We start from the raw sequence: 57671 nt of genomic DNA, 5'->3' as shown, positions 1-57671 counted from the left end.
GAGGCCTGTCGCTGCGCCGCTTTCGTGCCCGGGCGAGCAGTCTGTGGGAAGGTTTTACCTGTCGATTTCTCCATCTGGCTCAGCGCCGCCTGACGCTGGCTATCGCGATTAACCGGTTGTTGCGTTGCACTAAGCCCCGTGGCCGTGTTGGTGGAGTGGAAACGCGTGTTGAGCTGGTTTGTCGGGTAGGGGACACCTTCCCGATAGGCCGGGTTGTGCTGCCAGATACGGTTGGCGTCCGTCAGGCGTTGTCCGCTGATTTTATTGAAGTTCTCAACGTTAATATTGATGTTGTTATCACCGTTGCGGTTGTAGCCGCCGTGATTATCCCAGTCACCGTCATGATGATGGTCCCAGTCATCGTCATCATCCCAGTCGATGTTGCTGAAGATGGCATAAGTTGTGGCGACACCCAGGCTGAAACCTAAGCCGTTGACGAAGCTATTGCCAAACTGCTCCCCGGGTGACGGCGGGAGATAGGTTGGCGGATAGGCGGTATTAGGCCAGGTCCCGTAAACCGTATTGGGATTATAGGTGGGGACGTAAACCACCTGCGGGTCGGCAGATTCAATTTTGATCACCGTTGGGGCGGGCGCGGACGTGGTGGTTGACGTTGACTCGGTGGTGCTGGTTTTTGCCGGTGCGGGTTTCGTTACCGTGGTGACCGTCTGCTGAGGCGTAGATTGCAAGGCGCCGGTCTTCTGCGCCAGCGCGCGCAACCGTTGCACCGAATCCATCACATCTTTCGGCTGCGCGAGAAACGCATCCCCCAGATTTTGTACCCACGGCGGATTCTCTCCCATCAGCGACATAAGCTGAGGAAACGCGACCAGGGATTTTACACTGGGATCCCAGGGCTGGCTGGCAACGGCCTGAATCGCGGCGTCCCCTTCCATTTTGGGGTTGTCTTTGGACCACTGCGCTGCTTGAATCACGTTGGCCGGGTAGGTCGAGGCCATCAAGATTTGTGACAGCAGAGCATCCGGGTAGAGCGCGATGGGGGCAACCCACTGATCGATTTGCGCGGCAGTGTAGGTTGGCGCGACGACAGGAGCGGGTTGTGCTACTGCCGGCGTAGCCGGAGCAACTGGCTGTTGCGCGACGGGGGCCGACGCAGCGGGTTCCGTTGCACGACTTTTGACAAACATGACGCCTGAGGCGGCAAACAGCCCGGCACTGCACAGAAGGACAAGCAGATGTGGCTTAAAGGGCAACTTCATAAAATGACTCCAACGAGACAGGCGCTGTGCCGTGAGGCGTTACGGTTGGCGTGAGTATTATTCACCCGTCTTTTACTGTTTTGACTTTTATTGGGAAGCGTCCGGTACGTCCGGATAAAGAGTGTGAGTATTTATTACACAATTATATGCGATGCGGGAAAAGGCGCCGGGAATTCAGAAGGCCGCTCTTGCGAGCGGCCAGCAGCTAGTTGCCGAGGTTGACGACAAACAGCACCGAGATGTCGGATATGTTCCAGCCACCGTGCAGCGCAGTTAGCAGTAAACCAATCGCAACGATCAGCGCAGTGATTCGCATCTCCATTGCGTGCGTTCCTGTACAGGCTACGCGGGTTCCTTCTTCACCGGAAAAGGCAGAACCAGGCAAATGAGTACATTGCCGCGTAGGTTACGGAACTGCTTCCGGGCCCGGTGATTGGTTGCTACACCAGCGAAGCAGGCCGGGGGCAACAGTATTACAGCCGAAATGGACTGAAAAAAGGTGAAATGCAGTTTCATCCTTTTACATTCGAAACTGGATGGCGGCTCGTAAACACAAAACATGTGCTTGCGGATCTGCATACTCAGGAGCATTATTCATGCCGAGTGCATTGCCGCAAATCTGCCAACCCGGTGTGCTACCACCGCAAGGCAACAAAATAACCGCTACCAGGCGGTTTTTTTGTCCCCAAAATTCACCTCGTCTCCCCGCTACACCATGCTTAACGATTCAGCAAACTTTTTAATGTTGCTTTTTTGTAAACGGATTAACACTGTGCAGAAATCCTGCTATGCTGCCCGACGCGGTATCGGGCATTTACCCTACAAACTGCTGTCTCACAGGAGCGTGAAGAGAACGCCCGCCGCATATGACAATGAGAGCGAGGAGAACCGTCGTGCTAGAAGAATACCGTAAGCACGTAGCAGAACGTGCCGCCGAGGGAATTGTACCCAAACCTTTAGATGCAACCCAAATGGCCGCGCTCGTCGAGCTGCTGAAGAACCCGCCTAAGGGCGAAGAAGAATTCCTGTTAGATCTGTTGATCAACCGCGTACCGCCTGGCGTAGATGAAGCTGCCTACGTAAAAGCCGGATTCCTTGCTGCTATCGCCAAAGGCGAAGCCACCTCCCCACTGGTTACTCCTGAAAAAGCCATTGAACTGCTCGGCACCATGCAGGGTGGTTACAACATTCATCCGCTGATTGACGCGCTGGATAACGACAAGCTGGCACCGATTGCCGCTAAAGCGCTCTCTTCCACGCTGCTGATGTTCGATAACTTCTACGACGTAGAAGAAAAAGCCAAAGCGGGCAACGTCTATGCGAAGCAGGTGATGCAGTCCTGGGCCGATGCCGAATGGTTCCTGAACCGCCCTGCGCTGGCGGAAAAAATTACCGTGACCGTCTTTAAGGTGACCGGTGAAACCAACACCGATGACCTGTCTCCGGCACCGGACGCGTGGTCTCGTCCAGATATCCCGCTGCACGCCCTGGCGATGCTGAAAAACGCCCGTGAAGGCATTGAGCCAGATCAGCCGGGCGTGGTGGGCCCGATCAAACAGATCGAAGCGCTGCAACAAAAAGGTTTCCCGCTGGCCTACGTCGGTGACGTTGTGGGTACCGGCTCTTCCCGTAAGTCCGCCACCAACTCCGTACTGTGGTTCATGGGCGACGATATTCCGCACGTGCCGAACAAGCGCGGCGGCGGCCTGTGCCTCGGCGGCAAAATTGCGCCAATCTTCTTCAACACCATGGAAGATGCGGGCGCGCTGCCAATTGAAGTGGATGTGAGCAACCTGAACATGGGCGACGTGATTGACGTCTATCCGTATAAAGGCGAAGTGCGCAACCACGAAACCAACGAGCTGCTGGCAAGCTTCGAACTGAAAACCGACGTGCTGATTGACGAAGTGCGTGCCGGTGGCCGTATTCCGCTGATCATCGGGCGCGGCCTGACCACCAAAGCGCGTGAAGCGCTGGGTCTGCCGCACTCCGACGTTTTCCGTCACGCGAAAGACGTGGCAGAAAGCAACCGCGGCTTCTCGCTGGCACAGAAAATGGTGGGTCGCGCGTGCGGCGTAGCCGGTATTCGCCCTGGCGCATACTGCGAGCCGAAGATGACCTCCGTGGGCTCTCAGGACACCACTGGCCCAATGACCCGTGACGAACTGAAAGACCTGGCGTGCCTGGGCTTCTCTTCTGACCTGGTGATGCAGTCCTTCTGCCACACGGCGGCCTATCCGAAGCCGGTTGACGTGACCACGCACCACACGCTGCCAGACTTCATCATGAACCGCGGCGGTGTCTCTCTGCGTCCAGGTGACGGCGTCATCCACTCCTGGCTGAACCGCATGCTGCTGCCGGATACCGTGGGTACCGGCGGTGATTCCCATACCCGTTTCCCAATCGGTATCTCCTTCCCGGCGGGCTCCGGCCTGGTGGCGTTTGCTGCGGCGACCGGCGTAATGCCGCTGGACATGCCTGAATCCGTGCTGGTGCGCTTCAAGGGCAAAATGCAGCCGGGCATCACCCTGCGCGATCTGGTTCACGCGATCCCGCTGTATGCCATCAAACAGGGCCTGCTGACCGTTGAGAAGAAAGGCAAGAAAAACATCTTCTCTGGCCGCATCCTGGAAATTGAAGGTCTGCCGGATCTGAAAGTGGAGCAGGCGTTCGAGCTGACCGACGCCTCCGCCGAGCGTTCTGCGGCAGGCTGTACCATCAAGCTGAACAAAGAGCCGATCATTGAGTATCTGACCTCCAACATCGTGCTGCTGAAGTGGATGATTGCGGAAGGCTACGGCGATCGTCGTACGCTGGAGCGTCGTATTCAGGGCATGGAGAAATGGCTGGCGGATCCGCAGCTGCTGGAAGCTGACGCAGACGCAGAGTACGCGGCGGTGATCGACATCGATCTGGCGGATATTAAAGAGCCAATCCTGTGTGCGCCGAACGATCCGGACGATGCGCGTCTGCTCTCTGACGTGCAGGGCGATAAGATCGACGAAGTGTTCATCGGCTCCTGCATGACCAACATCGGCCACTTCCGCGCCGCCGGTAAGCTGCTGGATACCCACAAAGGCCAGCTGCCGACCCGCCTGTGGGTGGCACCGCCAACCCGTATGGACGCGGCTCAGTTGACCGAAGAGGGTTACTACAGCGTGTTCGGTAAGAGCGGGGCGCGTATCGAAATCCCTGGCTGCTCCCTGTGTATGGGTAACCAGGCGCGCGTGGCCGACGGTGCGACGGTGGTTTCCACCTCTACCCGTAACTTCCCGAACCGTTTAGGTACTGGTGCGAACGTCTACCTGGCCTCTGCGGAGCTGGCGGCGGTTGCGGCGCTGATTGGCAAACTGCCAACGCCGGAAGAGTACCAGACCTTCGTGGCGCAGGTGGATAAGACGGCGGTGGATACCTATCGCTATCTGAACTTCGACCAGCTTTCTCAGTACACCGAGAAGGCTGACGGGGTGATCTTCCAGACGGCGGTATAATCAGCAAAACCGTCTCTACGAGACGGTTTTTAGTATTTGCGCCCTCTCCCGTGGGAGAGGGACGGGGTGAGGGCATCAGGCCGCAGGGTCTTGCTCTCACCTTTTTATTTTCATTCCTCCCACCTCTCCCGCTTTTTTTCTTTCCCTCTGCTGCGATAATTACCCTAATGGCTTTGCAGAGGAAAACGCTATGGATTACGAATTTTTGCGCGACATCACCGGCGTGGTGAAAGTGCGCATGTCGATGGGGCACGAAGCCGTTGGACACTGGTTTAACGAAGAGGTGAAAGAAAATCTCGCCCTTCTTGATGAAGTCGAACAGGCGGCAAATACGGTGAAAGGCAGCGAGCGCTCCTGGCAACGCGCCGGGCACGAATATACGCTGTGGATGGACGGTGAAGAGGTCATGGTGCGCGCCAACCAGCTTGAGTTTTCAGGGGATGAGATGGAAGAGGGGATGAGCTACTACGACGAAGAGAGCCTGTCGCTGTGCGGCGTGGAAGACTTTCTGCAGGTGGTGAACGCCTACCGTGAGTTTATGAAACAGAAGTAACTCCCCGAAGCGTCCCTGCTCCGGGCAACACTTACACGGCCGGAATATTGCGGCCGTAGTAGATTTCGCGCATCTCTTTCCAGAGCAGGTCGGTGATGACCTTGCGCTCTTCTTCACTTAAATCTTCCGGCTTCGTGTGGAACATGTAGTGCTTAAGGTCGAATTCCTTAAGCATCATCTTGGTATGGAAAATGTTTTCCTGGTACACGTTCACGTCCATCATGTCATACAGCGATTTCATGTCCTCGGACATAAAGTTCTGAATGGAGTTGATCTCGTGGTCGATGAAGTGCTTCATGCCGTTGATATCACGGGTAAAACCGCGCACGCGATAATCAATCGTGACGATGTCCGATTCCAGCTGGTGGATTAAATAGTTCAGCGCGTTCAGCGGGGAAATCACGCCGCAGGTCGACACTTCAATATCGGCGCGGAACGTGCACAGCCCGCCTTCCGGGTGGCTTTCCGGGTAGGTGTGAACGCAGATATGGCTTTTGTCGAGGTGGGCGACGACCACTTCGGGCAGCGGACCCGGGTGTTCAGTTTTGTCGATAAGCTGCGGGTCGACCGGCTCTTCGCTGACCAGAATGGTGACGCTAGCACCCTGGGGCTCATAATCCTGTCGTGCGATGTTCAGAATATTGGCACCGATGATCGAGCAGGTTTCTGACAGGATCTCGGTCAGACGGTTGGCGTTGTAGAGTTCATCGATATAGGCGATGTAACCATCGCGTTCTTCCGCTGTTTTGGCATAGCAGATATCGTAAATACAAAAACTCAGGCTTTTAGTCAGGTTGTTAAAGCCATGTAGTTTAAGCTTTTTCAATTAGCTCACCCCCTTAGTGGATAATGCGTCTTGCAGGTACTGCGGCAGAGCAAACGCTGCGGTATGAATAGCCGGATTGTAGTAGCGGCACGTGAGCCCGGCCTGATGGAAGCGGGCCTGGATAATTTCGGTAGAGAGATGACGCAGCACGTCGTTGTCCGTTGCCCATGCAAAGGTCATGATCCCGCCGTAATAGGTTGGAATCGCCGCCTGATAGAAGCTGACGTCACCAAAATAGGTGCTGAGCTTGCGATGGCTGTCGAGCGCTTCGTCCTGTTGCAGGAAGCAGACACCGTTTTGTGCGACGAAGATCCCGCCCGGATTCAGGCAGCGCTTGCAGCCTTCGTAGAACGAGGAGGTAAACAGCGACGCGCCAGGGCCGATGGGGTCGGTGCAGTCAGAGATAATCACGTCGAAGGTCTGCGTGGTCTGGTTAACAAAGTTAACGCCGTCGTCGATAACCAGATTAAAGCGCGGATCGTCATAGCTGCCAGCATTATGGTTGGGCAGGTACTGGCGGCAGAAAGAGACCACGCCCGCATCGATCTCAACCATGGTGATGGTTTCAATGGAACGATGACGTGAAACCTCGCGCAGCATTGCGCCGTCGCCGCCGCCGATAATCAGAACATGCTTCGCGTGTCCGTGGGCCAGCAGCGGAACGTGGGTCATCATCTCATGATAAATAAACTCGTCGCGCTCGGTCGTTTGCACTACGCCATCCAGGGCCATCACGCGGCCAAAGGCGGCGTTTTCGAAGATGATCAGATCCTGGTGATCCGTTTTCTCATGATAGAGCACGTTATCAACGGCAAAGTACTGACCAAACTGGTCATGCAGTGTTTCATGCCACAACGTGTGGTCGGCCATACGCGGACTCCTCCTTTGTTAACATCCGTAACGCTCACAAAAAATGAGCGAAACATGATAGCTAACTATAACCGTGGTTGCACGGGTATAGGTTGAACAGGGGGCGTCGGGAGTGTTATTTCACGTAGGCGAGCAGGCTGAGCGAATCGCGGGCCAGCGCTTTGCATTTTTTAGCCGTGGGAATGCCAATACCGCTCAAGTCACGGTAGCTGTCTTCACCGAGCGCCTTCATGTCAAAGCTGTCGTAATTGCTGAGATCCCACTGGTTCTGCTGGGCGAAAAAGACCAGCGCGCGGCGAATTTGCCCGTTGGGTAAATTCTGGTAGCCACAATCATTTTTCAGGAATACAAAAACCGCCGTTAAATCGGCCATATCTTCCGCTTCATTTTCACTGAGCGCATAGCTGTTCGCACACATTGCCATCAGGCTTCCGAACAAAATTGTCCTGAAAAACGTCTTCATTGCTTCTACCACTTCTTCACGGAAAATTAACGTTAGCACACTTGATGCCAGTGCGACGATCTTTATTATTGCCGCTTTACTTGACCTTCCGGTAAGGGGAGGGTTTATGCTCAAAAGATCGCCTGCTGGAAATAAGGAAATGAACATGCAACGTCGTGATTTTTTAAAATATTCCGCTGTGCTGGGGGTTGCCAGCGCATTACCACTCTGGAGCCGCGCGGTTTTTGCGGCTGAAAGGCCTGCCTTACCCATTCCTGACTTACTGACCGCAGACGCCCGTAGCCGTATTCAGCTCGTTGTTCAGGCCGGTAAAACCTCCTTCGGCGGGCACAGCGCTACTACCTGGGGCTACAACGGCAATCTGCTCGGCCCGGCACTTCAGTTACGCAAAGGGAAAACGGTGACGGTGGATATCCACAATACGCTTGCCGAGGAGACCACGCTGCACTGGCACGGGCTGGAAGTCCCGGGCGAAGTGGATGGTGGTCCCCAGGGCGTTATCAAGCCTGGGGGTAAACGCAGCGTAACCTTTACCCCTGACCAGCGGGCGGCAACCTGCTGGTTCCACCCGCATCAGCACGGCAAAACGGGCCATCAGGTGGCAATGGGGCTGGCCGGACTGGTGTTGATTGAGGATGACGAAAGCCGTCTCCTGCGCCTGCCAAAACAGTGGGGTATCGATGATGTGCCGGTGATTGTGCAGGACAAAAAATTCAGCGCGGACGGGCAGATTGACTACCAGCTGGACGTGATGAGCGCGGCGGTCGGCTGGTTTGGCGATACGCTTCTGGCCAACGGTGCGATCTATCCGCAGCACGCCGCCCCGAAAGGCTGGCTGCGCCTGCGCTTGCTTAACGGCTGTAACGCCCGCTCGTTGAACTTCGCCACCAGCGATAAGCGCCCGCTTTACGTGGTGGCAAGCGATGGCGGCCTGCTGCCGGAACCGGTAAAAGTGAGCGAGCTGCCGATGCTGATGGGCGAACGCTTCGAAGTGCTGGTGGACATCAGCGACGGCAAGCCGTTTGACCTGGTAACGCTGCCTGTCAGCCAGATGGGGATGGCAGTGGCGCCGTTTGATAAACCGCATCCGGTGCTGCGCATTCAGCCGCTACAGGTCACGGCCTCCGGTATGCTGCCGGACACCTTAGCCACGCTGCCAGCTCTCCCGTCGCTGGATGGGCTCACGCAGCGTAAGCTTCAGCTCTCCATGGACCCGATGCTTGACATGATGGGCATGCAGGCGCTGATGAAAAAGTATGGCAATCAGGCCATGGCGGGAATGCACCACGGCCAGATGATGGGCCACATGAATATGGACCACGGCAAAATGGGCGGTATGGATCACGGCGGTCACGGGTTCGATTTCCACAACGCCAACAAGATCAACGGCAAAGCGTTCGATATGAACACGCCGATGTTTGCCGCCACGAAGGGGCAGTTTGAGCGCTGGGTGGTTTCAGGTGAAGGGGACATGATGCTGCACCCGTTCCATATCCACGGCACGCAGTTCCGTATTCTGTCTGAGAACGGTAAAGCGCCGGAAGCGCATCGAGCAGGCTGGAAAGATACGGTGAGAGTGGAAGGCGGCGTCAGCGAGGTGCTGGTGAAGTTCGACCACGAAGCGCCTGAAGAGTTTGCCTATATGGCGCACTGTCATCTGCTGGAGCATGAAGATACGGGGATGATGCTCGGTTTTACCGTATAAAAAAAGCCGGGTGGCGGCTTCGCCTTACCCGGCCTGCATTGCTAAAAACGGCAACTTTCGTTGCCGTTTTGCTTTTATTTGCCTTCGTCCGGCAATGCATACGCGACAATATAGTCGCCCATTTTCGTACCAAACGAACCGTGACCACCCGCAGAAATGACGACGTACTGCTTGCCATTCACTTCATAGGTCATCGGCGTTGCCTGTCCACCGGCCGGCAGACGGCCTTGCCACAGTTTTTCACCGTTGGTCATGTTATACGCGCGCAGGTAGTTATCTGCGGTTGCCGCGATGAACAGCACGTTACCAGCGGTGGAGATTGGACCACCCAGCATTGGCATACCCATATTGAACGGCACCGGAACCGGCATCGGGAACGGCATGCTGTCCTGTGGGGTACCAATACGTTTTTTCCAGACGATCTGGTTGGTTTTCAGATCCAGACCGGAGATGTAACCCCAGGCTGGCTGTTTACACGGCAGACCAAACGGAGACAGGAACGGGTTCAGGGTAACGCCAAACGGTACGCCATACTGCGGCTGGATACCGGCTTCGGTCCCGCTGCCTTTCGCGTCTTTCGGCTGCTCCATCGGGTTACCCGGACCGCGTGGGATCAGACGGGAAACGAACGGCAGCGCCATTGGGTTGGCAATCGCCACCTGACGGTTAGGGTCGACGGAAATACCGCCCCACTCAAACATTCCCAGGTTGCCCGGGAAGACCAGCGTACCTTGCTCAGACGGCGGCGTGAAGATGCCTTCATAGCGCAGCTGATGGAACATCACGCGGCACACCAGCTGGTCAAACATGGTGGCACCCCACATGTCTGCACCGCTGAGGTCTTTCTTCGGACGGAAGCTCAGGTCAGAGAACGGCTGGGTTTTGCTGACGTAATCGCCTTTGGCCGCACCCTGCGGAACCGGTTTTTCCGGGGCAGGCACAACCAGCTTACCGTTGCTGCGATCCAGCACGAAGATGTTGCCGGTTTTAGCCGGAGCGTAAATGACCGGTACGGTTTTGCCGTTAACGGTAATGTCCGCCAGCGTCGGCTGGGACGGCATATCCATATCCCACAGATCGTGGTGAACGGTCTGATAGCTCCACGCCAGCTTACCGGTGGTTGCATTCAGCGCCAGGATAGCGCTCGCATAACGTTCCTGCTCCGGCGTGCGGTTACCGCCCCAGATATCCGGCGTGGATACGCCCATCGGCAGGTAGACCAGGTCCAGCTTCGCGTCATACGCGGCTGGTGCCCAGGAGTTCGGCGAGTTGAAGGTAAAGGTGTGCTCGTCAGACGGGATCGCGTTTGGATCTTTCGCGCCCGGGTCGAAAGCCCACAGCAGTTTACCGGTGTTCACGTCGAAACCACGGATAACGCCGGAGGTTTCACGCGTAGAGAAGTTATCCGTTACCGAACCGGCAATCACGATGGTTTTATCGGTGATGATTGGCGGGGAGGTTGGCTCATACAGACCCGGCGTGGTGTCCGGCATGTTGGTCTGCAGGTTCAGAATGCCTTTGTTGGCGAAGGTTTCGCACAGCTTGCCGGTCTCAGCGTTGATGGCAAACAGACGGCCATCGTTCACCGGCAGCATAATGCGGCGAGGACAGTCGGCAATGACTTCCGGGCTGGCATTATCGGCGCGCGCTTCGTGGTAAGAGACGCCGCGACAGGTCACGTGCTGGAACGACGGATTGGAGTTCAGCTGTGGATCAAAGTGCCATTTCTCTTTACCGGTAGCCGCATCGAGCGCGAACAGACGCTGGTGCGCCGTACACAGGTAAAGCATATCACCGACTTTAATCGGGGTCACTTCGTTGGTCAGCTCGCCCGGATCGTTCGGCATTTTCAGGTCGCCGGTACGGAATACCCAGGCTTCTTTCAGGTTCTTAACGTTGTCCGCGTTGATCTGCTTCAGCGGGGAGTAACGTTGACCTTCCTGGTTACGGCCATAAGCAGGCCAGTCACCGTCAGCGACCTGCGAGATAGCTGCCGCAGGCGTGGACTCCGCGTTCAGCGTACCGTTGATCTCCTGCGGGTCGTTAAAGCCAGCCCAGGTGAGAATGCCGCCGCTGATTAACAGCGCCACCAGCAGGGCTGCAACGGCACCGCTGGAAGGAACAATCAGGCGGCGCCAGACAAACGGCAGGATCAGCCAGATACCGAAGAAGACCAGGATGTCGCTGCGCGGCGTCAGGGCCCAGAAATCGAAACCGACTTCCCAGACGCCCCAGATCATGGTGGCAAGAAGGAGGGCGGCATACAGCCACAGTGCGGATTGTTTTCTACGCCAGAGCAGGACGGTTACGCCAAGCATAACCAGGCCCGCAATCGGGTAGTACCAGGAGCCGCCGATCGCGACCAGCCAGACGCCACCGATTAACAGGTACAGGCCGCAGAAGGCGGCGAATAGCGCTGTTAGTGTCACCAGTAGACGCGGCTGTTTAGTGTTTGTTTCAGCCATAGAAAGTGTACTCGTCAGTTTTTGTTAATAATTTGCTAGCAACTAATTATAGGTGTTAACAAGTGTGATCGGAATCACAATATTTGCTTTTTATAACTCATACGCCAGGCTTATCCATTTACTGATATAATGGCTGGCTTGCGTATCGATGCCGGAGCAAGATTCATCCGCATTGAAAGATTTTCATCAAAATCATTTGGTTAGTAATATGAAACATACTGTTGAAGTGATGATCCCGGAAGCCGAGATCAAAGCGCGTATCGCCGAACTGGGTCGTCAAATCACCGAGCATTACAAGGACAGCGGCAGCGAAATGGTGCTGGTTGGTCTGCTGCGCGGTTCTTTCATGTTCATGGCAGACCTGTGCCGTGAAGTGCAGGTACCGCACGAGGTCGATTTTATGACCGCTTCCAGCTACGGCAGCGGCATGTCCACAACCCGTGATGTGAAAATCCTGAAAGATCTGGATGAAGATATTCGTGGCAAAGATGTGTTGATCGTTGAGGACATTATCGACTCCGGCAACACCCTTTCAAAGGTGCGCGAGATCCTGAGCCTGCGCGAGCCGAAATCGCTGGCGATTTGTACGCTGCTGGATAAACCGGAGCGTCGTGAAGTGCAGGTGCCGGTGGAGTTTGTCGGTTTCTCCATCCCGGACGAGTTCGTGGTGGGTTACGGTATTGATTACGCGCAGCGTTATCGCCATCTGCCGTATGTTGGGAAAGTGGTATTGCTGGACGAGTAATTGCGGGCTGATGCCCTCACTCCGACCCTCTCCCACGGGGAGAGGGCGAAAACCCTCGGCTTTATTTATGGTTCACATGCTTAAGCTTGAGGTTGGCAATCCCCGAACGGTAACGCTGCTCCAGCGTTTCGCGGTTGGTGGCGGTGACTTCCAGATTGCGCAGCAGGCCATCGTGAATACCGTACGCCCAGCCGTGGATTGAAACCTTCTGCCCACGTTTCCACGCCGACTGCATGATGGTCGAATGCCCAAGGTTATATACCTGCTCCATCACGTTCAGCTCGCATAGCGTGTCCATGCGTCGCTCCTGCGGCATTTCGCCGAGCAGTGAACTATGTTTGAACCAGATATCGCGGATGTGCAGCAGCCAGTTATCAATTAAACCCAGTTCCGGGTTTTCAACCGCCGCCTGCACGCCGCCGCAGCCGTAGTGGCCGCAAATAATGATGTGCTCGACTTCCAGGACGTCAACGGCATACTGAACCACGGAAAGGCAGTTGAGATCGGTATGAATCACCAGGTTGGCGACGTTGCGGTGAACAAACAGTTCGCCGGGCTCAAGGCCGGTCAGGCGCTCGGCAGGTACGCGGCTGTCTGAACAGCCAATCCAGAGAAAGCGCGGGTTCTGGGCTTGTGCGAGTTTTCCAAAAAATCCGGGGTCTTCCTCCACCAGCATTTTTGACCATAGTGCATTGTTGCTAATGAGTGTATCTATGTCGTTCATGGAGGTTAGCGACCTGTAACCAAGTAATTGCGTTGCGCTACTATAGGGTAACCCGACTTTTAATGAAACCACACAACGTGTGTAAGAACTGAAGGTAAGTTAAATTCATGGCAATTGCACTGGAGCTTGAGCAGCTTAAAAAAACCTATCCGGGTGGCGTTCAGGCGCTACGCGGGATAGATCTAAAAGTAGAGGCCGGGGATTTTTACGCGCTTCTGGGGCCGAACGGGGCGGGGAAATCCACCACCATCGGGATCATCAGCTCGCTGGTGAATAAAACGTCCGGACGGGTGAGCGTCTTTGGTTACGACCTGCAAAAAGATGTGGTAAACGCCAAGCGCCAGCTGGGGCTGGTACCGCAGGAGTTCAACTTCAACCCGTTTGAGACGGTGCAGCAGATTGTCGTTAACCAGGCGGGTTATTACGGCGTTGAGCGTAAAGAGGCGCTTGAGCGTAGCGAAAAGTACCTGAAACAGCTCGATCTGTGGGAAAAGCGTAACGAACGTGCGCGGATGTTGTCCGGCGGGATGAAGCGCCGCCTGATGATTGCCCGTGCGCTGATGCACGAGCCGAAGCTGCTGATCCTTGATGAACCCACCGCAGGCGTGGATATCGAACTGCGTCGTTCTATGTGGGGTTTCCTAAAGGATCTTAATGACAAAGGCACCACCATCATTTTGACCACCCACTACCTTGAAGAAGCAGAGATGCTATGCCGCAACATCGGCATCATTCAGCACGGCGAGCTGGTGGAGAACACCTCGATGAAGGATCTGCTCTCCAAGCTGAAATCCGAAACGTTTATTCTCGATCTGGCGGCAAAAAGCCCGCTACCGAAGCTTGAAGGGTACCAGTATCGCCTGGTTGATACCTCAACGCTGGAAGTGGAAGTGCTGCGCGAGCAGGGGATCAACAGCGTGTTCTCCCAGCTGAGCGCGCAGGGGATTCAGGTTTTAAGCATGCGTAACAAAGCGAACCGACTGGAAGAGCTGTTTGTCTCTCTGGTGCAGGATAAACAAGGAGACAAGGCATGACGCATCTTTATTGGGTCGCGCTGAAAAGTATCTGGGCGAAAGAGATTAACCGCTTTATGCGTATCTGGGTGCAAACCCTGGTACCGCCGGTCATCACTATGACGCTCTATTTCATTATCTTCGGCAACCTGATTGGTTCCCGCATTGGTGAGATGCACGGTTTTACCTATATGCAGTTTATCGTGCCGGGCCTGATTATGATGGCGGTGATCACCAACGCCTACGCAAACGTGGCCTCGTCGTTCTTCAGCGCTAAGTTCCAACGCAATATTGAAGAGTTGCTGGTGGCGCCGGTGCCAACGCACGTCATCATAGCCGGTTACGTGGGCGGCGGCGTGGCGCGCGGGCTGTGCGTGGGCATCCTGGTGACGGCGATTTCGCTGTTCTTCGTGCCGTTCCAGGTGCACTCGTGGCTGTTCGTGGCGCTGACTCTGCTGCTGACGGCAATTCTGTTCTCGCTGGCCGGTCTGCTGAATGCGGTGTTCGCTAAAACGTTTGACGACATCAGCCTGATCCCGACCTTTGTGCTGACGCCGCTGACCTATCTCGGCGGGGTGTTCTACTCCCTGACGCTGCTGCCGCCGTTCTGGCAGGCGCTGTCGCATCTGAACCCGATCGTCTACATGATCAGCGGCTTCCGCTTTGGCTTCCTCGGCATTACCGATGTTCCGCTGTTTACCACGGTGGCGGTGCTGGTGGTGTTCATCATCGCCTTCTACCTGCTGTGCTGGTATCTGATCCAGCGCGGGCGCGGTCTGCGTAGTTAACCCTCTGCCCGGCGACGCTCTGGTTGCCGGGCACTTTCTTTGACGGTTATCACCGTAAGCAAACCTTCACTTCGCTAAACTACTTGCCTGCTAAGGAGAGAGTTATGCTGGGATGGGTGATCACCTGCCACGATGAACGAGCGCAGGACATGCTGGATACGCTTGAGGTCAAATTTGGCCCGCTGGCGCAATGCCGGGTGGTTAACTACTGGCGCGGGCTAAGCACTAACATGCTCAGCCGGATGATGTGCGATGCCCTGCATGAAACGGATACCGGTGATGGGGTGATTTTTCTTACCGATAAATCCGGCGCGGCGCCTTACCGCGCGGCCGCTTTGCTGAGCCACAAGCATGATAATTGTGAAGTGATCTCCGGTATCAGCCTGTCTTTACTCGAAGCCCTCTATCCGCTTCGCGCCTCATTGAGCAGCGCAGAGTTTCGGCACGCTATCGTGGCGGAGGGCCAGCCGGAGGTGAGCAGCCTGTGGCACCAGCAGCAGAAAAACCCGCCTTTCGTTCTGCTTCACGATCTGTATAAGCATTAAACATTGGTATTGATGTCGCTTTTGCTACAATGGCGACTGATTTCCCGTGTCGATTTATATCCTATGTTCATGCGCGTGTTCTTTCTCCTTTTGCTGCTGATTTCCGGCGGGGCGTCTGCCAGCCTGATAAGTCAGCAAGGGCTTCCTGCTCAATATATGCAAACCACTGAGGATGCTGCCATCTGGGCTCAGGTAGGTAACTCCGTGGTTAATGTGGGCAATATTCGCGCAGGGCAGATCATCGCGGTCTTTCCCGCGGCGGCGGATTATTACGAATTTCGCTTCGGGTTCGGTACCGGCTTTATTGATAAAGACCACCTTGAGAAAGTGCAGGGTAAGCAACGCGTTGAGGACAGCCTGGGCGACCTGAACAAGCCGCTCAGTAACCAGAACCTCATCACCTGGAAAGATACGCCCGTCTATAACGCGCCCAGCAGCGGAAGCGCGCCCTTTGGCACCCTGAGCGCCAACCTGCGCTATCCCATTCTGAATAAACTCAAAGATCGCCTGAACCAGACCTGGTATCAGATCCGCATCGGCAACCGCCTGGCGTGGATAAGCAGCCTGGACGCGCAGGAAGATAACGGCATTCCGGTTCTGACCTATCACCATATCCTGCGCGATGAGGAGAACACCCGTTTTCGTCATACCTCCACCACCACCAGCGTGCGCGCGTTCAGCAACCAGATGACCTGGCTTCGCGACCAGGGGTACACCACGCTGACGATGTATCAGCTGGAAGGCTACGTGCGCAACAAGATGAACCTGCCCGCGAAGGCGGTGGTGATTACCTTTGACGACGGCCTGAAGTCGGTGAGCCGTTACGCCTATCCTGTGCTGAAAGAGTATGGCTTCAACGCGACGGCGTTTATCATTTCGTCACGTATTAAAGGCCATCCGCAGAAGTGGGATCCTAAATCGCTGCAGTTTATGAGCGTTCAGGAAATCAAAGGCATTCAGGATGTGTTCGACATTCAGTCGCACACTCACTTCCTGCACCGCGTGGACGGGTATAAACACCCGATCTTACTGAGCCGCAGCTATCACGTGATCCTGTTTGATTTTGAGCGTTCTCGTCGCGCGCTGTCACAGTTCAACCCGCGTGTGCTCTACCTTTCTTATCCCTTTGGCGGCTATGACAATAAGGCGATCAAGGCGGCGAATGATGCCGGTTTCCATCTGGCCGTGACCACGGTGAAGGGGAAGGTGAAGCCGGGGGATAATCCGTTTTTACTGAAACGACTCTATATCTTAAGAACGGATTCGCTGGAGACGATGTCGCGGCTGATCAGCAATCAGCCGCAGGGATAAGCTATTCGTAGGTGATCTGCAACGTGCCGATAGCGCTGAACGTTCCTGAAGTGACTTTTTCTGTACCAGATTTAACCAACTGAGCCGTGAGAGACTCGCTAAATGACGGGATGATGGTGTTCCCTTTTGTCGCATAGTTGTTAGTTGAATTAGGCACCGCCAGGCTGTTGTCCGGCCACTTCAGCAACACGCCCACGCCTTTTGCCGCATTCGACGATGCGGTGTTCGCGAGTAAAGAGCCATCAGTCCCGGTTGTCTTGCTGGTGGTCAACTTCATCGTAATTTTGCGTGTGTTGGTGCAATTCCCTGACACGGTAGCAGAGACTTTTTGCGTGTTATCGTTCTCGACATCGGAAACATCATACTCCCCCAGATCTACGCTTTTAGGAGCCGTAAGAGTGCAGGTCGGTTTTTCAACAGGAACATTGAAGGCCATATCGGGTATCGTGATTAACGGACGTGGATGGTCACTTTCATCTGAGCTCCAGGGGTTACCTACGACAATATTGCCAATATTCCCGGCCACTGGACCAATCTGTGTGACGCTTGCGGGCACGCCAGCATATGAGGGTAATTGATAAAATTCCATACGGGCATACCACCATACTGCTTTAACCAGATCCGAATTATCCCCCTGATTGGCCGTTTCTACGTAACTTCCTGTAGTCGAAGGGAAAAAGGCATTAAAAGCGTTGTTGGTCGGGTACATGGCCAGCGTATAGGCGATCCCCGTTACGTTAGTTTTAAAGAGTGCTTTACCGTCCACGCCACCGACGACCAGTGTACTGTCCGTTTTCTGATAGACGCGCTCGCCATCTCTACCCATTGAGCACCAGGAGTAGAGGCCCGGAGTCACCTGCAAATCAATAAGGCCGCTTATTTTTGTTGGCGCGCTGACGCTCTCCAGGGGAACGATCTTGGGCTTTGCACCTTTGACATCCGAAATAGGCTGAACACTGTAACCATTAAATTTGCATTCATACAAATCGGCCGATGCAGAAAAACTAATTGCAAGAATTGACAAAGCAAGGCCTGCACCTTTTATGAAGAAATGACTTGTTCCGGCTCCTGCTATATAACACATTCAAAAATTCCTTATATCCGATGCTTGGTATATTTTAATTGTAAGTAACGCTGACCAGCACGCTTGTGGTAACTTTCCCCGCGCTGACAATCCCTGTGTCTTGATAACGGGCATAGAAATTATAATTTGTTAAATACTGGCTTTCGGTTTGGTTAGATACATCAAAAATAACATCTGACGTTCCTGACGCATTGACCACATTGGTATTGTCTTTTTCTGAGAAAATCACAACGCCGACGTTCTCTGCTCCTCCCCCAGAGGCGGGAATTTCATTGGCGAACACCTGTTGAGAGCTTCCGATAACTATCCCACTTTGAGGTTTAAACTCAAAATGCAGGGTTTTTGCCAGTCCAGATTCACTTTCCGCACAGCTTTTCAGCTGAATTTCGAAGCGAGTTCCCCCAGCTGCGTCACCGGGTTGTAGCCGTGGGCTGCCGTCGGAGTTATAAAACCAACCTTTGCCAACGATCGGTAAAATAACTTTGCCATCATTCGGAATACTTACCTGACACGTATTGTTGATGATGTTTGCCGTCATATCCATCTCCAGGCTCGAGGCAAAACCTGCTGCGGGAAACCCCAGACAGCAGGCGAGCCATAACATCGCACTTCTAAAGTTTAAGCGGGAGTGGAACATCCTGTTTAAGCTATCAGTCTTAATAAACATTATTGATAGGTCACGATAAAAGTCACAGGGGCGCTGACCGAACCAGTGGTCACGTCAGAAATGGTTTTATCTTTAGCAATAACGATGCGCGCATCCATTTCAAATTTTCCCGCCCCGTTAGACAGGTTGACGATAGAAATTGGGGCCGTGGCGCAGTTCAGCAGGGAACCTGAGTCGACAGAACCTTTCCAGATTTCAAAACCAACGTTATGCCCGGCTGCATATGAGTTCCCATTTTTGGCATTGCCAGTACAGGACCCGCCAGCACCCGGCGTGGCTTGAACGGAGGCATTTTTGACCCCGGCACAGTTAGTGAACGCGATTTTGAATGCCCCTGTTCGGTTCTGGCTCACCAGATCGGACTTAAATACATCGCCAAACGGCAAAATGCTAATAGGAGCCCCGCTCGCATCCTGAATCTCGGCATTACAGGTTCCTGCTTCAATGGTGGACGTAAAGGTGGCCTGAACGCTCGTCGTACCCGTAATGGCGCTCAAACAAACGGAAGGCAGGATGGCAGTCATCGCAAACACCAGTGATGTCATTTTCTTTTTCATATTAACGCTCCGTATTGCGCCAGTTATTCATAGGTGAAATTAAACGTAGCGATACCGCTAAAGTTGCCAGTCATGCCTTGCCCGCTTGCAGTTTCCACCAGCGTCGCCAGGAGTTGAACTTCGCCAGCACTTATTTCTCCGCTCGACCAGACGAGGCGCTGAGTATCAGTGGATGAATTAATGACAAAAGGGGCATCCGGAGTGGCGGTGCGGGAAATCGCCACGCCAATATTTTCTGCGCTGCCCTCACCGGAGAGTGAATTTTTAATTGCCGTATTCAGTGGGCTGGCACTACCACTAATGGTCGTGTTCAGCTTTGTCAGACTCGAAGGGCATGAGACCATTTTGAGTTTAAAATTTGTTGTTGCTTTGGCATTTTTGAGGATGATGTAATCCAGGCGTACCTTGCCGTCGGTGCCAATGGGAATAACGTTGCTGGAGCCATCACCGCTGCCACCTTCAATTTTCATATCGCAGGTGGTGTCACGGATATTAGCGGTAAAGGTAATATCGAGATTATCGGCGTATGTTCCGAGCGACAGCGCCATCAGACTCGAACTTAATACCCATAATCCTGTTTTTTTCCCAGGTTTAAAAAGCATGCTCTAACTCCTTTTATAATACTGTGATGCGGCAGGTCTGGCCTGTCAGCAGCGTTGTTGGTCCAATCTTTTTCGCATTGGGCGGAATCTGATAGGAGACAGTACAGGATGTGCCGGACTCACTTCCCCAGACGATTTTTAACAACCCTTTATCTTCAATTCCGCGAATCCAGGCTTGCCCGGCCTGGCCTACGCTACCTACGGATACGCCTTGCTCAGTTTGAACATCGGCACCAAGCGGAATAAACCCACCGTCGTCACGCGTCAGTTCCATTAACACTGAACGCCCTTGATCGGTCTCAAAATTAACCAGCACAACGGCACCGCTACGAGGGACAGTAGTGGAACGGGTATTTTTCACTTCAACGTCAGAGCGCATATCGCTGATATCAAGACCGACGTTGTTTTCACGGTAGGCAGACAGATAGGGCATAAGGGCATAGCCTGAAGAGCCAATTTCACCGTTACCGATGGAGACTCGGGCACCTTCTGCTCCCTCAGCTTTAATCAGCGCAAGCGTATCGCTTTCGCTAATGCTGCCAGGGGCGAGTGTTATGCCACCAGAGTGCAGAATCATCCCGCCGCTATAGCTGGCGGAATATTGTCGGCTATCGTCATCGGATGCGGAGACGGAAAGACTCACCGGTCCATGCGGGCCGTTATAACTCCCGTAACCGCTTAGCTGATTTAATGTATCGTCGTTACGCGTGGTGCTTTCGGTGATGCTGTAACTGAACCGGTTATCTTCGGTGTTGCCGTTGGCGCTGGCGTTAAAACTTCCACCGCCTTTTAGATCGCTGCCGATGCCCGTGGTGAGGGATGAGAACCCGCCTGCACGCTTGCCGTTACCCATCAGCGTGTCGAAAGGAATTGTGAGGCTCAGATAGACACTATCATCTTTTTCCCCGAACTCGTTGTAGGTGCGCTGCACGGAGAGGCTGTAACTTCCCCAGCTTAACGATTGACTGTGGCCAACCGAGTACTGCGCTGATGAGCTGCTTTCATTCCAGTAGTCCTGCCAGGTGGAGTTGACATACAGCGATCCCAAATCAAGGCCGTTAAAGGCCAACGGCTGGCTGATGTTCACCTGGATCTGGTTCTTCATGCGCTGGAAAGTCTGGTACACATCGCTGTTATCACGGTCAGGGTTAAGCTCCCTGTCACGGTATTTGATCTCGTTGGTCAAGGAAGCTGCATCGCTCAGGCTGAGATAGTCAGATGTCGAAAACCGGTATGCTGCTACGTTGAAAGAGGTATTCGTGGCTTCCATGAGTTTGCTGTAGGAGATACGATAACTCTCACCCTTAAGATGCCGTAAGCCGTCGATCCGGGCATCAGAATGCGTGACATCAAAGGCGAATGCGCCAATGCGGGTGTTCATAGCCAAACCCACCAATGCGGCGTAAAAATCGCTATCGGTGTACTCCAGACCCGCATAACCTGTGAAGGTATTGGTTAATCCATAATAGCCCGTGGCGTAACCTACCTTTGGCTTGTCACGTAGGTTATCGTCACGCAGTTCACCCACGCCGACATCCCATCGGGAGTAGCCCGGGCGCAGCATTTGCGCGACCGAGGAATACGCGACCGAGAAGGAACGTTTGCTGCCATCCGCTTCTTCTACAGTGACGATAAGATCGCTGCCATAACCCGTCGTACTGAGATCTGAGATTTCAAAGGGCCCCGGCGGGACGGAGGTTTCGTAAATCGTGTTTCCGCTCTGGGCGATCGTGACTTTGGCGTTGCTGTTTGCCACACCCCGAATCACCGGCGCATAAGTCGATATGCCATTAGGAAGCATACGATCATCGTTATATAAACGCGCCCCGCGCAGACTAATGGAATCGAAAGCATCTCCACGGGTGTAGGAATCTCCTGCGATAAACTGTGCTTTCAGCGGCGTGATATCACGCTGGAGATAAATGTCCTGGCTGGCGTAATGGGTACCGGAATCCCGATCCCAGTTCAGATTACCTCGTGCCCGGAGCCGCCACGGGCCCAGGTTTGCTCCATAGCGCAACCCTGCGTAGGCCGTATCGGTGCTGTAATCAGACGTGTCCGCGTGCCAGCCGTTAAGATCCCAGGAGAGCATCGCCGCCGGGATCCCGTCTTCCCAAAGTGAAGGATCGACAAATCCCGCCGGGCGCTGAATGACGAAAGCCTGGGGAATAGAAAGGTCCAACTCCTGTGTGGAAGGATCGTAAGCCACACGTGAGCCGGGATAGGCGTCTGACACAGAGATGCACGTATCTTCGGAATCATCCCCTGCTGGTTTAAGTTGCTCGGTTGCTACATTTGTCTGAGTGAGCAGTTTACGCGTGATGCAGGGCGTGGCGCGCGGTGTACCATTCTCCTTAAACACAAGATCCGTGGTAATGGAAGGTTTCCCGTTAATAACCACCTTCACCTTATACGTCCCGGCAAGAACAGGGTTGCCTTTTGAAAAACGGCTGACATCAATTGATGTACCGGTGTTATAAAGAAACTGATCGTTAAACTGCACGTCTTCTTCTTTATTATTTTCAGCAGCAAATGCACAAAACGGCAATACCGCACTTATCGATAAACATAGTAGTGAACGTTTAAACCGCATGATGTACTCTGTCCCAGAGTTAAGCTAATTATAGTTATTCCGAATGATACGAGGCGGATAAATAATCAATTCTGTATGGATTCATACTTATCAATTCCACCGAAATCATTGATGGCTTGCCAGGTGATTTTGTTATACCCCAGGGTGTTATGATTTTTTACGTTCATAGTCTGGCTTGAGAATGGCTCAATATAATGCGTTTCAATATCGTAGCTTTTAGCACCAGCAATAAGCGTTGCCCCCGCCAGTGATACATAATAAGGTGAATCATTCTTCGCACTTAAAACGATATTTTGACCTTGCCGGGTTTCAGTCCATTTAAGATTTTTAGCCGCATCTGTCGGTTCTCCTTTCAAACCTGTAGGCCGGAAAAAGAGTTTTATGCGGGTACGGAATGCCAGCTGAAGCATGCTTTGCGTATCGCTTTCCTTTGCCTTTGGCGGAACTTCCAGAACGTTAAACCAGAACAGGGATTCTTTATCTTTTGGCAATGACTGACCAAGCCAGGTGATTCTGACCGTTTGCCCTTTTTGCGGTTCTACACGCGATACAGGAGGCGTGACAATAAAGGGAAGTTTCAGCTCTTGAGGATTAGTGGTATCTCTTCCGTCATCGAGCCAGGTTTGTACCAGTAAAGGTCTGGTGCCACGGTTATCCATAGACACCGTTACGTCTTTTGCCGATTCTGGATAAATGACACGGGTGCCGGAAATCACAATATCTGCACTGGCGTTAAGAGCAAAAACGCTCACCGAGGCCAGCAGCAGGGCTTTTAATCCGCTCTTAATATTCAGTAAGTACATGTCTACTCTCAAATAATACGAAAAAATGTGCCCGGCTGGGCACATTAACAGGACGAATAAAATTATTCGTAGCTCATGGTGAAGTAAGCGTTGGCGCTAACTTTACCTGACTGCACAGGGCTAGTATCTTTCACCCAGTTGGAGCCAGGGACATAAGCAACACGGTAGAACAGTTTACCGGAGCCGGCTTTCAGGTCTGTTTTCTGCGTATTATTGTCAGGCTGGCCTACCATAATACGAGATGAAACGGTTGGGGCATTGTTAAACAGGGCAAGTGCAACGTTGGTTGCAGAGCCTTGTACGTTAGCATCGGGTTCAATAGTACCGTTCGCAATAGCGCCCATATTTTTTGACATGAAGCTTGCAGAGGCATTCTTTAATGTCTCAGGGCAATTGGTGAGCAGCAGTTCAAAGTTTTTGGAACCGACGCCAGTATCAATAGTTGTGGATTCAACTTCAGATTTTTTAACGACGGGTAAGGTAATAGTAATATTGCTTTGTGATTCACCATTAGAGGTGGAAATATTACATGTTGTGTCTGTTACCGCACCATCAAAGGTGATTAAACCAAGATCCGTATCTGCGATTGCTGAAAAAGAACCTACTGCAAACAAAGCTATAGCTGAAGCTAATAACGTTTTTTTTAACATAATTGAAATTCCATTTAAAAAACATTGTAATGATTTAATACAAGCAAAATGATGATAGGGATCTCTGTATACGTTGGGTATTTAGAATTACTAAAAGTTATAATTAGAAAAAATTAAAGATTGATAAGTCATTGAAAAAGATCTTGAAAATGATCTCAAAAAAAACACTGGGAGTTATTTTTTATTGCGTTGATATGCTATTGGCAGGCTTGGATTATTAATGGCATTGATCATTTTCCCTTCGTATATAACTGAGGGGAATGTTTATTTAAGAAAGGAGACGCGAAAAGAGAGGTGAAAATAAGAGAAATGAGTAAAGAGATGCTATTTACATAATTCAGAATGATGTGTTTTTTCCTGTTAAGGAGCGGATCCAGAGGGTTCCGCTCCTTGTTGGAATCAGGCAACCTGAACCGGAATCGCCTTTGCGGTGCGCTTCATTTCATTGTCGCCTTCGAAGTAGGCCACTTTAGGCTGCCAGCGGCGGGCTTCTTCGTCAGACATCATCACGAAGCTGGCGATGATCACAATGTCGCCCACGTCCGCACAGTGCGCCGCAGCGCCGTTAACGGAGATGATTTTAGAACCGCGCTCGGCGGCAATCGCATAAGTAGAGAAGCGTTTACCGTTGTTCACGTTCCAGATATCAATCGCTTCGTTTTCAAGGATACCCGCCGCGTCGAGAAAATCCTGGTCAATGGCGCAGGAGCCTTCATAGTGCAGGTCGGCCTGCGTGACTTTCACACGGTGAAGCTTACCTTGCAGCATTTTGCGAATCATTACGTTTACCTTTAATTATCAAGGGTGAAGAACTACGCCAGCTCAACCACTTTATTGTCAATCAGGCGTGCCTGGCCGAGCCATGCCGCCACCAGGATGACTGCGCGCTTGCTGTTCTGGGTTAATTCCAGCAGCGTATCAGCATCACGAATTTGTACGTCGTCAGCACGAAGGCCCTTATCGTTAAGCGCCTGCTCGGCAAGGGCAATAATCTCTTCTGCTGTTAACTCTTTTGCCAGCATCTGCTCTGCCATGGTGTTCATAACCTTGCTCAGGCCCGGCGCGATTTTACGCTGTTCGGCGGTCAGGTAACCATTCCGCGAGCTGAGCGCCAGACCGTCTTTCGCACGCACAATCGGTACGCCGACGATCTCAATATCGTAACCCATGTCAGCAACCATCTTGCGGATCAGCGCCAACTGCTGGAAATCTTTCTCACCGAAGCAGGCAACGTCCGGCTGCACCAGGTTAAATAGCTTGCTGACGATGGTGGAGACGCCGCGGAAGTGGCCCGGACGGCTTGCTCCTTCCAGCATGGTGGAAATGCCCGGGACGTCAACGTAGGTCGCCTCTTCGGTACCCTGCGGGTAAACGTCCGCCGGTGCAGGTGAGAAGACGATATCCGCGTGGCGTTTTTTGAGCTTCTCGCAATCTTCCTGCAGGGTGCGCGGATAGCGTGCCAGATCGTCGGCGCGGTCAAACTGCATGGGGTTCACGAAGATACTGACCACCACGATATCTGCTCGCGCACGGGCTTCGTCGACGAGCTTCATGTGGCCGTCATGCAGATTGCCCATGGTCGGGACCAGTGCGATACGTTTACCTTCCTGACGCGCGCGGCGGATATGCTGGCGAAGCAGCGGCAGGGTTTCAATGATTAGCACAACGAGACTCCTTAATGGAAACTGTGTTCTTCACCCGGGTAAACACCGGATTCAACGTCGGCAATATACTGCCTGACCGCAGCGCGCATGTCGCCCGCTTCAGTGAGGAAATTTTTGGCAAATTTCGGGATATGCCCGCCAGTAATACCAAAGGCGTCGTGCATCACCAGAATCTGACCGTCGGTCACGTTGCCTGCACCAATACCAATCACCGGAATGGAGAGTGCGTCGGTGATGCGTTTCGCCAGCTCAACCGGCACGCACTCCAGCACCAGCAGCTGGGCGCCTGCGGCTTCCAGCGCCAGGGCATCCTCAAACAGAGTCTGCGCTGCGTCGCCGCGGCCCTGCACCTTATACCCGCCAAAGATGTTGACGGACTGCGGGGTCAGGCCCAAATGACCACACACCGGCACGGCGCGTTCGGTGAGCATTTTCACCGTCTCCACCAGCCAGGCGCCGCCTTCAATTTTGACCATGTTAGCGCCAGCGCGCATCACTGCCGCCGCGTTTTCAAATGCCTGCTCTGGCGTGGCATAAGCCATAAACGGCAGGTCGGAAAGCAGAAGGCAGCCTGGCGCACCGCGGCGTACCGCACGGGTGTGATATGCAATATCTTCGACCGTGACCGGCAGGGTGGAATCATGTCCTTGTACCGTCATCCCTAACGAATCTCCGACCAGCATGACGTTGATACCCTCTTCAGCAAACAGTTTGGCGAAGCTGTAGTCATACGCGGTGATGGTGGCGAAGCGTTTTTTTTCCTGTTTGCATTTCTGCAGTAAGGAGATGGTGGTTGGTTTCATACTGTTTCCTGATAGCCCAAAAGCGAATCTTTGCGCATTCTAACAGTAACATTCGAGGGAACAATGATTTTAGGCAACCGATTAACCACAATTATTCTGGGGTCAACCGGTGAGGGAAGAGGATCACCAGCGAGCGGGTCTTTCCGCGTTCAGGTTGTCCAGAACGGCCTTGAGCGGGATGCCTTCCGGGAAGGTGAGATCGGGCGCCACTTCAAAGAGCGGCCAGAGCATAAAGCCACGATTTTTCATGTCGTAATGCGGTACGGTGAGGCGTTCAGTGTTAATCACCTCATGGCCGAACAGCATAATATCGAGATCAAGCGTGCGCGGCCCCCAGCGTTCGGCTTTGCGTACGCGCCCCTGCTGCAGTTCGATGCGCTGAGTGTTGTCCAGCAGCGTTTCGGCATCGAGGGATGTTTCCAGCACCACGGCGGCGTTCAGATAATCAGGCTGATCCTGCGGGCCTAGCGGCGGCGTGCGGTAAAAGGAGGAGACCGCCACGATACGGCTTTGCGGGATCTCACCCAGCGCCTGTACGGCAGCATTCACCTGCTCCAGCGGAGAGGCTAAATTGCTGCCGATGGCGATATACGCGAGGGTCATGCTGTCCCTTCACGACGCGGTGCGCGTTTGCGCGGACGACGATGACGGCGACGCGGGGCAGGTTCTTCATCCAGCCCGGTCAGCATATCTTTCTGCTCCGGCGGGGCGGAAACCTGGAATTCGGCCCACCACTGCGCCAGGCGCTGCAGCTCCTGATTGCGTTCAGTTTCCGCACGCAGCGACAGCAGGTCGAAGGCGGCGCGGAACTTTGGATGCTCCATCAGCTTCCAGGCACGTTTGCCCTGACGGCGGGACATGCGCAGCTGAAGCTGCCAGATGTCGCGCACCAGCGTGGTAATGCGTTTTGGGATAGCCAGCGTGCGGCACCCTTCGTCCAATACATCGTTCGCGGCCAGCGCGAAGGCATCGTAATAGGCGAGGCCGCTCTCCTGGGTGATTCTTTGAGCCGTTTCCAGCAGCGGGTACCAGAACATTGCCGCAAACAGGAATGCCGGGTTCACGCGCATATCGTTATGGATGCGGGTGTCGGTATTTTTCAGTACCTGCGCAATCATGCGTTCCATCGGGCTGTCGCCGTTTTCGGTGAAGTAACGGGTAATGGTCGGGAACAGTGGCTGGAACAGGTTGTATTCGCGCAGCAGATTGTAGGTTTCGAACCCGTAGCCGGCCTGCAGCAGCTTCAGCGCCTCTTCAAACAGGCGGGCAGGCGGCACGTCGTTAATCAGCGTCGCCAGACGCGGGATCGGCTCTGCGGTTTCCGGACTGATGCGCATGTTCAGCTTGGCGGCAAAACGCACGGCGCGCAGCATGCGCACCGGATCTTCACGATAGCGCGTTTCCGGCGTGCCGATCAGGCGGATCAGACCCTCTTTCAGGTCCTGCATGCCGCCGACGTAATCACGCACGGTGAAATCCGCCACGCTGTAATAAAGGCTATTGATGGTGAAGTCGCGACGCTGGGCATCTTCTTCGATAGAGCCGAAGATATTGTCGCGCAGCAGCATACCGTTCTGGCCGCGCTGTGACGTGGTGCGGTCGGATGCACCCGCTTCGTGGTGGCCGCGGAAGGTCGCCACTTCGATGATTTCCGGCCCAAACATCACGTGAGCCAGACGGAAACGGCGGCCAACGAGACGGCAGTTGCGGAATAATTTACGCACCTGCTCGGGCGTGGCGCTGGTCGTCACGTCGAAATCTTTCGGTTTTTTGCCCAGCAGTAAATCACGCACCCCACCGCCAACGAGATAGGCCTCGTAGCCCGCTTTATTCAGACGATAGAGTACCTTGAGGGCATTTTCACTGATATCTTTGCGGGAAATATTGTGCTGCTCACGCGGAATAACCGACATGTGTGGCTGTGCAATAGCGTCGTTCGCCATGCTCTCTTCGCGGCTTAGCACTTTACGGCAAAAATTAGCGACTCGGGTAAAAATGGTACACCTCGTAGTGTGTTTTGTTATGAAAAAAGCGGCTAATCATAGCTCAGCGCAACGCATTTGAGAATGCTGGATTTTTGGCACTGCCGCGAGCGTCCAGTTGGCAATGGCTATTTTCAGCAATTCGTCAATGCGCAGATCCTGCCATTCGTTGGTTACATTCTGGTTGAGAAATCGCAGCGCGTCGATCAAAACAGGACGCGGATCGCCGTCTGGCAGGGCCGGGGCGTGGTTTTGCTTGGAGAGCTTAACGCCCTGCGCATTGACCGCCAGCGGCAGATGAATGTAATCCGGCGCCGTCCAGCCAAACTGATGATAAAGCGAGATTTGCCGTACGGTCGGTTCGACCAGGTCCGCCCCGCGCACAATTTCCGTCACGCCCTGGAAATGATCGTCGATGACCACCGCCAGGTTATACGCAAACAGACCATCACGACGGTGAATAATAAAATCTTCACATGCCAGACGTTCATCCGCCCTAATCTCACCGGAGAGCCGATCGTGGAAGCGGGTGACGGGCGCGCGCTGTAGCAAGCGTACGGCGGCATTTTCCGGGGGAAGATTCAGCGTGCGGCAGTGGCCGTCATACACACCTCCCACGCTCTGGATACGCGCGCGGGTGCAGGTGCAGTTATAGGAGAGCCCCTGAGCGCTGAGCCAGGCCAGACGTTCCCGATAAGCCTCATGACGTTGTGACTGCCACAGAACGTCGCCGTCCCAGTGAAGACCGTAATGTTCCAGCTGACGCAGAATGGTGTCTGCAGCACCGGGAACTTCACGCGGAGGGTCAATATCTTCGATGCGGACGAGCCATTTACCCTGACTGGCGCGAGCCTGCAGGTAGCTGCCAAGCGCGGCAATTAATGAGCCGAAGTGTAATTCACCGGAAGGAGATGGTGCAAAGCGCCCGATATAGTGTGATTCAGACATATCAACAGTAACAAGGCGGGAGAGACTCCCGCCTTTGAAGTGTATAAACAGCGCTGGCGTTAGCCGGCCATCTGTTTTTCGCGGATTTCGGCCAGCGTTTTACAGTCGATGCACAGATCGGCGGTTGGACGCGCTTCCAGGCGACGAATACCGATTTCAACACCGCAGGATTCGCAGTAGCCAAAATCTTCGTCTTCGACTTTTTTCAGCGTTTTCTCGATCTTTTTGATCAGCTTGCGTTCGCGGTCACGGTTACGCAGTTCGAGGCTGAACTCTTCTTCCTGAGCGGCACGGTCTACCGGATCCGGGAAGTTAGCAGCTTCATCCTGCATATGCGAAACGGTGCGATCCACTTCATCCCTGAGTTGATTACGCCATGCTTCAAGAATACGCTTGAAGTGCGACAGCTGGGCTTCGTTCATATACTCTTCGCCCGGCTTCTCTTGATACGGCTCCACCCCAGCGATGGCGAGAATACTCAGGGACGATGTTTTACGGTTTTGCCCTTCTTGCATGTTGCTTCTCCTTAACACGCACTATCGATCCCCGTGTTGGGGGAAAAATCAGGTCGCTATAAATAGCAGATGCTTTTCCGTATGGCAATTATCTAAACGTAACACTTGACAAGCCTGTGAGGAAAAGCGTATTTGCGCACGCGGCCAGAACACTTATTCATCAATCGTCTAATCCCTTATAAGACAATGGGAAGAGACGATCTCAGAGTCATATTATCGGCAGAAAGTTCCGCTTTATAAGCTAAAACCTCTACCCCCTGCTTTTGTGCCTCATTCAACAGTTGTGCGTATTTAGGATCGATATGGCGGGCAGGGGAAAACCGTTCAATCGCTGTATGCAACACCGCAAACAGCAATACGGCGCGTTTGCCCGCCGCCGCAACACTCATTAGCTCTCGCAGATGCTTCTGCCCGCGTAGCGTTACCGCATCCGGAAAGAAGCCGTTTCCCTGTTCCGCTAACGTCACTGATTTTACTTCAATATAGCACTCAGGACGGCCTTCCGCCTGTAACATGAAGTCAATTCTGCTGCCTTCATCGCCGTATTTCACTTCTGTTTTATGCGTACCGTAACCCACCAGTTCGGGAATGGCGCCATTCGTCAGCGCTTCCTTAACCAGCTGATTTGCACGCAGAGTATTAACACAAATAAACGCCCCGTTTTGCGTTTCGGTTATTTCCCAGGTATGGGGATATTTGCGTTTAGTATTTTCTGAAGTGGAATACCAGACCGTGTCACCCGGCGCGGCGCAACCGGTCATGGCGCCGGTGTTGGGGCAGTGCAGGGTGAGCTCTTCGCCTTCCGGCGTCACCACGTCGGCGAGGAAGCGTTTGTAGCGTTGGATCAGCGTGGCGGACTGGAGTGCAGGACTAAACTTCATCGGAATTCCTTGTGGTGTCGCCCAACGTCCAGCGCTGTAGCGGCCTGTAGCGGGTGCGTCCCCGTGCAAAGACGGATTCATAAAGCGCGAATTCATTAACCGGAAAAGCCCAGTGAAAACCCGGCGGCGGAATGGCAACGGCCTGACCGGCATCGCGCAGCAGCGTGACGTGCGGATGAAACGGCTGCGGGCTCTGGTAACAGCCGCTGCGCGCTGCCTGCGCGCGCAACATATTGGCGAGCTGTAACAACCCGCGCGGCGGCTGGCGCGTACCCAGCCAGACCACGCGCGAACGCAGCCACTGACCCGCATCGTCAAGGTGCAGCGTAAACGCCGGCTGGGCAATACGCCCGGCCATGGCGGCTAATGCCCGCTGTTTTTCGGCGCTCACGTCACCCAAAAAGGCCAGCGTCAGGTGCAGGTTTGCCGCCGCAACGGGTCGGCCCGCCTCCGGTGGAAAATGTTCCGCGCGCCAGCGAACGATTTGCCGCTGTAGGGTGGTGGGCAATTCAATGGCAAAAAACAGCCGTTTCGAATCAGACATACGGGGGACTCGGTAATGATATGCGCCGATGCTACAATGTACGCCGACTAATGTTAACCCTCTGGAGCTGTTAGTGTCCTCATTGCCGGTCGCCGTCGTTCTTCCTGAGCTTCTCGCTGCCTTACAACATGCCCCGCAGGTTTTGCTTAACGCGCCTACGGGGGCTGGTAAATCTACCTGGCTGCCGCTGCAGATCCTTAAAGAGGGGAAGATTGCCGGGAAAATTATCCTGCTGGAGCCGCGCAGGCTGGCCGCGCGCAACGTGGCGCAGCGCCTGGCGGAACTGCTGAATGAAAAACCGGGCGAAACGGTAGGCTACCGGATGCGCGCCGAAACCTGCGTCGGCCCGTCCACGCGGCTTGAGGTGGTCACCGAGGGCATTCTTACCCGCATGCTGCAAAACGACCCGGAGTTGAACGGCGTCGGGCTGGTGATCCTGGATGAATTCCACGAGCGCAGCCTGCAGGCCGATCTGGCCCTCGCGCTGTTGCTCGACGTTCAGCAGGGGCTGCGCGACGATCTGCGGCTGCTGATTATGTCGGCGACGCTGGATAACGAGCGGCTACGACAGGCATTACCCGATGCGCCGGTCATCAGCTCAGAAGGACGGGCATTTCCTGTTGAGCGTCGCTATCAGCCGCTTCCTGCCCATCAGCGCTTTGACGAAGCGGTAGCAATTGCCACTGCTGACCTGCTTCGCCAGGCGCCCGGCTCGCTGCTGCTATTTTTACCTGGCGTGGGGGAGATTCAGCGCGTGCAGGAGCGGCTGGCCGCCAGGGTGGGCAGTGACGTACTGCTTTGCCCGCTCTATGGCGCCCTGTCGTTGACCGAACAGCGTAAAGCCATCCTTCCCGCCCCGGCGGGGCAGCGTAAAGTCGTCCTGGCAACCAACATTGCCGAAACCAGTTTGACCATCGAAGGCATTCGCCTGGTGGTGGATAGCGCGCAGGAGAGGGTGGCGAGCTTTGAGCCGCGAACCGGGCTGACTAAACTGCTGACACAACGCATCAGTCAGGCGTCAATGGTGCAGCGCGCGGGCCGTGCGGGGCGTCTTGAGCCGGGTATTTGCCTGCATTTGACCAGCGCGGAGCAGGCTGAACGCGCGGCACAGCAAAGCACGCCGGAGATTTTACAAAGCGAGCTCTCCGGGCTGGTGATGGATCTCCTGCTGTGGGGCTGCCCGGATCCTGAACAGCTCACCTGGCTTAATCCGCCGCCTGTCGTGAATCTCGCCGCCGCGCGCAGCCTGCTCACCCAGCTTGGCGCGCTGGAAGGTGAACGTCTGACGGCGCGCGGTCAGAAAATGGCGGCGCTGGGCAACGATCCGCGTCTGGCGGCGATGCTAGTGGCCGCGCAGGGCGAAGATGAAATTGCCACAGCGGCGAAACTGGCGGCTATTCTTGAGGAGCCGCCGCGCGGAGGCAGCAGCGATCTGGGGCAGGCGTTTTCGCGCAATCAGGGAAACTGGCAGCAGCGGGCGCAGCAGCTGTGCAAACGCCTGAACTGCCGGGGCGGTTCACCTGACGGCGATAAGATTGCCTCCCTTCTGGCGCTGGCCTTCCCGGACAGGATTGCGCGCCGCCGCGGGCTGGATGGACGCTACCAGCTGGCAAACGGCATGGGGGCGATGCTGGACAGCGATGATGCCCTGACGCGACATGAATGGCTGCTCGCGCCGCTCCTGCTTCAGGGCAGCCAGTCTCCTGATGCCCGTATTTTACAGGCGATTGCCGTAGACATAGATGCCCTGACGCGTACCTGCCCGCAGCTGCTCCAGCAATCGGACATCGTGGAATGGGATGACGCTCAGGGGACGCTAAAGGCGTTTCGGCGTAGTCAGATTGGCAAACTGATCCTCGGGACGAAACCGCTGGCGAAGCCGTCGGAAGAAGAGTTACACCAGGCAATGCTGAACGGCATTCGGGAAAAGGGCCTTAACGTCCTGAACTGGACGCCGGAAGCTGAACAGTATCGCATTCGTCTGCACTGCGCCGCGAAGTGGCTACCGGAATACGGCTGGCCCGCGGTGGATGATGAGACGCTGCTCGCGACGCTTGAGCAGTGGCTGCTGCCGCAAATGAGCGGCGTGCACTCTCTGCGCGCCCTTAAGGCGCTTGATGTTAAGACCGCGTTACAGAATTTACTGGACTGGTCATTACGTCAACGTCTGGATAGTGAGCTTCCTGGGCATTACACTGTGCCCACCGGGAGCCGGATTGCCATTCGTTATCATGAGGATAATCCTCCGGCGCTGGCGGTTCGGATGCAGGAGATGTTTGGTGAGGCAACCACGCCGTCTATTGCGGAAGGGCGGGTGCCGTTGGTGCTTGAGCTGCTCTCGCCTGCGCATCGTCCGTTGCAGATCACCCGCGATCTGGGAGCGTTCTGGGCGGGGAGCTACCGTGAAGTGCAGAAAGAGATGAAAGGGCGCTACCCCAAACACGTATGGCCGGACGATCCGGCGAATACGGCGCCGACGCGGCGGACGAAGAAATATTCGTAGTGGGGCAAGTGCGGCCTGATGCCCTCACCCCGACCCTCTCCCACGGAGAGAGGGAGAAAACCAATTTTGAGAGATTTCTTCTTTCACAGGCCTGTGGAAGAAAAGAAAATCTGGCCTTTGCGCCTGAAAGTTGCGGAGAAAAAGCATGGCGGGGAATGACCGCGAGCCAATAGGACGTAAGGGAAAACCCGCGCGTCCGGCGAAAGAAAAGGTAAGCCGTCGTCGCCTCAGAGATGAGGAGTATGACGATGACTATGAAGACGATTATGAGGATGAAGAACCCATGCCGCGTAAAGGAAAAGGCAAAGGGCGTAAGCCTCGTGGGAAGCGCGGCTGGTTCTGGCTGCTGCTGAAGCTGTTCATTGTTTTTGTTGTGCTGATCGCGATTTACGGCGTTTATCTGGATCAGAAGATCCGCAGCCGTATCGACGGGAAAGTCTGGCAATTGCCGGCGGCAGTGTATGGTCGCATGGTGAACCTTGAGCCGGACATGTCCATCAGCAAGAACGAGATGGTGAAACTGCTGCAAGCTACGCAGTATCGTCAGGTCACGAAAATGACCCGCCCGGGCGAATTTACCGTCCAGGCGAAGAGCATTGAGATGATCCGCCGCCCGTTCGACTTCCCGGACAGCAAAGAGGGGCAGGTGCGCGCGCGTCTGACTTTTGACGGCGATCGGCTGGAAACCATTGAGAACATGGACAATAACCGCCAGTTCGGTTTCTTCCGTCTTGATCCGCGTCTGATCACCATGCTCTCGTCCGCCAATGGCGAACAGCGCCTGTTCGTGGCGCGTAACGGCTTCCCGGATCTGCTGGTGGATACCCTGCTGGCAACCGAAGACCGCCATTTCTACGAGCACGACGGTATCAGTCTCTACTCCATCGGCCGTGCGGTGCTGGCGAACCTGACTGCGGGTCGTACCGTGCAGGGGGCGAGTACGCTTACCCAGCAGCTGGTGAAGAACCTGTTCCTCTCCAGCGAGCGTTCTTACTGGCGTAAAGCCAACGAAGCCTACATGGCCGTGCTGATGGATGCGCGCTACAGCAAGGATCGTATCCTTGAGCTGTACATGAACGAGGTGTACCTCGGCCAGAGCGGCGATAACGAGATCCGCGGCTTCCCGCTGGCGAGCCTGTACTACTTTGGCCGTCCGGTGGAAGAGCTCAGCCTTGACCAGCAGGCGCTGCTGGTGGGCATGGTGAAAGGGGCGTCCATTTATAACCCGTGGCGCAACCCGAAACTGGCGCTGGAGCGTCGTAACCTGGTACTGCGTCTGCTGCAACAGCAGCAGGTGATTGACCAGGAATTATACGACATGCTTAGCGCACGTCCGTTGGGCGTGCAGCCGCGCGGTGGGGTGATCTCTCCGCAGCCTGCTTTCATGCAGATGGTGCGCCAGGAGCTGCAAAGCAAGCTCGGTGATAAGGTCAAAGATCTCTCCGGCGTGAAGATCTTCACAACCTTTGACTCGGTAGCCCAGGACGCTGCAGAAAAAGCGGCGGTGGAAGGCATTCCGGCGCTGAAGAAACAGCGCAAGCTGAGCGATCTGGAAACCGCGATGGTGGTGGTTGACCGTAACACCGGCGAAGTGCGCGCGATGGTGGGCGGCGCAGAGCCGCAGTATGCGGGCTACAACCGCGCGATGCAGGCGCGTCGTTCGATTGGCTCTCTGGCTAAACCGGCGACCTATCTCACCGCGCTGAGCCAGCCGAATTTGTATCGCCTGAACACCTGGATCGCCGATGCGCCAATCTCCCTGCGTCAGCCTAACGGCCAGGTCTGGTCACCGCAGAACGATGATAAACAGTTCAGCGGCCAGGTGATGCTGGTGGATGCGTTAACCCGCTCCATGAACGTACCTACGGTTAACCTCGGTATGGCGCTGGGCCTGCCGGCCATTGTCGACACCTGGCAGAAGCTGGGCGTACCGAAAGATCAGCTGCACCCTGTTCCGGCGATGATTCTGGGGGCGCTTAACCTGACGCCGATCGAAGTGGCGCAGGCGTTCCAGACCATTGCCAGCGGGGGTAACCGCGCACCGCTCTCTGCCCTGCGTTCGGTGATTGCCGAAGATGGCTCCGTGCTGTATCAGAGCTTCCCGCAGGCTGAACGTGCCGTTCCTGCTCAGGCGGCCTACATGACGCTGTGGACGATGCAGCAGGTTGTGCAGCGCGGTACCGGTCGTCAGCTGGGGGCGAAGTATCCTGGTCTGCATCTGGCGGGTAAAACCGGGACCACCAACAACAACGTCGATACCTGGTTTGCCGGTATTGATGGCCGTGAAGTGGTGATTACCTGGGTAGGCCGTGACAACAACCAGCCGACCAAACTTTACGGGGCGAGCGGGGCGATGTCGATTTACCAGCGCTACCTGGCGAACCAGTCACCTGTGCCGCTGAACCTGGTCGCGCCGGAAGATATCGTCGATATGGGCGTGGATGGTTCCGGGAACTTTATCTGCGGCGGCGGGATGCGAACCCTCCCGGTCTGGACGACCAACCCGGACTCACTGTGCCAGCAGAGCCAGCCTGAACAGCCAACGGGCAACCCGTTCGATCAATCTTCTCAGCCGCAGCAGCCGCAGCAACAACCGGCCCAGCAGCAGAACGAGAAGAAAGACAGTGATGGCGTGGCCGGCTGGATCAAGGATATGTTTGGTGGGAATTAATTAATTCCCTGAATAAAAAGCCGCTTTAATATAAAGCGGCTTTTTTGTTTTTTACATCCTGCAATTTTTAAAAAAATTAAATATCTAATTTAGAATTTTTAAGTTCTCATTTTTTGCATCTAAAACATGCATTTGAAATCTTCTACATGTTGCGTAACTTTATCCTCTCTGGACACAATGAAGAATAATCTGATGTAATCGCCATAAGAAATTCACTGGCTCATAGGATATTCCTATTTAGTCAGTCATGTGTAACATGCTGGATAACATTTCGACTCAAAATATTTGTAGTGCGAATGGATGCCACAATTGTCAAATATAAGGATATTTTTCATGAACAAAAAAATTGTCTCTACATTTTTAGCCGGAAGCGTTATGGCCGCGCTGTCTCTGCCTGTATTTGCATCAAACGATTCCGGTACGGTGAACTTCGCCGGAAAAATTGTTGCCGATACCTGTGAAATTAACGTTGATGGCACAGGGACTAACACTTCCACCGTCACTTTCGCAGATACCTATCCTTCGGATTTTGGCGCTGACGGTACGGTTGGCACCTCAAAAGCCTTTAAGATTGAAGTGAAAAAATGTGACCCGCTGGTCGCTAAACTGAACCTCAAGTTTAGCGGCACGACAACAGACGCCGCTAACAAGCGCTTGAAGAACGATCTGACTGGCGCAGGCAATGCGACCAACGTTGGCATCATCGTCAGCAATGAGAACGGCGCTAAAGGCGATGTTGTTTTCGACGGTTCAGTACCGGATACGGGTACCGATGTGAATAACGACGCGACCGGGGCAACGGCTTCTGTCTTTAACTACACCGCGAAAGTGATTCAGGTGGGGGATACCGCGCCAACCGCGGGCCATTACTCCTCCTCTGCAACATTCGAGGTTGTCTATCGCTAAGCAATGACGGGCAGCCTGAACGGCTGCCTTTTTGGAACATTGTATGAAGACTTTATTTAAATTGTTATGTGGTTGTTTAATTATTTCCTGCTGTTCAGTACAGGCAAGTGTTGTTCTCGGTGGTACGCGAATTATTTATCCATCGAATAAATCAGAAGTTCAGATAGCACTTAAAAATAAAGATCCGCATACACGTTATCTGGTGCAAAGCTGGGTCAGTTACCCCAATGATGCGAAAGCGCCATTTATTATTACTCCTCCTGTTTACAAATTGCAGGAAAATCGTCAAACCCTTTTGCACGTTATTTTTACCGGCGATCAAAAAAGCCTGCCCGCAGACCGGGAATCTCTGTTTCTGGCAAACGTTAAATCCGTATCGGCACTCTCGCCGGAGCTGAAAGAGAAAAACACGCTGCAATTTGCGATGAAAACGCGCCTGAAGCTTTTCTGGCGTCCGGCTCAGCTGAAGGAAAGCGATGCCCTGGAAGCCTACACAAAAATCACATTCCAGCGTCAGGGCGACACGCTAATTGCAAACAACCCGACCCCGTTTTACGTCTCGTTTGGCGAGCTGGCCGTTGGTGGGAAAAGTGTTCCGGTGAAAGAGACCAAAACCACGCCAGGCGCCATTTCAATGATGGTGGCTCCGTTCAGCGAGCAGCGTTTCGCGTTACCGAATTCAGCAAAGGGCGCGGTGACCTGGACGGCAATCAATGATTTCGGTGGGCAAACCCCGCAGCGCAAGCAGGCTCTTTAAATCATCATGTTGGTATTTTATGTCGTCATCTCTGCTTCACAAACAGGTACTGTACGGGATCGCGCTGACGCTGCTCGCCGCGATCCAGCCTGCAAGTGCTGATGACGAATTTAACCTGCGGATCCTTGAGCTGGATACGCCCCTCGAAAATACCTCTACATTAAAAAACTTCATTAACGATAACGGGCTACTTGCCGGAAGCTACCTTACGACTGTTATGTGGGATCGGGATGTAGTGGATAAACGTCCCATCGCTTTCGTGCTGTCTGACGATAAACAGCGCCTGCTGCCGGAGCTGACGAAAGCGGATCTGCGCGATTACGGCGTAAAAGTCGACACGATCCCGGACTTAAAAGATCTGGATGACGGCGCTTATGTCCGCGATATCTCCCATTTCATTGAAAATGCCCGTTACGAATACAATCAGGATGACCAGACCCTGAAGCTGGTCATCCCGCAGGCGTATCGTGACCATGCTGCCGCTGGCGCGATACATCCAAAATTCTGGGATGACGGCGCGCCTGCCGCCTGGACAAGCTATCAACTCAGCGGTTCTCAGCAGCACTACAGTTCGGGCAAAACCTCTTCGACCTGGCTTGGCCTGGAGTCGGGGATTAACCTTGGGGCGTGGCGGCTGCGGAATAACAGCACCTGGAGCGACGCTTCTGGCTGGGAGGGCATTGCCAGCACGTTACAACGCGACATCAAAACGCTGAAAAGCCAGCTTGAGATTGGTCAGACATATACCAATGGTGAACTTTTTGACAGCGTCCAGATGACCGGCGTGAAGCTGGAAACGGATACTTCTATGCTGCCTGTTAGTCAGCAGGGCTTTGCGCCCGTCGTGCGCGGTATTGCCAATAGCGATGCGAAAGTCACTATCAAGCAAAACGGCTACACCATCTATCAGACAAACGTCTCGCCGGGGCCGTTTGAGATCCGCGATTTAAGCCAGGTAACATCCGGAGCCGATCTGGAAGTGACTGTCGAAGAGGCGGACGGCAGCGAGCATAGCTTCATCCAGGCCAGCGCGTCGGTGCCGGTGTTACAGCGGGAAGGCGGCTTTAAGTATTCGCTGGCCGCAGGGCGCTATCGCGGTAATGAAGGTGAAGACGAACCCACCTTTGCGCAAGGCACGGCCATCTATGGTCTGCCTTACGGCGTCACGGCGTATACCGGCGCGCTGGGTTCATCACTTTATCACGCGCTGCTGCTGGGGCTCGGAGCCGATCTGGGGCATTTCGGCTCCGCCTCTGTCGACCTCACGGCCGCGCGTACCGCGTTTGATGACGGGCGTGACGATGCCAGCGGTTTATCCTGGCGGGCGCAGTATTCAAAAGATATTCCCGACACGGATACCACCATTACGCTTGCCAGCTATCGCTACTCCACATCGGGGTTCTATACCTTTCAGGAAGCTATCGATCAGCGTGACAGCGAAATCGATGACGGCATTTATACCTACCGCAGAACTAATAACCGCCGTAGCCGCATGCAGCTCAACCTTTCCCAGCGGGTTTCTGACTGGGGCTCGGCCTATCTCAACGGCTATCAGCAGGACTACTGGGATATGGACGGCCATGAGCGTAGCGTCAGCGCGGGGTTCAGCTCCAGCTGGCGCGACATCACCTGGTCGATAAGTTACAACCTGACCCGCACGCCAGATGCCGATACCGACCGGCAAATGGCGTTGACGGTCAACATTCCGTTATCAAAGTGGCTGCCGAATTCCTGGGCAACCTACAGTGCCAATACCTCCAGTGGCGGATTTGTCTCGCATCAGGTTGGGCTTGGCGGTACCGCGCTGGAAGACAATAAGCTGAGCTACAACCTCCAGCAGACCTATGCCAACCAGGATACGGGCTACGGCGGCAGCCTGTCCGGGCGTTATCGCGGGGCTTCCGGTGAGGTAGGGATGGGGTACAGCTACGGTGGTAACAATCGGCAGTGGAACTACAGCGCTCAGGGGTCAATCGTTGCTCACGAGCATGGCGTGACGCTGGGGCAACCCGTACGCGACGCCTTCGCCATTGTGCACATTAAAGATGGTGATAACGTCAAAGTGCAAAATGGGCGCGGTATCACGACGGACCGTTTTGGTAACGCGATTGTTCCTTCTCTGACGGCCTACCGGCACAACATCATCACCGTGAATACGCAGGATCGGGAAGATATTGATATCGACGCGGCAACGCTGGATCTCGTGCCGACGAAAGGGGCGGCAGTGCCGGCCACGTTCGACGCGCGCGTGGGACGACGCGCGCTGGTGACCTTGCTCTACGCGGGTAAGCCCGTGCCGTTTGGTGCCCTGGTGGCGCTGGACAACACCACGGCCATCGTGGGCGATGATGGGGAGGTTTACCTGACAGGGCTGTCCGGCAAAACAACGTTTAGCGTGCAGTGGGGAGAAGAGCGCGATCGGCAGTGTCACGGGACGCTGGATCTTCCCTCGCACAGCGCGGCAGGGATCGTGAAAGCCACGGTCAACTGCCTTAACTGAGGTATCTCATGAACCTACGACGTATCGTTAACACATTTCTGCCACCGGTACTGCTTGTGCTGGCGGGGGCATTTTGCCATTCAGCCCGGGCAGATTGTACCTTCAACGGCAGCGCTGACGCGGATGCCGTGGTGACGTTTCAGCTTCCCCCGGTCATTATTGTCGCCCCCGACACGCCCGTCGGCACCGTGCTTTATGACGCCAGAGTCGAGAGTAAAGCGGTAACGGTGGATTGTAGCGGTGACGCGCAAATTCGACGCGGGTATTTGTACCTCACGGATGCGGATGCGCGCGAAGGTGTGATGAGCGGGGTTTATCAGACCAATGTGCCTGGTATTGGCATCCGCGCGGCGTCGTCGACCGAACGGCTTCCCGGTTACACTGAACAGGATTTAGTCCGGCCCATGCAATTTCTGGGATCGATCCACGGTTATTCGCAAAGTACATCTGTATTTCGCGCCGCTGCCCAGCTGGTCGTCACGGGCGCTATCCAGGAGGGCGATCTTGATACCTCACGGTTAACCTCAATGGATATCCTGGGCAACGCGCCGATCGGTGAAATGCGCTTCTCTCCCACCACTATTCGCATCACCACAAACACCTGTAACCTGGTCGATCGCAACATCTATGTGCCGCTGAAAACGGTCAATACCCAGGACTTTAGCGGCCAATACTCTGACATCCTCACGGACGGCAGCTTTAAGATTGAGATCACCGACTGCGCGGCAGGCACAAAGGTGGATTATCAGTTTACCAGCGCGGGATCAACGGGCGTCACGAACGGCAATATTTTGGGGATCGCCTCCGGAGATTCCGCCGCTGAAGGCGTCGGCATTCAGATCCTTGACCAGAATGATACGGTACTGCAGTTCGATCGGAACTATACGGCGATAACCGGCACGCAGGACAACGTTCCTGTCGAGATCCCACTCAAGGCTCGCTACGTCAGGACGGGGGAGATAAAAGCCGGCAAAGTCGATTCTGTCGCGACGTTCGAGCTCTTTTACCGTTGATTCATCCTGCCCGCTCTGGCGGGCTAAGGATCATTTCACTAACTTCGTTAACCCTCTCTTTTCATCTGGTTAATTCTTAAACCCTTAAATCTTGTAGGGCCGCTTACTGCTTGCTATGCAACCAGCGTTTCGCATATTATTCTGCGGTCATAATAATAATTCTCGTTTACGTTATCATTCACTTTTCCATCAGAGATAAACATGGCGCTTTCCAATACTGCTCAGCCAATTAACACGTCGCTGCGTAAAGTCGCGGTTGTCGTAGCCACAGCGGTTGCCGGCATGTCTGCATTTGCTCACGCTGCCGAAACCCCGAAAAAAGAAGATACTATTACCGTTACCGCTGCACCTGCTGCACAGGAAAGTGCCTGGGGACCTGCTGCGACTATCGCCGCTCGCCAATCTGCGACCGGTACCAAAACAGACACCCCAATTCAAAAGGTTCCACAGTCTATTTCTGTGGTAACGGCCGAAGAGATGGCGCTGCATCAGCCACGTTCCGTTAAAGAAGCTCTGAGCTATACCCCGGGGGTTGCAGTAGGCACCCGTGGTGCTTCCAATACTTACGACTACCTGGTTATTCGCGGTTTCGCGGCCGATGGCCAGAGCCAAAACAACTACCTCGACGGCATGAAAATGCAGGGGAACTTCTACAACGACGCGGTAATTGACCCGTACATGCTGGAGCGCGCCGAAATCATGCGCGGTCCGGTTTCCGTTCTGTACGGTAAAAGCAGCCCAGGCGGCCTGCTGAACATGGTAAGTAAGCGCCCAACAACCGAGCCGCTGAAAGAGATCCAGTTTAAAGTGGGTACCGACAGCCTGTTCCAGACAGGCTTTGACTTCAGCGATGCGATCGACGATGACGGTGTCTATTCATACCGCCTGACGGGCGTTGCGCGCTCGAACAATTCGCAGCAGGAAGATAAGGGCGAGCAGCGTTATGCCATCGCGCCATCCTTCTCCTGGCGTCCGGATGACAAAACCACCTTCACGTTCCTCTCCTACTTCCAGAACGAGCCTGAAACGGGCTACTACGGCTGGCTGCCAAAAGAGGGGACGGTTGACCCGCTGCCAAACGGCGATCGTCTGCCGACTAACTTCAATGAAGGCGCGAAGAACAACACCTATTCCCGTAACCAGAAAATGGTGGGATACAGCTTCGACCACGAATTCAACGATACTTTCACCGTGCGTCAGAATCTGCGCTTTGCCGAGAACAAAACCTCGCAAAACAGCGTTTACGGCTACGGCATGTGTTCCGATCCGCTCTATTCGAGTAATCCGGCATCCAGCCCTTGCGCGAGCATTCCTCAGTCACAATGGGGGCATACGCTGACTCGCCAGTATGTGATCGATGACGAGAAGCTGCAAAACTTCACCGTTGATACGCAGCTTCAGAGCAAGTTCGCGACGGGGGCTCTCGACCATACTCTGTTGACAGGCGTTGATTTCATGCGCATGCGTAATGACATTAACTCCTGGTTCGGCTATGCCGGCTCCGTTGCGCCATCCGATATTTACGATCTCGATCGTGGCGATTTCGATTTCGGTTCACACCCTGGACCATCTGGTGCTTACCAGGTGCTGAACAAGCAGAAGCAGACCGGCGTTTACGCTCAGGATCAGATCGAATGGGATAAAGTGCTGGTGACACTGGGCGGCCGTTACGATTGGGCCGATCAGGAGTCCTACAACCGCGTATTAAATACCACCGCCAAGCGTGATGATACTCAGTTCACCTGGCGTGGCGGCGTTAACTACCTGTTCGACAACGGGGTAACTCCTTATTTCAGCTACAGCGAATCCTTTGAACCGGCTTCCCTGACCGACGCTCAAGGTAAACCATTCTCACCGTCTAAAGGCAAACAGTACGAAGCGGGCGTGAAATACGTGCCTAACGATCGTCCGATCGTGATCACCGGTGCAGTGTATCAGCTGACCAAAACCAACAACCTGATGGCTGACCCAACTGGCTCACCCTTCTCCGTTGAAGGCGGCGAGATCCGCGCCCGTGGCGTAGAGCTGGAAGCCAAAGCGGCGTTATCTGCCAGCGTGAACGTTGTCGGTTCTTATACCTATACCGATGCGGAATACACCACCGACACCAACTACAAAGGCAACACGCCGGCGCAGGTGCCAAAACATATGGCATCCCTGTGGGGTGATTACACGATGTTTGACGGCCCACTTTCTGGCCTGACGCTGGGTACCGGTGTGCGTTATACCGGCTCCAGCAAAGGTGACCCGGCGAATAGCTTCACTGTTGGAAGCTATACACTGGTTGATGCACTGGTCAGATACGATCTGGCGCGTGTAGGCATGGCCGGATCAAACGTCGCGCTTCACGTGAACAACCTGTTCGATCGTGAGTACGTTGCCAGCTGCTTCAACACCTACGGTTGCTTCTGGGGTGCTGAACGCCAGGTTGTCGCCACCGCGACCTTCCGCTTCTAACCTCTTTATGGGCACGGTTCGCCGTGCCCTTTTTATTTAAGTTGGCTGACATGCAGGATAATAAAACGCAATCCGACACCACCTTTACGCTCAATAATCTCTCCTTTCGCGTACCCGGGCGCACTCTGCTGCATCCGCTCTCTCTGACGTTTCCTGCCGGTAAAGTGACGGGCCTGATTGGCCACAACGGTTCCGGTAAATCCACGCTGCTCAAGATGCTGGGACGCCACCAGCCACCTTCTGAAGGGGATATTCTGCTGGACGATCGGCCGCTGGAGGGCTGGAGCAGTAAAGCCTTTGCCCGCAAGGTGGCCTACTTGCCGCAGCAGCTGCCGCAGGCGGAAGGGATGACGGTGCGTGAGCTGGTAGCGATTGGCCGCTATCCGTGGCACGGGGCGCTTGGCCGCTTCGGCGTCGCCGACCGGGAGAAAGTAGAAGAGGCGATTGCGCTGGTAGGGCTAAAACCGCTGGCGCATCGCCTGGTGGATAGTCTGTCCGGCGGTGAACGTCAGCGGGCGTGGATTGCGATGCTGGTGGCGCAGGACAGCCGCTGCCTGCTGCTGGATGAACCGACCTCTGCGCTGGATATCGCCCATCAGGTCGACGTGCTGGCGCTGGTGCATCGCTTAAGCCAGCAGCGCGGCCTGACGGTGATCGCTGTCCTGCACGATATCAACATGGCGGCGCGCTACTGTGACTACCTCGTCGCGCTGCGCGGCGGTGAAATGATCGCTCAGGGCACGCCGTCTGAGCTGATGCGCAGCGAAACGCTGGAACATATTTACGGTATTCCGATGGGTATTTTGCCTCACCCTGCCGGGGCAGCTCCCGTGAGCTTTGTCTACTGATGCTGGATTCAACATACATTAGCCGCCGTCGCCTGCTGACGGCCATGGCGCTCTCGCCGCTGCTGTTGAAGATGGCCCCGGCCCGCGCCGCCGCTATCGATCCGCACCGCATCGTGGCGCTGGAGTGGTTACCCGTCGAGCTGATGATGGCCCTGGGTATCACGCCCTACGGCGTGGCCGACATTCCCAACTACACCCTGTGGGTGAATGAGCCAAAACTGCCGGACTCGGTCATCGACATCGGTCTGCGCACGGAGCCAAACCTTGAGCTTCTCACGCAGATGAAACCGTCTTATTTGTTCTGGTCTGCGGGGTATGGCCCGTCGGAAGAGATCATGGCGAAGATTGCGCCGGGACGAGGCTTTTCCTTTAGCGACGGTAAAAAGCCGCTGACCATGGCAAAAAATTCCATCCATGAGATGGCCCAGTTCCTCAACCGGGAAGCGGAAGCAAAACGGCATCTCGATGAGTTTGACGCGCTGATTGAGTCTCTTAAGCCGCGCTTTGCCCGCCGTGGCGATCGGCCTTTGCTGATGGTGACGCTGCTGGATGCCCGCCATATGCTGGTCTTTGGAAAGAACTGCCTGTTCCAGGAAGTGCTCGACAACTTCGGCATTCGCAACGCCTGGGAAGGCGAGATGACTTTCTGGGGAAGCACCGCCGTGGGCATCGACCGCCTGGCGGCGTTTCGCGACGTCGACGTGCTGTGCTTTGACCACGGCAACGAGCGTGAAATGCAAACCCTGATGGCGACCCCGCTCTGGCAGGCGATGCCGTTCGTGCGCGAGCAGCGCTTCCTGCGCGCCCCTGCGGTATGGTTTTACGGCGCGACGCTGTCGGCAATGCACTTTGCCCGCGTGCTGGACAACGTGATGGGGGGCAAAGCATGAGTACGCGTATTGCCCGTTTCCCGGCGCTGCTGCTGGGGCTGATTTTTCTGGCGGCGCTGGCGCTAACCGGGTTCAACCTCTCCACGGCACTGCCGCGCGAGCAGTGGGCGGCCGCGTTTGCCGCTCCGGATATCGACAATATTCAGCAGATGTTGTTCCACTACAGCCTGCTGCCGCGTCTTAGCATCTCCCTGCTGGTCGGGGCGGGGCTGGGGCTGGTGGGCGTGCTGTTCCAGCAGGTGCTGCGTAACCCGCTGGCGGAGCCAACCACGCTGGGCGTGGCGACGGGGGCACAGCTGGGGATCACCATCACCACCCTCTGGACCCTGCCGGGGGCATTAACCTCGCAGTTTGCCGCGCTGGCAGGTGCCTGCGTCGTGGGCGCGCTGGTCTTTGGCGTGGCCTGGGGAAAACGTCTCTCGCCGGTCACGCTGATCCTCGCCGGGCTGGTCGTCAGCCTCTACTGCGGCGCGATCAACCAGCTTCTGGTGCTGTTTCACCACGACCAGCTGCAAAGCATGTTTATGTGGAGCACCGGCACGCTCACCCAGACCGACTGGAGTATCGTCCAGCGCCTGTGGCCACAATTGTTTGGCGGCGTGGTGCTCACGCTGCTGCTGCTGCGCCCGCTGACGCTGATGGGGCTGGATGATGGCGTGGCGCGCAACCTGGGGCTGGCGCTGTCGCTGGCTCGTCTGGCGGCGCTCACGCTGGCGATTGTGTTAAGCGCTCTGCTGGTTAACGCGGTTGGCATCATCGGGTTTATCGGCCTCTTTGCGCCGCTGCTGGCGAAAATGCTCGGGGCGCGTCGCCTTCTGGCACGTCTGCTGCTGGCGCCGCTGATCGGGGCGCTGATCCTCTGGCTTTCCGATCAGATCATTCTCTGGCTGGCGCGCGTCTGGATGGAAGTGTCTACCGGGTCGGCAACGGCGCTTATTGGGGCGCCGCTGCTGCTGTGGCTGCTCCCGCGCCTGCGCAGCATCAGCGCTCCAGCGATGGACGCGGGTGATAAGGTCTACGCTGAACGTCAGTCGGTGCTGTGGTTCAGCCTTGCCGGTCTGGCGGTGTTGCTTATCGCCTCGTTTGCCGCCCTCGCGTTTGGGCGCGATGCCGCAGGCTGGCACTGGGCAACGGGTGACTTACTCAACGAACTGCTGCAGTGGCGCTGGCCGCGTATTCTCTCCGCGCTGATTGCCGGGGTGATGCTGGCGGTGGCGGGCTGTATTATTCAGCGTCTGACCGGTAACCCGATGGCAAGCCCTGAAGTGCTGGGGATCAGCTCCGGCGCGGCCTTTGGCGTGGTGCTGATGCTCTTCCTGGTGCCGGGCAATGCGTTTGGCTGGCTGATGCCTGCCGGGAGTATCGGTGCGGCGGCCACGCTGATGATTATTCTGGTTGCCTCTGGCCGCGGCGGATTTTCTCCGCACCGCATGCTGTTGGCTGGTATGGCGCTCAGCACCGCCTTTACTATGCTGCTGATGATGCTGCAGGCGAGCGGCGATCCGCGCATGGCGAAGATCCTGACCTGGATTTCCGGCTCAACGTACAACGCCACCGCCAGCCAGGTTGCCTGGTCAGGAAGCGTTATGATCGTGCTGCTGGCGATGGTACCGCTGTGCCGTCGCTGGATGACCATTCTGCCGCTGGGGGGCGAAACCGCGCGTGCGGTTGGCTTAGCGCTGACGCCAACGCGCGTCGCGCTTCTTCTGCTGGCGGCGTGTCTGACGGCAACCGCCACTATGACCATCGGTCCACTAAGCTTTGTAGGGTTGATGGCGCCGCATATCGCCAGAATGATGGGTTTCCGACGGACGATGCCACATATTGTGATGTCGGCCCTGACGGGCGGGGCCATTCTGGTGTTTGCCGACTGGTGTGGAAGGATGGTGCTGTTCCCGTATCAGATCCCGGCGGGCCTGTTGTCGACCTTTATCGGTGCGCCTTACTTTATCTATCTGTTGAGAAAGCAGAGTCGGTAGTCAGGTGCGGCCTGATACCCTCTCCCACGGGGAGAGGGAGAACATCGTAGGCCGGGTAAGCGTTAGCGCCACCCGGCAATGCCCTTAAAGCTTCGCAAACACCTTACGCGCCGCGTCGATGGTGTTATTGATATCTTCTTCGCTGTGCGCCACGGACATAAAGCCCGCTTCGAATGCGGACGGTGCCAGGTACACGCCTTCTTCCAGCATCAGGTGGAAGAAGCGCTTGAAACGCTCAACGTCGCACTTCACCACGTCCTGATAGCGGGTCACGGTTTTCGCATCGGTGAAGAAAATCCCGAACATGCCGCCCACGTGGTTAACAACCAGCGGAATTCCCGCTTCTTCTGCGGCTTCCAGCAGACCGTTTGCCAGCTGCGTGGTGCGGTCCGTCAGGGTTTCATGAATACCCGGCTGCGCCACTTCGGTCAGACAGGCGAAGCCCGCAGCCATGGCAATTGGGTTACCGGAGAGCGTGCCCGCCTGGTAAACCGGGCCGGTTGGTGCCAGGGCTTCCATCACGTCCTTACGACCGCCGAAAGCACCGACCGGCATGCCGCCGCCGATGATTTTGCCGAGGCAGGTCAGGTCCGGCTCAACCTCATAATAAGACTGGGCGCCCGCCAGTGCCACGCGGAAGCCGGTCATCACTTCATCGATGATCAGCAGCGCGCCGAACTCATCGCACAGCGCGCGCAGGCCCGGCAGGAAGTCAGGCTGCGGCGGGATGCAGTTCATATTGCCCGCAACCGGTTCAACGATAATGCAGGCGATCTCCTGCGGATACTGCTCGAACGCCGCGCGAACGGTGTTCAGATCGTTATAGGTGCAGGTCAGGGTGTGCTTCGCGAAATCAGCAGGTACGCCAGGCGAGTTTGGCTGGCCGAGGGTCAGCGCGCCGGAGCCCGCTTTCACCAGCAGGCAGTCTGCATGGCCGTGGTAGCAGCCTTCGAATTTGATGATTTTGTCGCGACCGGTAAAGCCGCGCGCCAGACGGATGGCGCTCATGGTGGCTTCGGTACCGGAGTTCACCATACGCACCATGTCCATGGTCGGCACCAGTTCGGTAACCAGCTCCGCCATTTTCACTTCCATCTCGGTCGGCGCACCGAAGCTCAGGCCGCGCTGCGCGGCTTCGATGACCGCGTTACGAATGGCGGGATGGTTATGTCCGAGAACCATCGGCCCCCAGGAACCGACGTAATCGATATAGGCTTTGCCATCGACATCATACAGATACGCGCCGTCAGCACGTTCAATAAACAGCGGCGTGCCGCCCACGCCGGTAAAGGCGCGTACTGGCGAGTTCACGCCACCGGGGATTAGCTCGCGGGCTGCACTGTAGAGGTTTTCAGACTTGCTCATGGCGTCGTTCCTGGTTCGTATAAAATGATTAAGCACACTATTCTAAGTGATCCGCAGAAGGTTATGAAATTTTTAGCCTGTTAATGCTTTAAGATTTGTTAAGTATTTTTCAGGCGTCGCAGGGAAGGTCTCTGGTAAAATCTTCGCGGCTTTTTGTATGACGAATAAGAACAGGACATGAAATCAGATTCCCCGTCTTTTGAAGAACAACAGTTTACGCGCGCCCAGCACCGAATCAGCATTCGGCGGCTGCTTAATCGCGATAAAACGCCGCTGGCGATCCTGCTTGCTGCTGCGGTGGTGGGTACCCTTGCAGGGCTGGTTGGCGTGGCGTTTGAAAAAGCGGTTAATGCCGTACTCAACTGGCGAGTGGGTACCGTAGCCGGTTTTGCCGATCGCGAATGGCTGGTCTGGGTAGCGGCATTCGGCCTGTCTGCGCTGTTTGCCATGGTGGGGTATTTTCTGGTGCGTAAATTCGCCCCGGAGGCGGGCGGGTCTGGCATCCCGGAAATTGAAGGCGCGCTGGAGGAGCTGCGCCCGGTGCGCTGGTGGCGGGTGATCCCGGTTAAGTTTATTGGCGGCATGGGGACGCTGGGCGCAGGGATGGTGCTCGGCCGGGAAGGGCCAACGGTGCAGCTTGGGGGGAACGTCGGCCGCATGGTGGGCGATCTGTTCCGCATGCGCAGCGCCGAGGCGCGCCATACGCTGCTGGCCACCGGTGCAGCGGCGGGGCTTTCTGCGGCGTTTAACGCGCCGCTGGCCGGTATTTTGTTCATCATCGAAGAGATGCGCGCGCAGTTCCGCTACAACCTGATCTCCATTAAAGCGGTCTTTACCGGCGTCATTATGTCGAGCATCGTCTTTCGCATCTTTAATGGCGAAGGGGCGGTGATTGAAGTCGGTAAACTGACCAACGCACCGGTTAACACCCTGTGGCTATACCTGATCCTCGGCATGATTTTTGGTGTGGTGGGCCCGCTGTTTAACACCTTTATCTTACGCGCTCAGGATATGTTCCAGCGCGTTCACGGCGGCAATACCACGAAATGGGTGCTGATGGGCGGCCTGCTGGGCGGCATTTGTGGCGTGCTCGGCTTTATCGAACCGAATGCCGCGGGCGGCGGTTTCGGGCTGATTCCCATTGCCGCAGCCGGAAATTTCAGCGTGGGTTTGCTGCTGTTTATGTTTTTCTCCAGGGTCATTACGACGGTACTGTGCTTCTCCTCCGGCGCGCCCGGCGGGATTTTCGCCCCGATGCTGGCGCTGGGAACCTTGTTGGGCACCGCATTTGGTATGGCGGCTGAAGCGGGCTTTCCCGCCTATCACCTTGATGCAGGGACCTTTGCGGTAGCCGGGATGGGGGCGCTGCTGGCCGCATCCCTGCGCGCGCCGTTAACCGGCATCGTGCTGGTGCTGGAGATGACGGATAATTACCAGCTCATTTTGCCAATGATCATTACCTGTCTCGGCGCGACACTATTAGCCCAATTCCTGGGTGGAAAACCGCTATACTCCACCATCCTCGCGCGTACCCTGGCAAAACAAGAGGCGGAGCGGGCCGCCACGCAGAATACTTGAATGAATTACCAGGGTATTAGATAATGACGAAAAGAATTGGGTGAATTTTACCCAATAGCAGTATTCATGGGAGCATAAGATGAGTGATGACGTAGCTGTGCCGCTGGAATTTACCGAAGCAGCAGCCAACAAAGTGAAAACCCTGATTGCCGACGAAGACAATCCGGATCTGAAACTGCGTGTCTATATTACCGGTGGCGGCTGCAGCGGCTTCCAGTACGGTTTTACCTTTGACGATCAGGTGAACGACGGCGATATGACCATCGAGAAGCAAGGCGTCGCGCTGGTAGTTGACCCGATGAGCCTGCAGTATCTGGTGGGCGGTTCGGTGGATTACACCGAAGGTCTGGAAGGTTCGCGTTTTGTGGTGACCAACCCGAACGCAACAAGCACCTGCGGGTGTGGTTCTTCGTTCAGCATTTAAGCCTGGATGCGGATTGTAGGCCCGGTAAGCGAAGCGCCTCCGGGCTTATAAACGACGCCTATCTTGAAGTTTCATCCAGCGCAAACGTCGGCAGCTTCAGGTGCCAGCGTATCGCCGCTAAACGTATCACCAGCGTCACGACCATCCCCAGCATCGCGGCGTTTTCCAGCGGAATTGCAAACGTGTAGTACGCGGTCGCGTGGACAATGCCGCCCGCAATACAGGCCGTTGCGTAAATTTCAGTACGCAGGATCATCGGCACCTCCCGCGCCAGAATGTCGCGAATGATGCCGCCGCCCACGCCGGTTAACACGCCCATGCAGATCGCCACCATCGGGCCGGTGCCCGCATTAAACGCCTTATTGACGCCAATACCGACAAACACGGCCAGACCGACGGCATCCAGTACCGGCAATATCCATTTGGGTAATCGGCGGGGCTGGCGAACCAGCACAATGGTTAACAGACAGGTGACCATCGCGACCACAAGATCGGTAGGATCTTTCACCCAAAACACCGGGCCATTTGCCAGCGCCATATCGCGGATTGTCCCGCCGCCAACGGCGGTCACCACGCCAAGCACCAGCACGCCAAACGGATCCATGCGTAGTTTTCCGGCGAGCAGGACGCCGGAGATAGCAAAAACGGCTGTACCAAGAATATCCAGCCAATAAACGAGCATCGTTAAATCCTCGAACGTATGTTAATGACCCTCTGCCAGGGCGGCACAGAGCTGTTTTGCGGCGAGGATAATACGCGGGCTGGCGCGTTCAAACCAGTCACCGTTGAGTGGGATCACCGGAATTTTTAGCTGGCTCTGCCAGAATTGTTTAATTTTAGGAATCTCGCTCGCATTTCCGACCACGACGATGGCCTGCGGCTGGCGCGCCAGAACCTGCTCACGGCTCACCTGAGGCCACGGTACCCGGCTGGCAGCAAAGATATTTTCACCGCCGCACACTTCCAGCACCTGGTTCTGAATCGAGCCTTTTCCGGTGGTAAACAGCGGCTGGCTGCCGAACTGCAGGAAGATGCGCTTTTTGGCTGGCGTATCGTATTGGGCTTTCAGCGCGGCATAGTCGCTGAGCATCTGGTTCGCCGCACTCTCGGCTTTTTGAGGCGCAGGGCTATAAGGGGCCAGGGCGCGCAGAGCCTGAGCGACCTGCTCAATACTTACCGCGTCAACCCACATGACCTTGATGCCAAGCGAGGTGAGCTGGTTAACCTGCCGCTCGGCGTTACCGCCCCGCCAGGCCAGCACGAGATCCGGCTTAAGCGCTACAATGCGCTCAAGGTTCATCCCTTGCCAGGTTGCCACTTGCTCAATGCCGGCCGCCTGTGGGGGGTAATCTGAAAAGCTGCTGACGCCAACGGGGGTGATCCCGGCGGCAAACGCCAGTTCGGTATTAGCGGGAGAGAGGGTAATCACACGCGGCGCGGCGAACAGCCACGCCGGTGTAAGCAGCAGCAGGGCGGCCAGCGCCCTGATAGACCGTTTAGCCACGCGCCAGGTTCTGCACCAGGCGTTCCACCATCACGGTGGACTGTTTTGCCGCAACGGCCAGGAACTCGTCGAAGCTGATGTGAGACTGCTGGTCTGCCACGTCAGAGATGGCGCGAACCACCACGAACGGTACGCTGAAATTGTGGCAAACGTGCGCAATCGCGGTCGCTTCCATCTCTACGGCAACCGCCTGCGGGAAGTTATGACGTATTTTCGCCAGACCGACCGAGCCATTGATGAACGCATCACCGCTGACAATCAGGCCGCGTACCGCGTTGAGATTGAGCTCAGCAATGCAGGCTTCAGCCGCCGCTATCAGTTTATCGTCAGCTTTAAACCCTGCCGGGCAGCCCGGAAGCTGGCCGTATTCGTAGCCGAACGCGGTGACGTCAGCATCGTGGTAACGCGCTTCGTCGGAGACAACGATATCGCCCACTTTCAGCGTCGGTGCCAGACCGCCTGCTGAGCCCGTGTTAATGATGACGTCCGGCTTGCAGCGCTCAAGCAGCAGGGTCGCACCCAGCGCAGCAGCCACTTTACCGATGCCTGATTTCAGCAGAGCCACCTCAACACCGTTCAGCTGTCCGGTGTAGATCTCACAACCCCCGAGAGAGAGGGTCTGACGGTTCTCAATTTTGTCACGCAGGAGCGTAACTTCTTCTTCCATTGCACCAATAATGCCGATTTTCATAGATTTACTCGCGATGTGCCTTGTTAAGAGGCATAGTCTATCATGCGGTTAAGGGGAAACGCATTCTCACGCGGGGGAGCACATGTCACCAATCGATTTTCGTACCAAAATTAACTGGCACCGTCGTTTCCGTTCGCCGCAGGGCGAAAAGAGCGAACATGAGATCCTGCGTATCTTCGAAAGCGATCGCGGCAGGATTATTAACTCGCCCGCCATCCGGCGTCTGCAGCAAAAGACCCAGGTATTCCCGCTGGAGCGTAACGCGGCGGTGCGCACGCGCTTAACCCACTCCATGGAAGTGCAGCAGGTCGGGCGTTATATTGCCAAAGAGATTTTAAGCCGCCTCAAAGAGCAGCGTTTACTGGAAACCTATGGCCTGGATGAGCTGACGGGGCCTTTCGAGAGCATCGTTGAGATGGCCTGCCTGATGCATGACATCGGCAACCCGCCTTTTGGCCATTTTGGCGAGGCGGCTATTAATGACTGGTTTAAACAACGGCTTTATCCGTCGGATGCGGCAAGCCAGCCACTCAGCGATGACCGCTGCATCGTGCGCGATTTACGCCTGCGTGAAGGCGAAGAAGGGCTGAACGATCTGCGCCGCAAAGTGCGCCAGGATCTCTGTCACTTTGAGGGCAACGCGCAGGGGATCCGGCTGGTGCACTCCCTGATGCGCATGAACCTGACCTGGGCGCAGGTTGGCTGCATTTTGAAATATACGCGTCCCGCGTGGTGGATGGGGGAGACGCCCGCATCCCACAGCTATTTAATGAAAAAACCGGGCTATTACCTTTCCGAAGAGGGCTATATAGAACGGCTGCGTAAAGAACTTTCCCTGACGCCAAACGGCCGATTCCCATTGACGTGGATTATGGAAGCCGCCGACGATATTTCCTATTGCGTGGCTGACCTGGAAGATGCCGTTGAGAAAAGAATATTTAGCGTCGAGGAGCTTTATCAGCATCTTTATGCGGCATGGGGAACCCATGAAAAAGGATCGCTGTTTGCGCAGGTTGTCGAAAATGCCTGGGAAAAATCGCGCTCAAATACGTTGAGCCGCAGTACGGAAGATCAGTTCTTTATGTATTTGCGGGTCAATACATTAAATAAACTGGTGCCGTATGCCGCCTCGCGCTTTATTGATAATTTGCCGCAAATCTTTAGCGGGGAATTCAATCATGCGCTGCTGGAAGATGACAGCAGTTTTAGCCAACTCCTTGAGCTTTATAAACATGTGGCGATGCGGCATGTGTTCAGCCATCCTGATGTCGAGCAGCTGGAACTGCAGGGATACCGTGTAATCAGTGGATTACTGGAAATTTATTCACCGTTGCTTCAGCTCTCCGTCGAGGAGTTTAGCGAGCTGGTGGAAAAAGAACGCGTGCGGCGAATTCCTATCGAATCCCGGCTTTATCAGAAACTTTCTACCCGCCATCGGCTGGCGTATGTCGAAGCGATGGGTAAGCTGGATCGCCACGCTCTGGAATGGCCGGTGATGGAATATTATTATCGCTGCCGTCTAATCCAGGACTATATCAGCGGCATGACCGATTTGTATGCCTGGGATGAATACCGCAAGCTCATGGCCGTGGAATAATTCCGGAGTTTTGTAAAGAAGGCCAATAAATTTTTACCTTTTCCATAAACTTATGGCCGGAACTAAGCGGTATAAAATGAATCTGAGTTACACAGCAATTTTGCGTTACCTGTAAATCGAGATTGAGAAACATGAAAAAAACCACATTAGCAATGAGTGCACTGGCTCTGAGTTTAGGTTTAGCGCTGTCTCCTCTGACTGCTACTGCAGCCGAGACCGCGTCGTCGGCAGCAACCGCGCAGCAGATGCCAAGCCTGGCACCGATGCTCGAAAAAGTGATGCCATCGGTGGTGAGTATTAACGTTGAGGGCAGCACGACCGTCAATACGCCGCGCATGCCGCGTAACTTCCAGCAGTTCTTCGGTGACAATTCACCGTTCTGCCAGGACGGTTCGCCGTTCCAGAGTTCTCCGTTCTGTCAGGGCGGTGGCGCAGGGGATGACGGCCAGGGCGGCGGCCAGCAACAGAAATTCATGGCGCTTGGTTCCGGTGTGATTATTGATGCCGCAAAAGGCTACGTGGTCACCAACAACCACGTTGTGGATAACGCCAGCACCATTAAAGTTCAGCTGAGCGATGGTCGTAAATTCGATGCTAAAGTGGTGGGTAAAGATCCACGCTCCGACATCGCGTTGATCCAGATTCAGGATCCGAAGAACCTGACGGCGATTAAAATTGCCGACTCCGACGCGCTGCGCGTGGGTGATTACACCGTCGCTATCGGTAACCCGTTCGGTCTGGGTGAAACCGTGACCTCGGGTATCGTCTCTGCGTTGGGCCGTAGCGGCCTGAATGCGGAAAACTATGAAAACTTCATCCAGACAGATGCGGCCATTAACCGTGGTAACTCCGGCGGTGCGCTGGTGAACCTGAACGGCGAGCTGATCGGAATCAACACCGCTATTCTGGCACCGGACGGCGGCAACATCGGGATCGGCTTTGCTATCCCGAGTAACATGGTGAAAAACCTGACTGCTCAGATGGTGCAGTACGGCCAGGTGAAACGCGGTGAGCTGGGTATTATGGGTACCGAGCTGAACTCCGAGCTGGCGAAAGCGATGAAGGTGGATGCGCAGCGCGGTGCGTTCGTCAGCCAGGTTATGCCGAACTCCTCTGCAGCGAAGGCGGGCATTAAAGCGGGTGATGTGATCACCTCTCTGAACGGTAAACCGATCAGTAGCTTTGCCGCCCTGCGTGCGGAAGTGGGCTCGATGCCAATTGGCAGCAAAGTGACCCTTGGCCTGCTGCGTGACGGCAAACCGGTTAACGTAAGCCTGGAGCTGCAGCAGAGCAGCCAGAATCAGGTGGACTCCAGCACCATCTTCAGCGGAATTGAAGGCGCAGAGATGAGTAACAAGGGCCAGGACAAAGGCGTGGTGGTGAACAACGTGAAAGCAAATTCACCTGCTGCCCGTATCGGCCTGAAAAAAGGCGATGTGATCATGGGGGCTAACCAGCAACCGGTGAAAAACATCGCTGAACTGCGCAAAATTCTCGATAGCAAACCGTCCGTGCTGGCGCTGAATATCCAGCGCGGTGACACCTCAATTTACCTGCTGATGCAGTAATTCACTTAAGCCCCTGTACGCAGGGGCTTTCTTGTTTCTGTGACGCCTACCGCAACTCCATATTTCCCCCTCTCACTTTGTGCATTCGCACAATGCAGTCGCTGCTGAACTTCCCTATGCTTGAGCTCTGCTCACAGGAGGGTTACATGGCTGGCTGGCATCTTGATACCAAAATGGCGCAGGATATCGTGGCGCGCACCATGCGCATCATTGATACCAATATCAACGTAATGGATGCCCGCGGGCGCATTATTGGCAGCGGCGATCGCGAGCGTATTGGGGAATTGCACGAAGGAGCCCTGCTGGTGCTCTCTCAGGGCCGCGTGGTTGATATCGATGATGCGGTAGCGAAACACCTGCACGGCGTGCGTCAGGGGATCAACCTGCCGCTGCGTCTGGAAGGGGAAATTGTTGGCGTCATCGGCCTGACGGGCGAACCGGAATCCCTGCGTAAATACGGCGAGCTGGTCTGTATGACGGCGGAAATGATGCTGGAGCAGTCGCGTCTGATGCATCTGCTTGCTCAGGACAGCCGCTTACGTGAAGAGCTGGTGATGAACCTGATTCAGGCGGAAGAACATACGCCTGCACTCAGCGAATGGGCGCAGCGTCTGGGGATCGATCTGAACCAGCCGCGCGTGGTGGCGGTGATTGAGGTCGATAGCGGACAGCTTGGCGTAGACAGCGCGATGGCCGAGCTGCAGCAGCTGCAAAATGCGCTGGCGACGCCGGAGCGCGACAACCTGGTGGCGATCGTCTCGCTGACGGAAATGGTGGTACTCAAACCCGCGCTCAATGCGTTCGGCCGCTGGGATGCGGAAGATCATCGGCGTCGCGTGGAACTGCTGATTTCCCGTATGCAGGAGAACGGCCAGTTGCGTTTTCGCGTTGCCCTGGGCAATTACTTTACCGGGCCGGGCAGCATCGCCCGGTCCTGGCGTACCGCGCGCACCACCATGATGGTGGGCAAGCAGCGGATGCCGGAGAGCCGCAGTTATTTCTATCAGGATCTGATGCTGCCGGTGCTGCTCGACAGCCTGCGCGGCGGCTGGCAGGCCAATGAGCTGGCGCGGCCATTAGCGCGCCTGAAGGCGATGGACAACAATGGGTTGCTGCGCCGGACGCTGCAGGCGTGGTTTCGCCATAACGTGCAACCGCTGGCGACCTCAAAAGCGCTGTTTATTCACCGCAATACGCTTGAGTACCGGCTAAACCGGATCTCGGAGCTGACGGGGCTGGATTTGGGGAACTTTGACGACAGGCTGCTGCTCTATGTCGCGTTGCAGCTGGACGAACAGAGATGACTGAGTGCGGCCTGGTGCCCTCACCCCATCCCTCTCCCACTGTACGGTCCGGGGACATAGTGAACACTTGTTCGGGGACATGGTAGACACTTACAACTGAGGCA

Annotated in this window: 49 protein-coding genes (1 of these 49 running past the window's edge); 23 read left to right on the top strand and 26 right to left on the bottom strand. The window is 55.3% G+C overall.

Translation table 11 applies throughout. From position 1 onward, the window contains the following. Nucleotides 1-1220 carry the 5' portion of a DUF3300 domain-containing protein gene (locus IM294_RS09555; RefSeq protein ID WP_126817828.1) on the bottom strand. It extends 337 nt beyond the left edge of the window, so only the first 1220 of its 1557 coding nucleotides appear in the window; it begins with the start codon at nt 1218-1220; the stop codon falls past the left edge of the window. An 893-nt stretch (nt 1221-2113) separates the two neighbouring features. Here IM294_RS09555 and acnB point away from each other — a divergent pair. Both acnB and yacL read left to right on the top strand, forming a co-directional pair. Continuing rightward, nucleotides 2114-4711, top strand: a complete 2598-nt coding sequence (gene acnB / locus IM294_RS09550) for a bifunctional aconitate hydratase 2/2-methylisocitrate dehydratase (RefSeq protein ID WP_048338844.1) — start codon at nt 2114-2116, stop codon at nt 4709-4711. Nucleotides 4712-4901: 190 nt separating this feature from the next. Beyond that, on the top strand, nt 4902-5264 hold the full coding sequence (yacL, locus tag IM294_RS09545) for a protein YacL (RefSeq protein WP_041911228.1): 363 nt from the start codon (nt 4902-4904) through the stop codon (nt 5262-5264). A gap of 31 nt (nt 5265-5295) precedes the next feature. On the opposite strand, the gene speD is transcribed toward yacL, so the two are convergent. From speD to IM294_RS09530, 3 genes are all read right to left on the bottom strand, one after another. Then, nucleotides 5296-6090 carry an adenosylmethionine decarboxylase gene (gene speD, locus IM294_RS09540; protein ID WP_028015535.1) on the bottom strand — a complete coding sequence of 265 codons (795 nt, stop codon included), beginning with the start codon at nt 6088-6090 and terminating at the stop codon, nt 5296-5298. Next, complete coding sequence (speE, locus tag IM294_RS09535; protein ID WP_028015536.1) at nt 6091-6960, bottom strand: polyamine aminopropyltransferase; 870 nt, start codon at nt 6958-6960, stop codon at nt 6091-6093. A 115-nt stretch (nt 6961-7075) separates the two neighbouring features. Continuing rightward, nucleotides 7076-7423 carry a YacC family pilotin-like protein gene (locus tag IM294_RS09530; protein ID WP_014882582.1) on the bottom strand — a complete coding sequence of 116 codons (348 nt, stop codon included), beginning with the start codon at nt 7421-7423 and terminating at the stop codon, nt 7076-7078. Nucleotides 7424-7568: 145 nt separating this feature from the next. Between IM294_RS09530 and cueO the strand changes: the two genes are divergently transcribed. Further along, entirely contained in the window at nt 7569-9128 is a 1560-nt protein-coding gene (gene cueO, locus IM294_RS09525; protein WP_126817826.1) for a multicopper oxidase CueO, read from the top strand. A gap of 74 nt (nt 9129-9202) precedes the next feature. On the opposite strand, the gene IM294_RS09520 is transcribed toward cueO, so the two are convergent. Then, nucleotides 9203-11593, bottom strand: a complete 2391-nt coding sequence (locus IM294_RS09520; protein WP_126817824.1) for a glucose/quinate/shikimate family membrane-bound PQQ-dependent dehydrogenase — start codon at nt 11591-11593, stop codon at nt 9203-9205. A 208-nt stretch (nt 11594-11801) separates the two neighbouring features. Between IM294_RS09520 and hpt the strand changes: the two genes are divergently transcribed. Beyond that, complete coding sequence (hpt, locus tag IM294_RS09515) at nt 11802-12338, top strand: hypoxanthine phosphoribosyltransferase (RefSeq protein ID WP_032644976.1); 537 nt, start codon at nt 11802-11804, stop codon at nt 12336-12338. Nucleotides 12339-12399: 61 nt separating this feature from the next. Here the strand turns inward: hpt and can are convergent, their stop codons facing one another. Beyond that, nucleotides 12400-13062 (bottom strand): carbonate dehydratase, encoded by a 663-nt coding sequence (gene can, locus IM294_RS09510; RefSeq protein WP_014882586.1) that lies wholly within the window; start codon nt 13060-13062, stop codon nt 12400-12402. Between the two features lie 107 nt (nt 13063-13169). On the opposite strand from can, the gene IM294_RS09505 reads away from it, so the two are divergent. The 4 genes from IM294_RS09505 (at nt 13170) to IM294_RS09490 (ending at nt 16719) form a co-directional block, all read left to right on the top strand. Next, nucleotides 13170-14096, top strand: coding sequence for an ABC transporter ATP-binding protein (locus IM294_RS09505; RefSeq protein WP_028015540.1), 927 nt, complete (start codon nt 13170-13172; stop codon nt 14094-14096). Next, complete coding sequence (locus tag IM294_RS09500) at nt 14093-14863, top strand: ABC transporter permease (RefSeq protein WP_023334536.1); 771 nt, start codon at nt 14093-14095, stop codon at nt 14861-14863. The genes IM294_RS09505 and IM294_RS09500 overlap by 4 nt, the downstream gene beginning before the upstream one ends. A gap of 104 nt (nt 14864-14967) precedes the next feature. Next, entirely contained in the window at nt 14968-15408 is a 441-nt protein-coding gene (locus IM294_RS09495; protein WP_126817822.1) for a PTS sugar transporter subunit IIA, read from the top strand. Nucleotides 15409-15471: 63 nt separating this feature from the next. Further along, nucleotides 15472-16719: a polysaccharide deacetylase family protein gene (locus IM294_RS09490; RefSeq protein ID WP_126817820.1), complete on the top strand. Its 1248-nt coding sequence runs from the start codon at nt 15472-15474 to the stop codon at nt 16717-16719. Between the two features lies 1 nt (nt 16720). On the opposite strand, the gene IM294_RS09485 is transcribed toward IM294_RS09490, so the two are convergent. The 16 genes from IM294_RS09485 to thpR form a co-directional block, all read right to left on the bottom strand. Beyond that, a complete protein-coding gene (locus IM294_RS09485) occupies nt 16721-17803 on the bottom strand; it encodes a fimbrial protein StkG (protein WP_047367342.1) in 1083 nt (360 codons plus the stop codon). A 34-nt stretch (nt 17804-17837) separates the two neighbouring features. Then, nucleotides 17838-18440 (bottom strand): fimbrial-like protein, encoded by a 603-nt coding sequence (locus tag IM294_RS09480; RefSeq protein ID WP_074147958.1) that lies wholly within the window; start codon nt 18438-18440, stop codon nt 17838-17840. Nucleotides 18441-18469: 29 nt separating this feature from the next. Further along, entirely contained in the window at nt 18470-19027 is a 558-nt protein-coding gene (locus IM294_RS09475; protein ID WP_126817818.1) for a fimbrial protein, read from the bottom strand. 23 nt (nt 19028-19050) lie between these two features. After that, nucleotides 19051-19629, bottom strand: a complete 579-nt coding sequence (locus tag IM294_RS09470) for a fimbrial protein (RefSeq protein WP_047367345.1) — start codon at nt 19627-19629, stop codon at nt 19051-19053. Between the two features lie 13 nt (nt 19630-19642). Then, nucleotides 19643-22222: an outer membrane usher protein gene (locus IM294_RS09465; RefSeq protein WP_048961414.1), complete on the bottom strand. Its 2580-nt coding sequence runs from the start codon at nt 22220-22222 to the stop codon at nt 19643-19645. A gap of 65 nt (nt 22223-22287) precedes the next feature. Continuing rightward, nucleotides 22288-23025: a fimbrial chaperone gene (locus IM294_RS09460; RefSeq protein WP_047367347.1), complete on the bottom strand. Its 738-nt coding sequence runs from the start codon at nt 23023-23025 to the stop codon at nt 22288-22290. A 62-nt stretch (nt 23026-23087) separates the two neighbouring features. Beyond that, on the bottom strand, nt 23088-23675 hold the full coding sequence (locus IM294_RS09455) for a fimbrial protein (RefSeq protein ID WP_193360345.1): 588 nt from the start codon (nt 23673-23675) through the stop codon (nt 23088-23090). Nucleotides 23676-24074: 399 nt separating this feature from the next. Next, on the bottom strand, nt 24075-24455 hold the full coding sequence (panD, locus tag IM294_RS09450) for an aspartate 1-decarboxylase (protein WP_003856284.1): 381 nt from the start codon (nt 24453-24455) through the stop codon (nt 24075-24077). Nucleotides 24456-24487: 32 nt separating this feature from the next. Continuing rightward, nucleotides 24488-25339 carry a pantoate--beta-alanine ligase gene (gene panC, locus IM294_RS09445; RefSeq protein ID WP_008501942.1) on the bottom strand — a complete coding sequence of 284 codons (852 nt, stop codon included), beginning with the start codon at nt 25337-25339 and terminating at the stop codon, nt 24488-24490. Between the two features lie 11 nt (nt 25340-25350). Continuing rightward, nucleotides 25351-26142, bottom strand: coding sequence for a 3-methyl-2-oxobutanoate hydroxymethyltransferase (gene panB, locus IM294_RS09440; RefSeq protein ID WP_045259479.1), 792 nt, complete (start codon nt 26140-26142; stop codon nt 25351-25353). Nucleotides 26143-26265: 123 nt separating this feature from the next. Next, a complete protein-coding gene (gene folK, locus IM294_RS09435) occupies nt 26266-26745 on the bottom strand; it encodes a 2-amino-4-hydroxy-6-hydroxymethyldihydropteridine diphosphokinase (RefSeq protein WP_047367349.1) in 480 nt (159 codons plus the stop codon). Next, nucleotides 26742-28139 (bottom strand): polynucleotide adenylyltransferase PcnB, encoded by a 1398-nt coding sequence (pcnB, locus tag IM294_RS09430; protein ID WP_028015552.1) that lies wholly within the window; start codon nt 28137-28139, stop codon nt 26742-26744. The genes folK and pcnB overlap by 4 nt, the downstream gene beginning before the upstream one ends. A 42-nt stretch (nt 28140-28181) precedes the next feature. Then, entirely contained in the window at nt 28182-29072 is an 891-nt protein-coding gene (gluQRS, locus tag IM294_RS09425; protein WP_182035193.1) for a tRNA glutamyl-Q(34) synthetase GluQRS, read from the bottom strand. Between the two features lie 59 nt (nt 29073-29131). Then, entirely contained in the window at nt 29132-29587 is a 456-nt protein-coding gene (gene dksA, locus IM294_RS09420; protein WP_013095632.1) for an RNA polymerase-binding protein DksA, read from the bottom strand. 176 nt (nt 29588-29763) lie between these two features. Next, nucleotides 29764-30468 carry a DNA/RNA nuclease SfsA gene (gene sfsA / locus IM294_RS09415; protein ID WP_126817814.1) on the bottom strand — a complete coding sequence of 235 codons (705 nt, stop codon included), beginning with the start codon at nt 30466-30468 and terminating at the stop codon, nt 29764-29766. Then, nucleotides 30458-31012, bottom strand: coding sequence for an RNA 2',3'-cyclic phosphodiesterase (gene thpR, locus IM294_RS09410; protein ID WP_047367352.1), 555 nt, complete (start codon nt 31010-31012; stop codon nt 30458-30460). The genes sfsA and thpR overlap by 11 nt, the downstream gene beginning before the upstream one ends. 73 nt (nt 31013-31085) lie before the next feature. Between thpR and hrpB the strand changes: the two genes are divergently transcribed. The 10 genes from hrpB (at nt 31086) to fhuB (ending at nt 47536) form a co-directional block, all read left to right on the top strand. Beyond that, a complete protein-coding gene (gene hrpB / locus IM294_RS09405) occupies nt 31086-33515 on the top strand; it encodes an ATP-dependent helicase HrpB (protein WP_126817813.1) in 2430 nt (809 codons plus the stop codon). A gap of 145 nt (nt 33516-33660) precedes the next feature. Next, nucleotides 33661-36186 (top strand): bifunctional glycosyl transferase/transpeptidase, encoded by a 2526-nt coding sequence (gene mrcB, locus IM294_RS09400; protein ID WP_045631651.1) that lies wholly within the window; start codon nt 33661-33663, stop codon nt 36184-36186. 333 nt (nt 36187-36519) lie between these two features. Next, a complete protein-coding gene (locus IM294_RS09395) occupies nt 36520-37092 on the top strand; it encodes a fimbrial protein (protein ID WP_126817811.1) in 573 nt (190 codons plus the stop codon). 43 nt (nt 37093-37135) lie between these two features. Next, on the top strand, nt 37136-37849 hold the full coding sequence (locus IM294_RS09390) for a molecular chaperone (protein ID WP_126817810.1): 714 nt from the start codon (nt 37136-37138) through the stop codon (nt 37847-37849). Between the two features lie 19 nt (nt 37850-37868). Then, nucleotides 37869-40349: a fimbria/pilus outer membrane usher protein gene (locus tag IM294_RS09385; RefSeq protein WP_126817808.1), complete on the top strand. Its 2481-nt coding sequence runs from the start codon at nt 37869-37871 to the stop codon at nt 40347-40349. Between the two features lie 8 nt (nt 40350-40357). Then, nucleotides 40358-41362, top strand: a complete 1005-nt coding sequence (locus IM294_RS09380) for a fimbrial protein (protein WP_126817806.1) — start codon at nt 40358-40360, stop codon at nt 41360-41362. Between the two features lie 201 nt (nt 41363-41563). Continuing rightward, on the top strand, nt 41564-43819 hold the full coding sequence (fhuA, locus tag IM294_RS09375) for a ferrichrome porin FhuA (RefSeq protein ID WP_045259489.1): 2256 nt from the start codon (nt 41564-41566) through the stop codon (nt 43817-43819). Between the two features lie 50 nt (nt 43820-43869). Next, on the top strand, nt 43870-44667 hold the full coding sequence (fhuC, locus tag IM294_RS09370) for a Fe3+-hydroxamate ABC transporter ATP-binding protein FhuC (protein ID WP_028015563.1): 798 nt from the start codon (nt 43870-43872) through the stop codon (nt 44665-44667). Then, nucleotides 44667-45557 (top strand): Fe(3+)-hydroxamate ABC transporter substrate-binding protein FhuD, encoded by an 891-nt coding sequence (gene fhuD / locus IM294_RS09365; RefSeq protein ID WP_126817804.1) that lies wholly within the window; start codon nt 44667-44669, stop codon nt 45555-45557. The genes fhuC and fhuD overlap by 1 nt, the downstream gene beginning before the upstream one ends. Then, the gene (gene fhuB / locus IM294_RS09360; protein WP_126817802.1) at nt 45554-47536 is read left to right on the top strand and encodes a Fe(3+)-hydroxamate ABC transporter permease FhuB; all 1983 of its coding nucleotides are present in this window, start codon (nt 45554-45556) and stop codon (nt 47534-47536) included. The genes fhuD and fhuB overlap by 4 nt, the downstream gene beginning before the upstream one ends. Nucleotides 47537-47620: 84 nt before the next feature. On the opposite strand, the gene hemL is transcribed toward fhuB, so the two are convergent. Further along, a complete protein-coding gene (hemL, locus tag IM294_RS09355; RefSeq protein ID WP_041911201.1) occupies nt 47621-48901 on the bottom strand; it encodes a glutamate-1-semialdehyde 2,1-aminomutase in 1281 nt (426 codons plus the stop codon). A 177-nt stretch (nt 48902-49078) separates the two neighbouring features. Here hemL and clcA point away from each other — a divergent pair, with 177 nt between their 5' ends. Further along, nucleotides 49079-50479, top strand: a complete 1401-nt coding sequence (gene clcA, locus IM294_RS09350; RefSeq protein WP_041911200.1) for a H(+)/Cl(-) exchange transporter ClcA — start codon at nt 49079-49081, stop codon at nt 50477-50479. A 79-nt stretch (nt 50480-50558) separates the two neighbouring features. After that, nucleotides 50559-50903, top strand: a complete 345-nt coding sequence (gene erpA / locus IM294_RS09345) for an iron-sulfur cluster insertion protein ErpA (protein WP_008501923.1) — start codon at nt 50559-50561, stop codon at nt 50901-50903. A 58-nt stretch (nt 50904-50961) separates the two neighbouring features. Here the strand turns inward: erpA and IM294_RS09340 are convergent, their stop codons facing one another. The 3 genes from IM294_RS09340 to mtnN are packed head-to-tail and all read right to left on the bottom strand — an operon-like array spanning nt 50962 to nt 53098. Further along, nucleotides 50962-51585 carry a TRIC cation channel family protein gene (locus tag IM294_RS09340; protein ID WP_023616579.1) on the bottom strand — a complete coding sequence of 208 codons (624 nt, stop codon included), beginning with the start codon at nt 51583-51585 and terminating at the stop codon, nt 50962-50964. A 21-nt stretch (nt 51586-51606) separates the two neighbouring features. After that, complete coding sequence (gene btuF / locus IM294_RS09335; protein WP_126817801.1) at nt 51607-52407, bottom strand: vitamin B12 ABC transporter substrate-binding protein BtuF; 801 nt, start codon at nt 52405-52407, stop codon at nt 51607-51609. Further along, nucleotides 52400-53098, bottom strand: coding sequence for a 5'-methylthioadenosine/S-adenosylhomocysteine nucleosidase (gene mtnN / locus IM294_RS09330; RefSeq protein WP_028015570.1), 699 nt, complete (start codon nt 53096-53098; stop codon nt 52400-52402). Before mtnN ends, btuF begins: the two co-directional genes overlap by 8 nt. Before the next feature lie 82 nt (nt 53099-53180). Between mtnN and dgt the strand changes: the two genes are divergently transcribed. The 3 genes from dgt (at nt 53181) to cdaR (ending at nt 57567) form a co-directional block, all read left to right on the top strand. Then, nucleotides 53181-54695: a dGTPase gene (gene dgt, locus IM294_RS09325; RefSeq protein WP_049137784.1), complete on the top strand. Its 1515-nt coding sequence runs from the start codon at nt 53181-53183 to the stop codon at nt 54693-54695. A 131-nt stretch (nt 54696-54826) separates the two neighbouring features. Then, a complete protein-coding gene (degP, locus tag IM294_RS09320) occupies nt 54827-56263 on the top strand; it encodes a serine endoprotease DegP (RefSeq protein ID WP_028015572.1) in 1437 nt (478 codons plus the stop codon). Nucleotides 56264-56409: 146 nt separating this feature from the next. Continuing rightward, on the top strand, nt 56410-57567 hold the full coding sequence (cdaR, locus tag IM294_RS09315) for a DNA-binding transcriptional regulator CdaR (RefSeq protein ID WP_032644978.1): 1158 nt from the start codon (nt 56410-56412) through the stop codon (nt 57565-57567). Nucleotides 57568-57671 lie beyond the last annotated feature (104 nt).

This window comes from Enterobacter cloacae complex sp. P43RS (assembly GCF_014930585.1).
GTDB lineage: Bacteria > Pseudomonadota > Gammaproteobacteria > Enterobacterales > Enterobacteriaceae > Enterobacter > Enterobacter bugandensis.
The sequence above is the reverse complement of the archived record's forward strand: the minus strand, read 5'-3'. Positions and strand labels throughout refer to the sequence as shown.

What these genes read in the sequence shown, in the direction of transcription:
- yacL (WP_041911228.1), top strand. Translation starts at nt 4,902, where the DNA reads ATGGATTACGAATTTTTGCGCGACATCACCGGCGTGGTGAAAGTGCGC.
- speE (WP_028015536.1), bottom strand. Translation starts at nt 6,960, where the DNA reads ATGGCCGACCACACGTTGTGGCATGAAACACTGCATGACCAGTTTGGT.
- IM294_RS09530 (WP_014882582.1), bottom strand. Translation starts at nt 7,423, where the DNA reads ATGAAGACGTTTTTCAGGACAATTTTGTTCGGAAGCCTGATGGCAATG.
- cueO (WP_126817826.1), top strand. Translation starts at nt 7,569, where the DNA reads ATGCAACGTCGTGATTTTTTAAAATATTCCGCTGTGCTGGGGGTTGCC.
- IM294_RS09520 (WP_126817824.1), bottom strand. Translation starts at nt 11,593, where the DNA reads ATGGCTGAAACAAACACTAAACAGCCGCGTCTACTGGTGACACTAACA.
- hpt (WP_032644976.1), top strand. Translation starts at nt 11,802, where the DNA reads ATGAAACATACTGTTGAAGTGATGATCCCGGAAGCCGAGATCAAAGCG.
- can (WP_014882586.1), bottom strand. Translation starts at nt 13,062, where the DNA reads ATGAACGACATAGATACACTCATTAGCAACAATGCACTATGGTCAAAA.
- IM294_RS09505 (WP_028015540.1), top strand. Translation starts at nt 13,170, where the DNA reads ATGGCAATTGCACTGGAGCTTGAGCAGCTTAAAAAAACCTATCCGGGT.
- IM294_RS09500 (WP_023334536.1), top strand. Translation starts at nt 14,093, where the DNA reads ATGACGCATCTTTATTGGGTCGCGCTGAAAAGTATCTGGGCGAAAGAG.
- IM294_RS09495 (WP_126817822.1), top strand. Translation starts at nt 14,968, where the DNA reads ATGCTGGGATGGGTGATCACCTGCCACGATGAACGAGCGCAGGACATG.
- IM294_RS09490 (WP_126817820.1), top strand. Translation starts at nt 15,472, where the DNA reads ATGTTCATGCGCGTGTTCTTTCTCCTTTTGCTGCTGATTTCCGGCGGG.
- IM294_RS09485 (WP_047367342.1), bottom strand. Translation starts at nt 17,803, where the DNA reads ATGTGTTATATAGCAGGAGCCGGAACAAGTCATTTCTTCATAAAAGGT.
- IM294_RS09480 (WP_074147958.1), bottom strand. Translation starts at nt 18,440, where the DNA reads ATGTTCCACTCCCGCTTAAACTTTAGAAGTGCGATGTTATGGCTCGCC.
- IM294_RS09475 (WP_126817818.1), bottom strand. Translation starts at nt 19,027, where the DNA reads ATGAAAAAGAAAATGACATCACTGGTGTTTGCGATGACTGCCATCCTG.
- IM294_RS09470 (WP_047367345.1), bottom strand. Translation starts at nt 19,629, where the DNA reads ATGCTTTTTAAACCTGGGAAAAAAACAGGATTATGGGTATTAAGTTCG.
- IM294_RS09465 (WP_048961414.1), bottom strand. Translation starts at nt 22,222, where the DNA reads ATGCGGTTTAAACGTTCACTACTATGTTTATCGATAAGTGCGGTATTG.
- IM294_RS09460 (WP_047367347.1), bottom strand. Translation starts at nt 23,025, where the DNA reads ATGTACTTACTGAATATTAAGAGCGGATTAAAAGCCCTGCTGCTGGCC.
- IM294_RS09455 (WP_193360345.1), bottom strand. Translation starts at nt 23,675, where the DNA reads ATGTTAAAAAAAACGTTATTAGCTTCAGCTATAGCTTTGTTTGCAGTA.
- panD (WP_003856284.1), bottom strand. Translation starts at nt 24,455, where the DNA reads ATGATTCGCAAAATGCTGCAAGGTAAGCTTCACCGTGTGAAAGTCACG.
- panB (WP_045259479.1), bottom strand. Translation starts at nt 26,142, where the DNA reads ATGAAACCAACCACCATCTCCTTACTGCAGAAATGCAAACAGGAAAAA.
- folK (WP_047367349.1), bottom strand. Translation starts at nt 26,745, where the DNA reads ATGACCCTCGCGTATATCGCCATCGGCAGCAATTTAGCCTCTCCGCTG.
- gluQRS (WP_182035193.1), bottom strand. Translation starts at nt 29,072, where the DNA reads ATGTCTGAATCACACTATATCGGGCGCTTTGCACCATCTCCTTCCGGT.
- dksA (WP_013095632.1), bottom strand. Translation starts at nt 29,587, where the DNA reads ATGCAAGAAGGGCAAAACCGTAAAACATCGTCCCTGAGTATTCTCGCC.
- sfsA (WP_126817814.1), bottom strand. Translation starts at nt 30,468, where the DNA reads ATGAAGTTTAGTCCTGCACTCCAGTCCGCCACGCTGATCCAACGCTAC.
- thpR (WP_047367352.1), bottom strand. Translation starts at nt 31,012, where the DNA reads ATGTCTGATTCGAAACGGCTGTTTTTTGCCATTGAATTGCCCACCACC.
- mrcB (WP_045631651.1), top strand. Translation starts at nt 33,661, where the DNA reads ATGGCGGGGAATGACCGCGAGCCAATAGGACGTAAGGGAAAACCCGCG.
- IM294_RS09395 (WP_126817811.1), top strand. Translation starts at nt 36,520, where the DNA reads ATGAACAAAAAAATTGTCTCTACATTTTTAGCCGGAAGCGTTATGGCC.
- IM294_RS09390 (WP_126817810.1), top strand. Translation starts at nt 37,136, where the DNA reads ATGAAGACTTTATTTAAATTGTTATGTGGTTGTTTAATTATTTCCTGC.
- IM294_RS09385 (WP_126817808.1), top strand. Translation starts at nt 37,869, where the DNA reads ATGTCGTCATCTCTGCTTCACAAACAGGTACTGTACGGGATCGCGCTG.
- IM294_RS09380 (WP_126817806.1), top strand. Translation starts at nt 40,358, where the DNA reads ATGAACCTACGACGTATCGTTAACACATTTCTGCCACCGGTACTGCTT.
- fhuA (WP_045259489.1), top strand. Translation starts at nt 41,564, where the DNA reads ATGGCGCTTTCCAATACTGCTCAGCCAATTAACACGTCGCTGCGTAAA.
- fhuC (WP_028015563.1), top strand. Translation starts at nt 43,870, where the DNA reads ATGCAGGATAATAAAACGCAATCCGACACCACCTTTACGCTCAATAAT.
- fhuD (WP_126817804.1), top strand. Translation starts at nt 44,667, where the DNA reads ATGCTGGATTCAACATACATTAGCCGCCGTCGCCTGCTGACGGCCATG.
- fhuB (WP_126817802.1), top strand. Translation starts at nt 45,554, where the DNA reads ATGAGTACGCGTATTGCCCGTTTCCCGGCGCTGCTGCTGGGGCTGATT.
- hemL (WP_041911201.1), bottom strand. Translation starts at nt 48,901, where the DNA reads ATGAGCAAGTCTGAAAACCTCTACAGTGCAGCCCGCGAGCTAATCCCC.
- clcA (WP_041911200.1), top strand. Translation starts at nt 49,079, where the DNA reads ATGAAATCAGATTCCCCGTCTTTTGAAGAACAACAGTTTACGCGCGCC.
- erpA (WP_008501923.1), top strand. Translation starts at nt 50,559, where the DNA reads ATGAGTGATGACGTAGCTGTGCCGCTGGAATTTACCGAAGCAGCAGCC.
- IM294_RS09340 (WP_023616579.1), bottom strand. Translation starts at nt 51,585, where the DNA reads ATGCTCGTTTATTGGCTGGATATTCTTGGTACAGCCGTTTTTGCTATC.
- mtnN (WP_028015570.1), bottom strand. Translation starts at nt 53,098, where the DNA reads ATGAAAATCGGCATTATTGGTGCAATGGAAGAAGAAGTTACGCTCCTG.
- dgt (WP_049137784.1), top strand. Translation starts at nt 53,181, where the DNA reads ATGTCACCAATCGATTTTCGTACCAAAATTAACTGGCACCGTCGTTTC.
- degP (WP_028015572.1), top strand. Translation starts at nt 54,827, where the DNA reads ATGAAAAAAACCACATTAGCAATGAGTGCACTGGCTCTGAGTTTAGGT.
- cdaR (WP_032644978.1), top strand. Translation starts at nt 56,410, where the DNA reads ATGGCTGGCTGGCATCTTGATACCAAAATGGCGCAGGATATCGTGGCG.